Annotated in this window: 49 protein-coding genes and 2 tRNA genes (1 of these 51 running past the window's edge); 22 read left to right on the top strand and 29 right to left on the bottom strand. The window is 41.7% G+C overall.

Features of this window, described 5'->3' with window-relative positions:
- Window positions 1–114 carry the 5' end (the start) of an isoamylase early set domain-containing protein gene (locus tag PY091_RS12295; RefSeq protein WP_275649966.1) on the bottom strand. The gene continues 183 nt to the left of window position 1, outside the view, so 114 of the gene's 297 nt are visible here — the first part of the coding sequence; the start codon lies at window positions 112–114; its stop codon lies beyond the left edge, outside the window.
- A gap of 144 nt (window positions 115–258) precedes the next feature.
- Complete coding sequence (locus PY091_RS12290; RefSeq protein WP_275649965.1) at window positions 259–1350, bottom strand: aminotransferase class V-fold PLP-dependent enzyme; 1092 nt, start codon at window positions 1348–1350, stop codon at window positions 259–261.
- A gap of 54 nt (window positions 1351–1404) precedes the next feature.
- On the opposite strand from PY091_RS12290, the gene PY091_RS12285 reads away from it, so the two are divergent.
- A complete protein-coding gene (locus tag PY091_RS12285; RefSeq protein ID WP_275649964.1) occupies window positions 1405–1797 on the top strand; it encodes a 2TM domain-containing protein in 393 nt (130 codons plus the stop codon).
- Window positions 1794–2285 carry a dihydrofolate reductase gene (locus PY091_RS12280; RefSeq protein WP_275649963.1) on the top strand — a complete coding sequence of 164 codons (492 nt, stop codon included), beginning with the start codon at window positions 1794–1796 and terminating at the stop codon, window positions 2283–2285. The genes PY091_RS12285 and PY091_RS12280 overlap by 4 nt, the downstream gene beginning before the upstream one ends.
- Window positions 2286–2288: 3 nt before the next feature.
- Here PY091_RS12280 and murI read toward each other — a convergent pair whose 3' ends face one another.
- From murI to PY091_RS12240, 8 genes are all read right to left on the bottom strand, one after another.
- Window positions 2289–3068, bottom strand: coding sequence for a glutamate racemase (gene murI, locus PY091_RS12275; protein ID WP_275649962.1), 780 nt, complete (start codon window positions 3066–3068; stop codon window positions 2289–2291).
- An 86-nt stretch (window positions 3069–3154) separates the two neighbouring features.
- On the bottom strand, window positions 3155–3664 hold the full coding sequence (locus tag PY091_RS12270; RefSeq protein ID WP_275649961.1) for an OmpH/Skp family outer membrane protein: 510 nt from the start codon (window positions 3662–3664) through the stop codon (window positions 3155–3157).
- A gap of 49 nt (window positions 3665–3713) precedes the next feature.
- Window positions 3714–4535, bottom strand: a complete 822-nt coding sequence (locus PY091_RS12265) for an OmpH/Skp family outer membrane protein (protein ID WP_275649960.1) — start codon at window positions 4533–4535, stop codon at window positions 3714–3716.
- Window positions 4536–4633: 98 nt separating this feature from the next.
- On the bottom strand, window positions 4634–7297 hold the full coding sequence (gene bamA, locus PY091_RS12260; protein ID WP_275649959.1) for an outer membrane protein assembly factor BamA: 2664 nt from the start codon (window positions 7295–7297) through the stop codon (window positions 4634–4636).
- Window positions 7269–8009, bottom strand: coding sequence for an isoprenyl transferase (locus PY091_RS12255; RefSeq protein ID WP_275649958.1), 741 nt, complete (start codon window positions 8007–8009; stop codon window positions 7269–7271). The genes bamA and PY091_RS12255 overlap by 29 nt, the downstream gene beginning before the upstream one ends.
- A 1-nt stretch (window position 8010) precedes the next feature.
- Entirely contained in the window at window positions 8011–8694 is a 684-nt protein-coding gene (gene porG / locus PY091_RS12250; RefSeq protein WP_275649957.1) for a type IX secretion system protein PorG, read from the bottom strand.
- A gap of 111 nt (window positions 8695–8805) precedes the next feature.
- The gene (locus tag PY091_RS12245) at window positions 8806–9687 is read right to left on the bottom strand and encodes an NAD kinase (protein WP_275649956.1); all 882 of its coding nucleotides are present in this window, start codon (window positions 9685–9687) and stop codon (window positions 8806–8808) included.
- Window position 9688: 1 nt separating this feature from the next.
- On the bottom strand, window positions 9689–10345 hold the full coding sequence (locus tag PY091_RS12240; RefSeq protein ID WP_275649955.1) for a CBS domain-containing protein: 657 nt from the start codon (window positions 10343–10345) through the stop codon (window positions 9689–9691).
- Window positions 10346–10431: 86 nt separating this feature from the next.
- On the opposite strand from PY091_RS12240, the gene PY091_RS12235 reads away from it, so the two are divergent.
- From PY091_RS12235 to clpX, 7 genes are all read left to right on the top strand, one after another.
- Window positions 10432–11148, top strand: coding sequence for a pyridoxine 5'-phosphate synthase (locus PY091_RS12235; protein ID WP_275649954.1), 717 nt, complete (start codon window positions 10432–10434; stop codon window positions 11146–11148).
- Window positions 11148–11918 (top strand): alpha/beta fold hydrolase, encoded by a 771-nt coding sequence (locus PY091_RS12230; RefSeq protein WP_275649953.1) that lies wholly within the window; start codon window positions 11148–11150, stop codon window positions 11916–11918. The genes PY091_RS12235 and PY091_RS12230 overlap by 1 nt, the downstream gene beginning before the upstream one ends.
- 135 nt (window positions 11919–12053) lie before the next feature.
- Window positions 12054–13553: an SGNH/GDSL hydrolase family protein gene (locus PY091_RS12225; RefSeq protein WP_275649952.1), complete on the top strand. Its 1500-nt coding sequence runs from the start codon at window positions 12054–12056 to the stop codon at window positions 13551–13553.
- A gap of 77 nt (window positions 13554–13630) precedes the next feature.
- The gene (locus tag PY091_RS12220; protein ID WP_275649951.1) at window positions 13631–13975 is read left to right on the top strand and encodes a phage holin family protein; all 345 of its coding nucleotides are present in this window, start codon (window positions 13631–13633) and stop codon (window positions 13973–13975) included.
- A gap of 99 nt (window positions 13976–14074) precedes the next feature.
- Window positions 14075–15397, top strand: a complete 1323-nt coding sequence (tig, locus tag PY091_RS12215) for a trigger factor (RefSeq protein WP_275649950.1) — start codon at window positions 14075–14077, stop codon at window positions 15395–15397.
- Between the two features lie 90 nt (window positions 15398–15487).
- Window positions 15488–16168, top strand: coding sequence for an ATP-dependent Clp endopeptidase proteolytic subunit ClpP (clpP, locus tag PY091_RS12210; protein ID WP_275649949.1), 681 nt, complete (start codon window positions 15488–15490; stop codon window positions 16166–16168).
- A gap of 84 nt (window positions 16169–16252) precedes the next feature.
- Window positions 16253–17488, top strand: coding sequence for an ATP-dependent Clp protease ATP-binding subunit ClpX (gene clpX / locus PY091_RS12205; RefSeq protein ID WP_275649948.1), 1236 nt, complete (start codon window positions 16253–16255; stop codon window positions 17486–17488).
- Here clpX and PY091_RS12200 read toward each other — a convergent pair whose 3' ends face one another.
- Together PY091_RS12200 and PY091_RS12195 are read right to left on the bottom strand one after the other, a co-directional pair.
- Window positions 17489–18028, bottom strand: a complete 540-nt coding sequence (locus tag PY091_RS12200) for a hypothetical protein (RefSeq protein ID WP_275649947.1) — start codon at window positions 18026–18028, stop codon at window positions 17489–17491. It abuts the gene before it with no gap.
- A 171-nt stretch (window positions 18029–18199) separates the two neighbouring features.
- On the bottom strand, window positions 18200–19714 hold the full coding sequence (locus PY091_RS12195) for a GH3 auxin-responsive promoter family protein (protein WP_275649946.1): 1515 nt from the start codon (window positions 19712–19714) through the stop codon (window positions 18200–18202).
- 98 nt (window positions 19715–19812) lie between these two features.
- Here PY091_RS12195 and PY091_RS12190 point away from each other — a divergent pair, with 98 nt between their 5' ends.
- From PY091_RS12190 to PY091_RS12175, 4 genes are all read left to right on the top strand, one after another.
- A complete protein-coding gene (locus PY091_RS12190) occupies window positions 19813–20607 on the top strand; it encodes a DUF2797 domain-containing protein (protein ID WP_275649945.1) in 795 nt (264 codons plus the stop codon).
- 43 nt (window positions 20608–20650) lie between these two features.
- A complete protein-coding gene (locus PY091_RS12185; RefSeq protein ID WP_275649944.1) occupies window positions 20651–21931 on the top strand; it encodes an APC family permease in 1281 nt (426 codons plus the stop codon).
- 96 nt (window positions 21932–22027) lie between these two features.
- Window positions 22028–23362 (top strand): YfcC family protein, encoded by a 1335-nt coding sequence (locus PY091_RS12180; protein WP_275649943.1) that lies wholly within the window; start codon window positions 22028–22030, stop codon window positions 23360–23362.
- A gap of 80 nt (window positions 23363–23442) precedes the next feature.
- Window positions 23443–24210, top strand: a complete 768-nt coding sequence (locus PY091_RS12175; protein WP_275649942.1) for a DUF6090 family protein — start codon at window positions 23443–23445, stop codon at window positions 24208–24210.
- Window positions 24211–24241: 31 nt separating this feature from the next.
- Here the strand turns inward: PY091_RS12175 and PY091_RS12170 are convergent, their stop codons facing one another.
- The 3 genes from PY091_RS12170 to sppA are packed head-to-tail and all read right to left on the bottom strand — an operon-like array spanning window position 24242 to window position 29488.
- Window positions 24242–26944: an AsmA-like C-terminal region-containing protein gene (locus PY091_RS12170; protein WP_275649941.1), complete on the bottom strand. Its 2703-nt coding sequence runs from the start codon at window positions 26942–26944 to the stop codon at window positions 24242–24244.
- Between the two features lie 35 nt (window positions 26945–26979).
- Entirely contained in the window at window positions 26980–27687 is a 708-nt protein-coding gene (locus tag PY091_RS12165; RefSeq protein ID WP_275649940.1) for a queuosine precursor transporter, read from the bottom strand.
- A 40-nt stretch (window positions 27688–27727) separates the two neighbouring features.
- Window positions 27728–29488 (bottom strand): signal peptide peptidase SppA, encoded by a 1761-nt coding sequence (gene sppA / locus PY091_RS12160; RefSeq protein WP_275649939.1) that lies wholly within the window; start codon window positions 29486–29488, stop codon window positions 27728–27730.
- Window positions 29489–29556: 68 nt separating this feature from the next.
- Between sppA and folK the strand changes: the two genes are divergently transcribed.
- A complete protein-coding gene (gene folK, locus PY091_RS12155) occupies window positions 29557–30699 on the top strand; it encodes a 2-amino-4-hydroxy-6-hydroxymethyldihydropteridine diphosphokinase (RefSeq protein WP_275649938.1) in 1143 nt (380 codons plus the stop codon).
- Window positions 30700–30812: 113 nt separating this feature from the next.
- On the opposite strand, the gene PY091_RS12150 is transcribed toward folK, so the two are convergent.
- Window positions 30813–31352 carry an RNA methyltransferase gene (locus tag PY091_RS12150; protein ID WP_275649937.1) on the bottom strand — a complete coding sequence of 180 codons (540 nt, stop codon included), beginning with the start codon at window positions 31350–31352 and terminating at the stop codon, window positions 30813–30815.
- A gap of 147 nt (window positions 31353–31499) precedes the next feature.
- Here PY091_RS12150 and mutS point away from each other — a divergent pair, with 147 nt between their 5' ends.
- The 4 genes from mutS to PY091_RS12130 all read left to right on the top strand — a co-directional run bounded on the left by mutS (window position 31500) and on the right by PY091_RS12130 (window position 35298).
- Window positions 31500–34082 carry a DNA mismatch repair protein MutS gene (gene mutS, locus PY091_RS12145; RefSeq protein WP_275649936.1) on the top strand — a complete coding sequence of 861 codons (2583 nt, stop codon included), beginning with the start codon at window positions 31500–31502 and terminating at the stop codon, window positions 34080–34082.
- Between the two features lie 76 nt (window positions 34083–34158).
- A tRNA-Gly gene (locus PY091_RS12140) sits at window positions 34159–34231 on the top strand.
- Window positions 34232–34274: 43 nt separating this feature from the next.
- Window positions 34275–34359, top strand: a tRNA-Leu gene (locus PY091_RS12135).
- A gap of 120 nt (window positions 34360–34479) precedes the next feature.
- Window positions 34480–35298 carry an endonuclease/exonuclease/phosphatase family protein gene (locus tag PY091_RS12130; RefSeq protein ID WP_275649935.1) on the top strand — a complete coding sequence of 273 codons (819 nt, stop codon included), beginning with the start codon at window positions 34480–34482 and terminating at the stop codon, window positions 35296–35298.
- Between the two features lie 225 nt (window positions 35299–35523).
- Here PY091_RS12130 and PY091_RS12120 read toward each other — a convergent pair whose 3' ends face one another.
- The 6 genes from PY091_RS12120 to PY091_RS12095 form a co-directional block, all read right to left on the bottom strand.
- On the bottom strand, window positions 35524–36576 hold the full coding sequence (locus tag PY091_RS12120) for a type I restriction endonuclease (protein WP_275649933.1): 1053 nt from the start codon (window positions 36574–36576) through the stop codon (window positions 35524–35526).
- Window positions 36577–36731: 155 nt separating this feature from the next.
- The gene (locus PY091_RS12115) at window positions 36732–37241 is read right to left on the bottom strand and encodes a hypothetical protein (RefSeq protein ID WP_275649932.1); all 510 of its coding nucleotides are present in this window, start codon (window positions 37239–37241) and stop codon (window positions 36732–36734) included.
- A gap of 178 nt (window positions 37242–37419) precedes the next feature.
- Entirely contained in the window at window positions 37420–38085 is a 666-nt protein-coding gene (locus PY091_RS12110; RefSeq protein ID WP_275649931.1) for a DNA-binding response regulator, read from the bottom strand.
- Window positions 38086–38100: 15 nt separating this feature from the next.
- Window positions 38101–39750 carry a tetratricopeptide repeat-containing sensor histidine kinase gene (locus PY091_RS12105; protein ID WP_275649930.1) on the bottom strand — a complete coding sequence of 550 codons (1650 nt, stop codon included), beginning with the start codon at window positions 39748–39750 and terminating at the stop codon, window positions 38101–38103.
- 6 nt (window positions 39751–39756) lie between these two features.
- A complete protein-coding gene (locus PY091_RS12100) occupies window positions 39757–40044 on the bottom strand; it encodes a hypothetical protein (protein WP_275649929.1) in 288 nt (95 codons plus the stop codon).
- Between the two features lie 78 nt (window positions 40045–40122).
- Window positions 40123–40296 carry a hypothetical protein gene (locus PY091_RS12095; RefSeq protein WP_275649928.1) on the bottom strand — a complete coding sequence of 58 codons (174 nt, stop codon included), beginning with the start codon at window positions 40294–40296 and terminating at the stop codon, window positions 40123–40125.
- A gap of 367 nt (window positions 40297–40663) precedes the next feature.
- On the opposite strand from PY091_RS12095, the gene PY091_RS12090 reads away from it, so the two are divergent.
- Both PY091_RS12090 and PY091_RS12085 read left to right on the top strand, forming a co-directional pair.
- A complete protein-coding gene (locus tag PY091_RS12090; protein ID WP_275649927.1) occupies window positions 40664–41389 on the top strand; it encodes a hypothetical protein in 726 nt (241 codons plus the stop codon).
- A 123-nt stretch (window positions 41390–41512) separates the two neighbouring features.
- Window positions 41513–42415 carry a YihY/virulence factor BrkB family protein gene (locus tag PY091_RS12085; protein WP_275649926.1) on the top strand — a complete coding sequence of 301 codons (903 nt, stop codon included), beginning with the start codon at window positions 41513–41515 and terminating at the stop codon, window positions 42413–42415.
- Window positions 42416–42432: 17 nt separating this feature from the next.
- Here PY091_RS12085 and PY091_RS12080 read toward each other — a convergent pair whose 3' ends face one another.
- The 4 genes from PY091_RS12080 to PY091_RS12065 form a co-directional block, all read right to left on the bottom strand.
- Entirely contained in the window at window positions 42433–43746 is a 1314-nt protein-coding gene (locus tag PY091_RS12080; RefSeq protein ID WP_275649925.1) for a serine hydrolase domain-containing protein, read from the bottom strand.
- 61 nt (window positions 43747–43807) lie between these two features.
- Window positions 43808–44608, bottom strand: coding sequence for a helix-turn-helix domain-containing protein (locus PY091_RS18665; protein WP_275649924.1), 801 nt, complete (start codon window positions 44606–44608; stop codon window positions 43808–43810).
- A 123-nt stretch (window positions 44609–44731) separates the two neighbouring features.
- Entirely contained in the window at window positions 44732–45442 is a 711-nt protein-coding gene (locus tag PY091_RS12070) for a gluconate 2-dehydrogenase subunit 3 family protein (RefSeq protein WP_275649923.1), read from the bottom strand.
- Between the two features lie 4 nt (window positions 45443–45446).
- Window positions 45447–47171, bottom strand: coding sequence for a GMC oxidoreductase (locus tag PY091_RS12065; protein WP_275649922.1), 1725 nt, complete (start codon window positions 47169–47171; stop codon window positions 45447–45449).
- 223 nt (window positions 47172–47394) lie between these two features.
- Here PY091_RS12065 and PY091_RS12060 point away from each other — a divergent pair, with 223 nt between their 5' ends.
- Together PY091_RS12060 and PY091_RS12055 are read left to right on the top strand one after the other, a co-directional pair.
- Window positions 47395–49770 (top strand): S9 family peptidase, encoded by a 2376-nt coding sequence (locus PY091_RS12060; RefSeq protein ID WP_275649921.1) that lies wholly within the window; start codon window positions 47395–47397, stop codon window positions 49768–49770.
- A gap of 81 nt (window positions 49771–49851) precedes the next feature.
- The gene (locus tag PY091_RS12055; protein WP_275649920.1) at window positions 49852–51096 is read left to right on the top strand and encodes an NRAMP family divalent metal transporter; all 1245 of its coding nucleotides are present in this window, start codon (window positions 49852–49854) and stop codon (window positions 51094–51096) included.
- 3 nt (window positions 51097–51099) lie between these two features.
- On the opposite strand, the gene PY091_RS12050 is transcribed toward PY091_RS12055, so the two are convergent.
- The 3 genes from PY091_RS12050 to PY091_RS12040 all read right to left on the bottom strand — a co-directional run.
- The gene (locus PY091_RS12050; protein WP_275649919.1) at window positions 51100–53046 is read right to left on the bottom strand and encodes an OmpA family protein; all 1947 of its coding nucleotides are present in this window, start codon (window positions 53044–53046) and stop codon (window positions 51100–51102) included.
- 1 nt (window position 53047) lies between these two features.
- Window positions 53048–54037, bottom strand: a complete 990-nt coding sequence (locus PY091_RS12045) for a PorP/SprF family type IX secretion system membrane protein (protein WP_275649918.1) — start codon at window positions 54035–54037, stop codon at window positions 53048–53050.
- Between the two features lies 1 nt (window position 54038).
- The coding region (locus PY091_RS12040; protein ID WP_275649917.1) for a T9SS type B sorting domain-containing protein at window positions 54039–57671 on the bottom strand (3633 nt) is incomplete at its 5' end.

The raw sequence follows: 57671 nt of genomic DNA, 5'->3' as shown, positions 1-57671 counted from the left end.
GTTCCATTTATTAAAGTCCCCTACTACAGCAACTGTTTTTGCCTCATCTGCAGGTACGGTAAAAGTCACTTTGCAGACAGGCTTACTTTTTAAGTATTGTTTTTTAATTGCCATGGTACCAAAATTTTAAATTTCAGGACAAAACAATATATAAAACCATTCACTTACAACTAGTTAGAATCGATTTATCAATTTGATAAAATCTGCCTAATCAAAGGATTACTTTTATCAATTATAAACATCTTTTTTTACCAATCATTAGTTTGATGCCCAGCGCTTTAGAAGTGTTGCTATAACATCTATTTCCTCTTCGGTATTGTAAAAATGAAAACTCAAACGTATGCCTCCGCCCCTTGGTGAGGCCACTACATTTTGTTCGGTTAGCTTATTGAATAGTTTCTCGTCCCCCTTAACATTAAAGATGGTGCTGTGCTGTTTTCTTTTGGCAATAGCGGGCTGTAACAAATCGAGTTCCGAGAAGGCGGACATCGCTCGTTTTGACAGCTTTTGCAGTTGCGCCTGTACATTGTCCAGACCAATGTCGTCCAAAAAATCAACGGCAAATTCCAAGCTTCCAAAATTAAAGGAATCCAAATGGCCTGGTTCCAAAAACTTGCAAAACGTGATGCTGTTGCGTTTGGAGGCATCGTTATCAACAGAACCGTTCCCAATACCTTTAAGATCAAAATGCTCCATTGCTCCATCCTTCACCAGAAAAAAACCGTTGCCATAACCTGCCAACATCCACTTATAAGCACTTGTCCCCAAAATATCGATTCCCGAGGCCTCAAAATCAAAAGGCTCCGTACCACAATATTGGGTACCATCGGCAACAATCATAAGGTCGGGGAACTCCCTTTTCAAATCCTTCAGAAAATCAAAGTCAATACGTACCCCATCCACCCATTGCACCAAGCTCAGTGCAAGTACATCGATATCTCTCTTTTTAACTTTGGCATGGATGTGCTCTTCCATGTGCTCATCCGCATCTACATAGTCCCGTTTAAAATTTCTGGTCTCGAACGGCCAGTTGACACTAGGATAGTCCTTATTTACGAGCAATACCTTTTTATCCTTTGGCAAACCTTCCAACAATAAATTGAACCCTAGGCTAAAGTTGGGCACCAAAGCCACATTCTCCGATCTGCAATTAAAAAATTTACCAACCGTCTTTTTGATTTCGGGCATGTGGGCAAAACCCTTGTTCTTCATCTCACTTCCTCCGATCAGGTAATCGAGGTCGTGACCTTGTCGCCACTCCATTAGATCTTCGCTCAATAGCCCGGCGGAAGCCGTATTGGCGTAAATATATTGGTTAAGTACAGGGAATTTTTTTCTTAGGTTCTGCATGTCGTTCAATTTGGATACAATTCAACTATCTTTGTTGATAAAGATAGCCATTCCATGTTGTCATTTGGTAAAAAGAACAAAACTGAAATCGATTTGGAGCAGCACGAGCTTTTGGAGCATGCCCACAAGCGCATCAAACAAAAGAAAAGGCTCTTCTCACACTTTGTGATTTTTTTGATAGGCAGTATTTTTCTATTGCTTGCCAACAAGGTACTCAAATACGGTGAGACCTATGATTGGGCCATTTGGATAATTCTTTTCTGGGCCTTTTTGCTTCTTCTTCATGTGTTTAACGTATTTGTCACACATAAATTTATGGGACAAAACTGGGAACGCCAGCAACGTGAACGTTTGGTAAACCTCCAAAAAAAACGCATTGGCGATATCCAAAAGGAGATCGAGACGGATTTTCCGCTATCCAAAATCAATAAAAAAAAAGATCAATGAAGAAATTGGTCATTATAGCGGCGGCGGCCGAAAACAATGCCTTGGGAAAGGACAACGATTTGGTATGGCACCTTCCGGACGATTTTAAACGCTTCAAAAACCTAACCTCTGGGCATAAAATAATTATGGGGAGAAAGACCCTCGAGAGTTTCCCAAAACCTTTGCCCGACCGTGAACATATAGCCATTACCAGAGATGAGGACTATAGCCCGAAATTTCCTTGTACCATTGTGCATTCATTGGCGGATGCCATAGGTTTGGTGGAGGAGAACGAAACCGCCTTTATTATAGGGGGCGGTGAAATATACAAACAGTCCATGGATAGAGCCACGGACATTGAACTTACCAGGGTCCATGGAAATTTTGAGGCAGATGCCTTTTTCCCCGAGATTGATGAAGCGCAATGGGAGTTGGTAAACGAAGAATATCATCCGAAGGATGAGAAACATAAGTACGCTTTCACCTATTTATCCTATCGTAAAAAATAGGGATTAAAAATCCAGATGGGCAACTCGGGTAGCTTGAGTCCCTACCAATTCCTTTAAAACCTGTACTTCGGCATTGGTATAGAAGATATGCTTTGGCCTATTGGATTTTTCCGCCAGTAGATCATTTCGCTCCAATACCGCCTTTGTCTGTCTGGCGACAGCCTCACCGGAGTCAATGATATGAACGTGGGCTGGAAGCATTTCCCTTAGTACAGGGATCAAATAAGGGTAATGGGTACATCCCAGGACCAGACAATCTATATTCTGATCGAGCATGGGTCTTAGAAAGCCCCTCAGTAGTTCGAACATCTCGGGAGAGTTAATCCTCCCTGCTTCGATAAGTTCCACCAGGCCCTTCCCCTCCTGCTCTAGAACGGTTATGCCTTCCGCATACAATTTGGAGGTATTATGGAACAGGTTGCTGGAGAGGGTGCCCTTCGTCGCAAGGACCCCCACCTTTTTTGTTCTGGTTTGAAGGGCAGCTGGTTTTATCGCCGGTTCAATCCCTATAAAAGGAACATTATAATGGGAACGTAGATGGTCTATGGCGTTTGTAGTTGCCGTATTGCACGCCACAAGAATTATCTTGCAGCCTTGCTCGAGAAGGTATTCCGTGTTTTTTACACTTAACCCGAGGATTTCTTCTTTTGGTTTTTCGCCATAAGGGGCATTTGCACTATCGGCCAAATAGATGGTATCCTCAAAAGGAAGCATCCTGACCACTTCCTTCCAGATGGAGGTACCTCCAACACCAGAGTCAAAAATTCCTATGGGTTTTGCCATGCTTAAAAATAACCTCTTAACTTATTATTGCATAAAAAAACCGCTTTTAATTAAAAGCGGTTTCTTGAATATTGTGAAATCATGGTTTAGAAACCAAGCTCTTGCTTTACAGCTGGCAGAAGGTCCTTTCCTTTAGCTACAATCAAGCTCAATCCTGGGCTTGCATCGATTACATATTCATAACCTTCGGCTGCGGCCACCTTTTCGATTGCTGCTTTGGCTTTTTCGGAAATAGGAGCGAACAACTCCTGTTGCTTCTTCTGCATTTCTTGCATTGCTGCTTGCTCTGCTTCCTGAATGTTCTTTTCGTACCCTTGAAGCTCAACGGCTCTTTGCTCGTTTTCTTCCCTTGTTTTGGAAGTGGCTTCGTTCTGGTATTGGGTATACTTGTTCTGAAGCTCTGTCATGGAGCTTTGGATATCTGCTCTATAGGTTTCTTGCAATTTCTTCAATTCAGCTTGTGCAGCCTTCATCTCCGGCATTTCGGACAATAGTTGCTGTACATTAATGTGTGCAACCTTGCTCTGTGCATTTACAAAACCAGTAGCCGCAACAAACAATACTAGGGCTACAGCAATCCTTTTTACATTTTTCATGATTCTCAACGTTACTATTTTGACTTTAAATTTAGTGTTTCAATATACATTATCCTATTGAATCCTTTTGTTGTTCCTGCGCTTTTTTTCGCTCTTCCAATTTGGCCTTCCGCTTGGCTTCGCGCTCCTCCAATAATTTTTTTCTTCGTTCTTCGTAAGCCTTCTTGCGATCTTCTCGCTCCTTCAACTTTTCAGCCCTCCGTTCCTCTGCTGCCTTTTCTCTTTCCTCCAAGGCCTCCGCTGCTTGTTCCTGTCTTTCTTTCAAGGCCTCACTGACCTCTTCCTCCTCTTCTTTGAACTGATCCAAACGGCTCTGTTGTTCTTGTTTCTTATTGGATGCACTTACCTTTCTGGTCCGTGATATCTCCCTTAGAACCAAGTCACTGATATCGTGCCGTTTTTCGGAGTACAACATTACAACATCTGCGGATTTATCAAAAATAAAATCGTATCTTTTATTACCACCGATTTTTTGTACTTCATTGAAGACTTGATCCTGTATCGGCTGAATCAACAGTTGTTTTTGCAACACCAGATCGCCTTGAGGTCCAAAACGGTCTTGCTGATAATCCAGCATTTCCTTTTCCAACAATTGAATCTCTTCTTCACGCTCCAAAATAAGCTCATCGGTCAAAAGCACTTTTTCCGCCATCAGATCTTTTTTCATCTGATCGATGACACTTTGCTTCAGTTCGATCTCTTGTTTCCACTTCTGGGCCTTTGTGTTCAACTGGGCCGTGGCATCCCGATATTCCTCTACATTCTCCAAAATGTATTCCATATCCACATATCCTATGCGAACGCCCCGTTGTGAAAACCCATAAAGGGAAGACATCAAAACTACTAATGATAAAAGAACTTTGGTATTCATCTTTGATTCCGCATTTTACATAGAAAATATCGTGCCAAAATAACTAATTTATTTAAAATGAACTACTTACAAATTAGCCAAACACGAATTTTCATTGATTAAAACTGCTGCCCGATGATGAAGTGCGTTTGCCAGCCGCTTGGTCCGACGGATTGTGGACGGGCATCCGTATCGAAGCCATATCCAAAATCAATCCCCAAGAGTCCGAATGCCGGCATAAATATACGTAGCCCCACTCCGGCAGATCTTTTTAACTCAAACGGATTATAATCATTAAAATTGTTGAAGGCGTTACCTGCTTCTAAAAATGATAGTGCATAAATGGAAGCAGTCGGCTTTAGTGTAAGTGGATAGCGCATCTCCAAGGAGAACTTGTTGTAGATGGTTCCCCCATCCTGTTCCAACCTCCCGGTAATGGCATTGGTAATATATGGGGTCAAGGATTGATTCTCGTACCCACGCAACTGTATTACGTCCCTACCGTCCAATGTAAAGTTTCCAAGTCCGTCACCACCAACATAAAAACGCTCAAAAGGAACATCTCCTATATCATGGTTGTAGGCACCCAAGAAACCGAACTCGGCATTGGTACGCAGAACAAGCTTATCTACGATTCTCGTATACCAATCACCTTTGAACTTGATCTTGTAATATTCCAATAATTTGAACCTTTCCTCTTCCAATCTCTCGAGTTCGTCTCTCAACTGATTGAATTCCAACTGTTCTTCCGTTGACCCTGGTTCACCGATTTCAAAAAGTCTTCTGGTGGTATCGTCAACATCCTGCTTTAATTGCCCGTAGTCCTTTCCACTGAACAAAGAGTAAGGTGGGGTGAACTTTGCGGTCAGTTCGAAGTTGGAACCTGACATGGGGAAAATCCTACTAGGCCCTTGTGAGCTCCTGGAAATTCCAAAGGTATAGCTCAAAGAGTTGGAGCTTCCGTTACCAAAATTGAAGAGTCCACTGTTATAATCGTTAAAATCGTACAACTGATAGCTCAAGGAATGTGAAATGGTAAAGAAGTCATCCGGCCACTGTACCCTTTTGGCCAAACCTGCGGAAACACCGGTAATGGCGAACCCGCGGTCCCGATCCACATCGATCCTACCATTTTGGTCGTAGCCCGTGGCAAACTGTTGTGTTCTAGACAGGGACAAGTTGAATCTCACGGGTTTTTTACCTCCCAACCAAGGTTCTGAGAAATTAAGGCTATAGACCCTAAAGGTTCTACTCGCCTGCAACCTAAGGGCAAAGGTCTGCCCATCTCCCATAGGAACAGGTTTGTAGGCTTCCTTGTTGAAAATATTCTTTAAGGAGAAGTTACTGAAGGACAGTCCCAAAGTACCAATGAACCCACCACCGCCAAAACCACCTTGCAGCTCTATTTGACTGGACCCTGATTCTACAAGACTATAGTTGACATCAACGGTACCTTCGTTAGGATTTGGGTTTTGGATATCCGGCACTATTTGCTCGGCATCGAAAAATCCAAGCTGTCCCAATTCCCTGATGGTCCTTACAATGTTCTGCTTGCTATATTTTTGGCCAGGTCTAGTCCTGATCTCCCTGAAAATAACGTGGTCGTTCGTCTTTTCGTTCCCGGATACGGTCACATGGTCCAAGAAGGTCTCCTTACCTTCGATAATTCTTATCTCGAAATCAATGGTATCATTTACCGCAGATACCTCAACTGGGTTGATACTTGAGAAGAGATACCCGTTGTTTTGGTATAAATTGGTAAGGTCCGTGGCATCAGGGTCGGAATCGTCGGCAACCCTTTCCTTTAATAATACTCCATTATAGGTATCACCTTTTTTGATCCCCAAAACCAGACCCAGCTCCCTATCTGTATAGACAGAGTTTCCTACGAAGTCGATATCACCGAAGTAATATCTGTCCCCTTCTTCCACTTTTACGGTCAGCTCAATGTTCTTTTGATCCAGTTTAACGAAGGTATCGGAAAGAATCCTGGCATCCCTATAACCTCTCTCGGCATATGTATCGAGAAGGTTATCCAGATCTTCTTGGTAATCAGCCTCGATATATTTCGATTTCTTCCAAAAACGGTAGAACTTCTTCTTCTTGGTGTTTTTCAGTGATTTTCGAAGTCTTTTATTGGACAGTTTTTCATTGCCGACAAAATTGATGCTCTTTATTTTGACCTTGTCTCCCTTGTTTACGTTGATCACCATGTTCTGAACATTGTTACCTGTGGTATCGGCACTTGTAGCTATGTTCACTTTGGCATTGAGAAAGCCTTGTTTCTTGTATTTGTTCTGAAGATAATTCTTGGTATTGGCAATCAAACTCTCCGTAATCTTCTTCCCTTTTTTAAGGTCGGTATCGTCAATGATATCCTCTACTTTTCGTTTTTTGACCCCATATACTGTTACATTGTTCAATGTAGGCCTTTCTGTAATATTGAGTTCCAAGAATATTTGGTCCCCCTCAATTTTTGTGTAATACATTTCCACATTGCTGAAGAGGTCAAGGTTCCATAACTTTTTGATTACCGCACTGATTTCATCGCCTGGAACCTTAATGGGCTGCCCGACTCGCAATCCCGTATAACTCTTGACGGTTTGCTCGTTATAGCTCTGCAGCCCTGTAACGCTCAAACCTCCCAAGATATATTGCTTGCCTTCCTCAAAATCGGTCTCCTGGGCAATACCGTGGGCTGAAAATAAAAATAGTGGGATAATAAGGGTTGAAAGGATGAAATTTGTGATACCCTTAGTTAAGTTGTTCGCTCGTTTTTCCAAATCGTCGTTCTCTATTTTGGTAACTTAATATGGCCTCTACCAAATGGTTTTCTCTAAAGTCGGGCCAAAATACATCAATAAAATATAATTCGGCGTATGCAATCTGCCAAAGTAAAAAATTACTTATCCTACATTCGCCACTAGTGCGTATAAGTAGGTCTACATCAGGCAAAAAGTGCGCGTAAAGATGTGTATTTATAACTGTTTCATCAATATTTTCGGGGGAAATTATGTTATTTTTAACTTTGGTCGCTATTGCTTGGACTGCTGTTTTAATCTCTTCCCTAGAGCCATAGCTCAATGCAAGGGTAAGTGTCATTCCCGAATTGTTCTCCGTTTGGGACATTACTTCGGTCAGCTCTTTATGCACTTTTGTCGGTAAAGTATCGATCCTGCCAATGGCCCTCAACCTAATATTGTGCTTGTTCAGGGTTTTCAGCTCTCTTTTTAATGCGTTGACCAAAAGTCTCATCAAAGTATCGATTTCGGTCTTTGGACGGTTCCAATTCTCTGTGGAAAAGGCATAAAGCGTCAAAAATGGAATCTGAAGTTTAGCACAGCTCTCTACAGTTTGGTTCACGGACTCAACGCCGTTTTCATGTCCGAACATTCGGAGTTTGCCGCGCTGCTTGGCCCATCTTCCATTGCCATCCATTATTATGGCAACATGCTGCGGTAATTTTTCTTTGTCTACGTCCTCTAGTGTATACATTTTATTGAAAACAATCCTGGCAAGGTTTACGCCCAAAGGTATACGTTAAAGTAATACCTGAAAAAACGTACCAGTCGTCGCTCAATATATTCCCGAATCGGAATTGCTCAAAATTGGAACCTTGAGGGTTACTTGCGTCCAAATTGTCCGTAAAAGTATATCTGGCCCCAATTTCGGCCCCCAGGATCAAGAATTGATTTAAACGATACTTAGCCCCAACCGTCATTGGAATTGCAAAACTACCTTCTTTTTGGTTAATATCCTGCATCTGAAGGGCATCAATATAATTAAAATCGTACCTAAAGTAGGTCACACCCGTATATAAGTAGGGTGTAAAGGCAGGTCCGAGCTTATGAAGATTATATTCAACAAAGTTGATTTCCAGTCCTGCGGAGAACTCCAATATGGAATTATCCACCACATAACCTCTTTGTTGTCGGGATTGCATATGGGATTTTGTATCATCTGCGGTCACCTCTCCATATAGGACACTGGCACGCCATGCATAGCGTTTCCCCTTGTTCCATTTAAAAATACCGCCGAATGCCGGACCAGAGGGCAAAATGTAGTTTGTTCTTCCCACATCACCAATAACATTGGCACCACCAGCGAACAAACCTATTTCATAGGTCTGTGCGCTTACCTTGATCACACAGCATAAAAAAACTGCCAATACTATCCGCATACTATCCAAAAAGTTTGAAGAATTAAAAGTAAAGGAAGGTCAATAGACAAATGGTTTAAATTGTTCTCCCTTGTTAAACAGTTTTTCACGTCTTTTATTGTTCCAAAAGTGTCAATTGCGCCTATCCTCCCCCCAAAGTAACTTATTGCGTAAGGTCTTTAAGAAACTTTCTGATTTATATTCGATCATTTTTATGGTGAAATCCGCTTTTTTGATTCGGATTTCCTTTCCGTTAGAGATATCCGCAATTCTTGAATCCAGGGAGACCAAGTGGGTCTGTTCCCGACCGGACACTTTTAACCGTATCTGGGTGTTATCCGAAATTACCAGCGGACGCGCATTGAGGTTATGTGGTGCGATCGGGGTTAGTACAAGGGATTTTGCCGAAGGGGCGATTACCGGCCCTCCACAGCTCAATGAATAGCCCGTAGACCCTGTTGGGGTTGAAACAATAAGGCCATCCGACCAATATGAGGTCAAATATTCATCATCCAGCCAAGTCTCCACTGTGATCATGGAAGTTGTGTCCTTTCTGCTTACCGTTATCTCATTTAGGGCAAAGTTCAACCCATTGAATTCATCCAGTTCGGAATCCAGTTCGACCTCTACCAAAGTCCTTTCCTCGATGGTGTAGTGCCCTGCCTCAAATTCGGTGACGAGCTTGCGTACATTTTCCTTTTTAAAGGTGGACAAAAATCCCAATCGGCCCGTGTTGACCCCCACAATGGGAATTCCATAATCCCTGATATAGGTAACGGCCCTTAACATGGTACCGTCTCCGCCGAAGCTGACGAACATATCAAAAGTGGAATCAAGTCCATCATACTGGGTAAAGGTCCCCTTTACTTGCTCCTTGGTTATGGTTTCGACAAGCTTGTTGAAGTTCTCCTCCACATAAATCGAAGCATCCAACTTCTTGAGTTCGTCCAAAAGCTCCTCTACACAGAGCTGGTCCTCTTTTTGAAAGGACTGACCATATATGGCTACCTTCATACTAAACGTTAAGATATTTTTCCAAGTAGTTGGAACGTTGCTTTAAATCTTCCAAGAACTGATCGTCACTGTTGCCAAAAACAATGGTATAATTATAGCGCCTAAAGGTTTGCGCCACTTCATTCAAACTCTGTGTTCCCACCTTAAGGGTGATTTCCACTATATCGTTCTCCGATTTGGTTATAAATGCACCCAACAATCTGGCATTGTTGCCTTCCACAATCTGGGCGATTTCACTAAAGGAATAGTCCTTGATGCCTGTGGAGACCACCAATATGGCACCTGGCTCCTTAAAAAACGGGGTATCTATAAAAACATCCACAACATCTTCCAAGTCATAATAGCCAAATATCAACCGGTCCTCATCCAAGACGGGCAGTACATTGGCCTCGTTCCTCGAGAACATCTCCAATACATCCAACCAAGCTGTTTCCTTGGTCACAAAGAAATCCTCCATTTCAAACCTGAATTCATCTATTTTCTTCTCCGGTTCAAAGCAAGCCAGGTCATTTTCAGAGAGCAATCCCAAATAAGCACCGTTTTCGGTAACGCCCACATGAGAATAGGTGGTCTCCTCAAAAAACTTGATCACATCCCTCAAAGTTTCCGAAACTTCAAAAACGGGGACGGTATTGATTATTTTGTCTTGGATGTACATAACATTTCAATTAGGTGCAAAATACTAATTTAAAATGGCAAAAGGCATGCCGAATTCTTATTTTTGACAATCTAAAAATCATCTGCATGACAAAGTTAAGTGTCAATATAAATAAACTCGCAACTTTACGAAATTCAAGGGGTGGCAATGTACCCGACCTGATTTCAGCAACCAAGGACATTGAATCTTTCGGTGCCCAAGGAATCACGATCCACCCCAGACCGGACGAAAGACATATTCGCTACCAAGATGCTCGGGACCTTAAAAAAGTGGTCACCACGGAATTTAATATCGAGGGCAACCCGATTCCTAAATTCATCGATTTGGTGCTCGAGGTAGGCCCCACACAAGTTACTTTGGTGCCCGATGCAGAAGACGCCATCACTTCCAACGCTGGCTGGGACACCAAAAAGCACAAAGATTTTTTAGTCGATGTGATCAAAACTTTCAAAAACAACGGGATCCGTACTTCAATCTTCGTAGACCCTGATGTTGAGATGGTAAAGGCCGCCGCTGAAACCGGCACCGACCGTATTGAACTCTACACGGAAAGTTTTGCAGATGAATATGCCAAGGGCAATAAAGAAAGAGGCATAGCTCCGTTTGTCGAGGCAGCCAAAATGGCACACGAAGTTGGTCTTGGCTTAAATGCAGGACATGACCTTAGCCTGGACAACATCAAATTTTTCAAAGAACACATTCCACATCTTTTGGAGGTGTCCATTGGGCATGCCCTGATTTGTGAGTCCCTATACCTTGGTCTCGAAAATGTGGTAAACATGTACTTACACCGATTAAAATAATGGAGATACTACATTCTAAAATATTGGGCGAAGGACAACCTTTCATCATCCTACATGGATTTTTGGGCATGTCCGACAACTGGAAAACCCTGGGCACCCAATATTCCGAAAACGGATTTCAAGTTCATTTGCTCGATCAACGCAATCATGGAAAAAGTTTTCATTCCGAAGAGTTCAACTATGACCTATTGAGTGATGACGTCATCAATTACATGGACCACCATAATATAGGTTCTGCTTACGTGATGGGACATTCCATGGGTGGTAAAACGGCCATGCAACTGGCAACCACACATCCCAATAGGGTCAAGAAATTGATCGTGGCCGACATTGCACCGAAATACTACCCGCCGCACCACGACTTTATCTTCAATGGACTTTCACACTTGGATTTCAATCAAATTTCCGATAGAAGGGAAGCCGATGATGAACTATCCAAGCATATCAAGGATAAAGGAATTAGACAGTTTTTGCTCAAAAATCTGTATTGGGTGGAAAAAGAAAAGTTAGGGTTCCGTTTCAATTTTGATGTGTTAAAGAACAAAATGGAAGAAATTGGGGAAAACATATTCCCGAATGCCATATTCGAAGGCCCCACCCTATTTTTAAGGGGAGATCGATCCGAGTACATACAGCCCAACGATTTTCCGGAGATAAAAAGACATTTCCCCAATGCACAAATAGAAACCATTGATAGAGCGGGACATTGGCTTCATGCCGAAAACCCCAAACAGTTTTTCGATAAAAGCCATGGGTTTCTGAATTCTTAAAATTCACCCCTTTTTATTATGCATGCATAATTTTTTTACCCTTTTAATTGTCTGTATGACAAATTTGATATAGATTTGGTTAATTCTGGTTTTACCATAACTATTAACATAAACTAACTGATACATAATTTTGATATGAAAAAGTTTTATGCCCTACTCCCTTTTCTAGGCTTATTCTTGATTGCATGTGAAGATGATACCCCGATTGACACTCCAGAGCCAATACCAGTGGAATACACATCCGGTTCTGCGGATTTTACCAATTACGTGGCCGTCGGCAACTCATTGACCGCAGGTTTCTCGGACAACGCCTTGTTCATAGATGGGCAGACCAATTCCTTTCCGAACATGTTGGCATCGAACTTTTCCCTAGTGGGAGGTGGTAGTTTTGAAATCCCCTTTATGGCGGACAACTTAGGAGGAATGACCTTAGGAGGAAATCCCATTTCAGGCAACAGATTGATTTTATCCTTTTTAGGTGCAAGCCCAAGCCCAACACCAGTGACTGGACAGGGCACCACAGAGGTTTCCAATAAATTGACCGGAACATACAATAATATGGGTGTACCCGGCGCAAAAAGTTATGAGCTATTGGCTCCCGGATACGGTAGCGTAGCTGGGGTTGCCATGGGTACCGCCAACCCTTATTTCGCAAGGTTCTCTTCCTCTGAAACAGCGACCGTTATCGGTGATGCAGCTGCACAGGGGGCTACATTTTTCACATTATGGGCCGGCGCCAACGATATTTTGGTATATGCCACAGGTGGCGGTACAGGTGTAGACCAGAACGGAAACTTGGACCCAAGCACCTATTCCAGGAACGATGTAACGGACCCCAATGTATTTGCAGGGTCTTTGGATGCCATATTACAGGCCATGACGGCAAACGGAGCCGAGGGCGCCATTGCCAATCTACCCAATGTAACGGACATCCCATACTTTACTACAGTACCTCACAATCCCATCCCATTGGATGAGGCAACAGCTGCTTATTTGAACAGCGCCGAAGCATATGGAGCATACAATGCCGGCTTGGCACAGTTACAGCAAATGAGCCTTATTACCGAAGAGGAACTGGCAAAACGTACCATCACTTTTTCACCAGGCGAAGGAAATGCCGTGGTGATCATTGACGAAGACCTTACGGACTTGACAGCTTTCAATCCCGCTTTGATAAATATGAGACAAGCCACCGAAGACGACCTTATGGTACTTACCTCAAGAAGTTTTATCGGTACACTGGCAGACCCGAACAATCCCACTTCCATTAACGGGGTAGCGGTTCCTTTGGCAGATCAATGGGTGTTGACCCCGGAAGAGCAGGATATCGTTGAAACCGCACTTACATCTTACAACCAGACCATTGCAGGTTTGGCCGCAGCCTACGACCTTGCCTTTGTAGATGCCAACACATTGCTGAACGAGCTTAATACAGATGGTTTCCAGCAAGCTGACGGAAGTATTGTTGATGCCACTTTCGCCACCGGAGGAGGATTTTCATTGGATGGCGTACACCCGGCACCAAGAGGTTATGCGATTGTAGCGAATGCCTTTATTCAAGCCATAAACACCAAATACGGATCGAATTTGCCCGGTGTTAATCCTTTGGATTACACTGGTCTATATATTGACTAAACAAACATTATTTTCTTTATCTTAAAGGCACCGAAATCCGGTGCCTTTTTTTATTTATCAAAATCTATTTGAAACCTATGAAACTTATATTAAGACTACTATTAAATGCCATTGCTGTCGTAATTTTGAGTTATGTCTTGCCCGGTGTAGGCGTTTCTTCCATGTTCACTGCCATAATCGTTGCAGTTGTACTCAGCTTGCTCAACTTTTTGGTGAAACCCATATTGGTAATACTTACCCTGCCCATCACCATCCTAACATTGGGGCTTTTTTTACTGGTAATCAATGCGATAATCATTCTATTGACCGCAAATTTGATCGATGGTTTTCAGGTTGAAAGCTTTTGGTGGGCCATCATATTCAGTTTATTGCTTTCATTTTTGCAGGCAATTTTGCACTCCGTTCTAAAAGAAGATCAGTAGAATTCATATTGTTTGAAAGTCAACGGTTTAAAAACTTGGCAGCAAATCAAAAAAGAGTTACTTTTGCATCCCATTTTTAGAAAGCAAATTAGGTAGGAAATGAATATAACCAAAGAGCAGATTGACGATCTTAATGCAGTTGTAAAGGTTGCCATAAGCAAAGAAGACTATCAGGACAAAGTAGAGAAAATCCTAAAGGATTACAGAAAGCAGGCCAATATTCCTGGTTTCAGAAAAGGACAGGTTCCCATGGGACTTATCAAAAAGCAGTATGGCAAGGCTGTTTTGGTGGATGAAGTGAACAAATTGCTTCAGGACAATCTGAACAAATACCTTACAGAAGAAAAGTTGGATGTTTTGGGAAATCCACTTCCCAAACAGCAAGATAATTTTGACTGGGACAAGGACAATCTAGATTTCGAATTTGAATTGGGATTGGCGCCAAGTTTCGATGTAAACTTGAAGACCAAAAAAGCGGTTACCCAATACAAAATCGTGGCCGATAAAAAGATGATCGACGAACAAGTGGAACGTATCCAAAAACAATACGGAAAACTTATCTCCAAATCAGAAGTGGGCAAAAAAGACGAAGTAACCGGATTCTTTGCCAATGAAGATGAGGAAATCGACCACAAGACCACAATTGAGATGGACAAGATCAAAAGCAAAAAAGCTATTGATGCCCTTGTCGGTAAAAAAGTTGGGGAATCGGTTACCCTGTCCACAAAAGGACTTTTCAAAGAAGATTATCTGCTATCTAGCGCATTGGGCATCGCCCGTGACAAGGCTGACGACCTAAAGATCGATGTAACCTTCACCATAGAAGAAATCAACGAAAGAGAGCCGGCCGCACTGGACCAAGAACTTTTCGACAAGTTGTTCGGCGAAGGAAAAGTAACTTCCGAAAAAGAATTGAAGGACAAGATCAAAGAGGATTCCGAAAAACAGTTCGAGCAACAATCGGATCAAAAATTGTTGAACGATATCACGGAAAAACTGATTGACGAGACCAAATTTGAACTACCATCCGAATTTTTGAAAAAATGGATCCAAATCAGTGGTGAAAATCCATTGACCGAAGATGAAGCTAAGGAAGAGTTCGAGAAATCTGAAAAAGGACTGCGTTATCAATTGATCGAAGGAAAAATCATCCAAGAAAATGAACTTCAGGTCCAGTTTGACGAATTGAAGGAATTTGCCAAAGGATTCATCAAATCTCAGATGGCACAGTATGGCCATATGGACCCAAAAGAGGAAGAATTGGAAAGCGTTGCCGCTAGGGTAATGAGCAACCAGGACGAAGTGAAAAGATTGTCCGAGCAATTGATGAGCCAAAAACTTTTGGACCTATATAAAGAAAAGGCCAATCTTAAGGTCAAGGAAGTATCTTACGACGACTTCATCAAGGAAGCGTACAGCTAAGGCTTCGCTAAAAGAAAATTAAGTATCTTTACGGTGCCGGAAAGCTAATTTTTCGGCACCTTTTTTTTAAGATAAATCGAGTCAGATCCTATGGATTACGGAAAAGAATTTAAAAAATACGCTACCCAGCACCACGGTATCAACAGCATGTACTATGACAAGCTCATGAGTACCATGTACCCAATGAACATGACCCCGAACATCATCGAGGAAAGACAGCTTAATGCAGTCGCCATGGATGTTTTCTCCAGATTGATGATGGACAGGATAATTTTTATGGGAACAGGTATCAACGACCAGGTAGCAAACATAATACAGGCTCAGCTACTTTTCTTGGAGAGTGCAGATGCATCGAAAGACATTCAGATCTACATCAATTCCCCGGGAGGAAGTGTTTACGCCGGATTGGGGATTTATGATACCATGCAGTTCATTAAGCCCGACGTTGCCACCATATGTACAGGTATAGCCGCCTCCATGGCTGCCGTATTGCTCTGCGCCGGTGAAAAAGGCAAGAGAAGTGGGCTTCCCCACTCAAGGGTCATGATCCACCAGCCGCTTTCTGGGGCACAAGGTCAGGCCAGTGATATAGAGATTGCGGCCCAAGAGGTACTCAAAATCAAAGATGAGCTTTATGAGATCATTTCCAAGCACTCAGGACAGACTTTTGACAAGGTCTATGAGGACAGTGATCGTGATTTCTGGATGAAAGCCCCGGAGGCCAAAGCCTATGGAATGATCGATGAAATATTGGAAAGAGATAAATCCTAACACCAGCAACTTATTTAAAAACAATCACTTAACACAGAACAAATCTATTATTTTTGCGTTATTGTTGATTGAAGATTAAAAAATATGGCAAAAGAAAACTTGGAATGTTCTTTTTGTGGAAGAAAAAAGCCCGAGACCAATTTATTGATCGCCGGCCTTGATGCGCATATCTGCGATAGATGCATAGAACAGGCCCATAGCATTGTAGCCGAAGAGTCCAAACAATCCAAAAATCAAGACCTATCCTCCGAACTGGTATTGAAAAAGCCAATGGAAATCCATGATTTCTTGGACACCTTTGTGATTGGACAGGAAAGAACCAAAAAAGTAATGTCAGTTGCGGTATACAATCACTATAAAAGATTGTTACAGCCCAAGGGCAAGGATGAGGATATAGAAATCCAGAAAAGTAACATTGTCATGGTCGGTCAAACCGGTACGGGAAAAACCCTTATCGCGAAGACCATCGCCAAAATGCTCAATGTACCTTTGGCCATTGTGGATGCAACCGTACTTACGGAAGCCGGTTATGTAGGTGAGGATGTTGAGAGTATATTGACCCGCTTACTGCAAGCGGCCGACTATAATTTGGAAAAAGCGGAGCGAGGTATCGTATTTATTGATGAAATAGATAAAATTGCCCGTAAAAGTGACAACCCATCCATCACCCGGGATGTTTCCGGTGAAGGGGTACAACAAGGCTTATTGAAACTTTTGGAAGGAACCACGGTAAATGTGCCGCCCAAAGGTGGCCGTAAACACCCCGATCAAAAATTCATCGAAGTCAACACTGAAAATATATTGTTTGTGGCCGGAGGTGCATTTGATGGTATCGAGCGTATCATCACCAAGCGATTGAACATGCAGGCCGTAGGTTATAGCGCCTCCAAAGCGGAGGAAAACCTGGACCAAGAAAATATCCTTCAGTATATCATACCGAAAGATCTAAAGGAATTCGGACTTATCCCGGAGATTATAGGAAGGCTTCCCGTGCTGACCCATATGAACCCTTTGGATGCCAAAACATTGAGGGCCATTTTAACAGAACCCAAAAATGCGATCATCAAACAGTACGAAAAACTGTTTGCCATGGATGACATCAAGTTTACCATTACAGATCAGGCATTGGATTATATCGTGGAGAAAGCTGTGGAATATAAATTGGGTGCAAGAGGGCTACGTTCTTTGTGCGAAGCGGTATTTACCGATGCAATGTTCACACTGCCCAGTAGCGATGAAACGGAATTCAAGGTAACCAAAAGTTACGCTGAGAAAAAACTCTCTTACGAAACCGTAAAAAAATTAAAAGCAGTCTCTTAGTCAGACTGCTTTTTTTGTTACTTTTTCCAGTAGTTCCAAACTAATATCGGAGATTATTTTTTCATCGGAATATAAGCTATGACCAAAATTAGGGACTATCCTAAGCTTGGCTCCTACACTTTTAGCCCAACCTAGACCTGGTTTTAATTTATCACACTCTCCATAGATCAAATCTACATCCGCGGATAATAACTGATCTTCGTTTTCAATTCCCAACGCGGAAATAGCCGTGACCGATTTGGCAGGCAACCCCTTTAATACAGCTTTATAAGTAACCGCTGCCCCCGTTCCAAAAGCCAAAAAATGGGCTGGTTCTGATTCTTTTCTAATAAGATTGGAAACGGCCCTTTCCACACCGCCTTCGTTAAAAGCCTTATCAATGTTCTCTTCGGAAAATATAGAAACATCAACATTTCCAAGTTGTTGGCAATCGTGGAAAACAATATCATAATACTGTTGGAGATAGCCGAAGTACGATGCTATCCAAAGTCCTTTTTTGGCTCCCCACTTATCTGATATAACTACAAGTTTTTCTGCCATGATGTAATGGTTTTGTGTTTTGTAAAAGATTTGATTGGGGGAATTTCATCAAATAACGCAGCAAATCCTCTTTTATTTGTTCAAAAGAAAAGTTTCTACGATGAATGGCGTGAATTTACGAAAACGTTTTCGTAAATGTCGGACAAGTAACAAATTTATGGGTTATAAAGCCTATTCCTCATTCATGCCAAGGAGTTCCTCCAAACAATCCCGCTGGTTAGAGAGCCTTGGAATCTTGTGCTGTCCTCCCAATTTGTTTTTGGACTTCAACCAATGGTGGAACAAATTTTTTCGCGCCACATGGACCTTGGGCATCTTTAATGTAATATTATTGTAACGCTTGGCCTCGTAGTCAGAATTCAAGGCCTTTAGCGAATTGTCCAACATTTCCGTAAAATAAGCGATGTCCTCAGGTGGCTTTCGAAACTCGATGATCCATTCATGCGCCCCTTTCTCTTTTCCCGTCATAAAAACCGGGGCTGCAGTGTAATCCATAATCTCTGCCCCTGTTTTTTGACACACTTGTTTTAAGGCCTCTTCCGCATTTTCTATAATGAGTTCCTCTCCAAAAACATTGATATGGTGTTTGGTACGACCCGTTATTTTTATTCGATAAGGATTTTTGGAAGTGAATCGGATGGTATCCCCAATTTTATATCGCCACAGCCCCGCATTAGTGGTAATGACCATGGCATAGTTGACACCTAATTGAACATCCCAAAGTGGTATTGCCCGCTCCCCTTCCCCATGGGCATCCATTGGAATGAATTCGTAGAATATACCATAATCCAACATCAACAACAGTTCATCCGAATTATTTTGGTCCTGGATCCCAAAGAAACCCTCGGATGCGTTATAGGTTTCATAGTAGTTGAACTTCTTACGCGGCAACAGTTTTTTATACTGGTTTTTATAAGGTGTAAAACTTACGCCCCCGTGAAAATACACCTCGAGATTTTCCCATATTTCGAAAAGATGGTTTTTTCCCGTCTTTTCCAACACTTGATTGAGCAATACCAACATCCATGAAGGGACACCGGCCAAACTCGTTACGTTCTCGCGGATACTCTCTTCTATAATAGCCTCCAGTTTAGATTCCCATTCGGTCATCAATGACACCTTGTTGCTAGGTGTACTGCTATATTCGGCCCATAGGGGCATATTATCTATCAAGATAGCGGAGAGGTCGCCAAAAAAGGTTCCATTGTCCTCATACAGTTCCTTGCTGCCACCGAGCCTTAAACTCTTTCCTGTAAACAATTGGGAGTTTTCATTGTTGTTAAGGTAGAGGCACAATAAATCCTTGCTGGATTTGTAATGGCAATCCTCCAAAGCCTCGTTACTTACGGGTATAAACTTGCTTTTTGCATTTGTGGTGCCACTGCTCTTGGCGAACCATTTTATGGATGTGGGCCAAAACAGGTTCTGTTCCCCCCTGCGGGTACGCTCGATCATGGGTGCCACATCTTCATAGGTCACTATAGGGACCCTGTTCCTGAATTCATCATATTTGGGAAGGTCTTGGAACCCATATTGCTTTCCGATCATCGTATCCTTGGAAAAATCCAACAACTGTCGCAATACCTCGTCCTGAACATCCAAAGGATACTTTAAAAAAAGCTCTATTTGGTGGTAGCGCTTTCTCAATAACCAAGAAGCAATGGAGTTGAATAAAGGTATTGGCATTTTAGGTATATTTAACCAAGGAAAATTAGATTGGCGTAACTGCTAAAATAGCTTTTCTGACATACATTTTCAAATAAGACAAACACATTCATATCAATATGCTTTACGAAGGAGTCCTTAAAAAGATGCAGACTGAAATGGGAGATCCCATTCAATATTTTTTGGTTTTTGAAAACGATTTTATCAACATGAACCAAGGTCTGAACAAGGAACTCGAGATTGAGTTTATAAAGTTTCAATGTTTGAATTGCGGGGAGGACAAACCTATTTACAGACAAGGATTTTGCAGGTCCTGCTTTTTTGAAACCCCACTGGCAGGCGAGTGGATCATGAAACCCGAACTCAGTACTGCCCATTTGGACAAAGAGGACCGTGACCTGGAGTTTGAGAAAAAGATGCAGCTCCAACCCCACATCGTATACCTGGCAAATTCCAGCAATATAAAAGTTGGGGTGACCAGAAAATCCCAAGTACCAACGCGGTGGATAGATCAAGGCGCCCACGAGGCCATAGAAATAGTTGAAGCACCCAACCGGTACTTGGCGGGCATCACCGAAGTTGCCCTTAAAGAACATGTAAGTGACAAGACCAGTTGGCAAAAAATGCTCAAGAACAATCTCGAAGATGTTGACCTTGTGGAATGGCGCAATAAATTAAAAAGTAGTATTCCCGATGAGGCAAAGGAATATTTTTTGGAAGATCGGGAAGAGACCCAATTAAAGTTTCCTGTATTGCAATACCCGGAGAAGGTAAAAAGTCTGAACTTGGACAAAACCCCAACCTATAAAGGAGTGCTTAAGGGCATAAAAGGTCAATATTTAATATTTGAGGACAACACGGTTTTCAATGTAAGGAGCAGTGAAGGGTATTATGTTGGGATAAATATTGGCTGACCTGAACACTAGTTCTAATAATTCAACTCAACTAAAAACATCCATGAGCAAAAAAATCAAACTTGCCGAAGCTATTTCCATTGGAATAGGCGGAATGGTAGGCGGAGGGATTTTTGCTGTTCTAGGTTTGGCCGTAACCCTATCAAAAGGAGGAACACCCTTAGCCTTTCTTTTTGCGGGAATATTGGCCCTGATAACATCTTACAGTTATATAAAGCTTTCAAAAAAGTACCCGGACAGGGGCGGAACCGTAAAATTTATCAATCAAGGGTTCGGCAAAAATATATTTAGCGGGGGCATCAACAATCTGCTGTGGGTGAGTTATATAATAATGCTTTCCTTATATGCTTCCGCATTTGGCTCTTATGCCCCAAACCTTCTTTCTTTAACGGGAGGCGAAATGGATTTTCATATTTATGCCAGCGCCATTATCATATTGGCTTCCATTATCAATTATTACAGCATTAAGGTGGTAGGGATGATAGAATCCTATGCCGTGGTCATAAAACTTGTAATTCTAATAGCATTTATCGGGATTGGTCTATATGGCTTGATAGGTAACCCGAACCTGGAACAGTTATCCCCAGAAAACTGGGAAGCTCCTTTACAACTTTTAACAGGCGGCATGGTCATTTTTGTCGCTTATGAAGGTTTCGAGTTGATTGCCAACTCAGCTCCAGATATCGAAAATCCTGAAAAGAATATTCCCAGAGCCTATTATATTTCCATCATTTTTGTGGTCTTTTTGTACATCATCATAGCAGTGGTCACTGTGGGGTCACTTCCATTTGACACCATTAAAACTGCGGAAGATTATGTTTTAGCGGAGGCTGCCAAACCCATGTTGGGCCAAACGGGATTCACCATAATTACCATTGCAGCTTTGATTTCAACCTTTTCTGCCATCAATGCATCTCTATATGGAGGAAGTAGGGTAAGTTATGAAATTGCCGAGGAAGATGAACTGCCCCATCAGCTCACCTATCAACTTTGGAATCAGCCCATTGGCTTACTTATCACTGCAATTTTAACTTTGACCTTGACCAATACGCTGCAACTGGAAAGTATTTCAACTGCTGGAAGCGTAGGTTTCTTGCTCATTTTTGCCATGGTGAACTATGTTGGTATTCGGTTATCAAAAGAAATCGAAAACATTAGGGCAATTCCCATAATCGGGTTTATCTTATGCATTATTGCTACCACTGTTTTACTACAGCAGCAATTTTCAGCTAACAGAATGGGTGTTATTGTTGCCATTTCTATCATCGGCAGCTGTTTCTTAATTGAGTACATCTACAAATGGATAGAAAGGAGCAAAAAGTAATTGCATCCTTTTTTTATATCCAAAATCAACAAAAAAAGCTTATTTTCAGGAGGTTATACATTCACCATCACCACCGACTTCTGAAACCAACCTTAAATGAAAAAATTTCCCAATGCCTTTGTCATACTCATTTCTGTCATAATCTTTGCTTGGATATTTACGTACATAATACCACAAGGGAGCTATCAAAGAATACTGGATGAGGTCACTGGAACAACAAAAGTGCTCAACAACTCTTACCAATCGGTAGATTCGGAACATTTATCCTTCATGGATTTAATCCTCTCCATTCCAAGAGGTATTATTAGAAGGGCGGATGCCATAGTTCTCATCTTATTGATCGGAGGTTGCTTCTACGTTATAGAAAAAACAGGAGCGCTTAACCAAGGATTGGTGAAATTGGTCAGAATACTGGAGGGAAAAGAGACTTTAGCCTTGGTTTTGGTCTCCACCCTATATGCTGCTGCAGGTGTTACTATCGGCATGCAGGAAGAAGTAATCGCCATGATTCCCATATTACTCTTGTTCGGAAAAAGTTTGGGCTTCAATACGCTCACCGTGATACTAATGAGCTACGGATCCACCGTAATTGGCAGTTCTTTTAGTCCGTCCAACCCATTTGCTGTACTGATTGCACAAAAAGAAGCTGGACTCCCCTTACTTTCTGGCAGCGAACTTAGGTTAATGGTCTTGGCAATTGTTCTTGTTGTTTGGACCATTTATCTTGTTCGATATGCACACAGAAACAGAATTGAAAAGGTACAGATGCCTTCGGCACATGAATCAATGACCGCAAGAAGTAAAATCATCTTAATACTGCTCGGTGCAACCTTCTGTGTTGTTATTTATGGTCTTTTGTTTTTGAACTGGGATTTCAACGAAATGTCTGCCTCATTTTTTGCCTTAGGTATAGCTGCCGGACTCATTGGCAGGCTGGGCATCAATGGTACTGGAGAATCTTATATAGAAGGTTTTAAGGAAATGATGTTTGCCTCCATAATTTTGGGACTTGCGAATAGTATATCCTTAATTTTGAAAGAGGGTATGGTAATGGATTCCATTGTCAATGGCCTTTTTGGACCTTTGCAGTACCTTCCCCCATCAATATCTGCGATAAGTATGATGGTGGCCCATACGTTTTTGCATTTTCCAGTGCCCAGTTATTCCGGGCAAGCTGTATTGACGATGCCCATCTTGGTTCCTCTTTCCGATTTAATTGGTATATCCAGACAAACCTGTGTCCTGGCATATCAATATGGAGCTGTTATGGGCGATATGATTGTACCGACCAATGGAGCTCTTATGGCTGTTCTCGCACTTTGTAACATTCCCTACAATAAATGGTTAAGGTTTGCCATTAAACCTACCTTGATCATTTTACTGGTGGCCGCCATTGCATTGGTTATAGCTGTATCCATTGGATACCGATAATTTTTTTATTTGACAGGATGATAACCTAAAAATAATTAGATTCGTTTTGTGGAACTATCTGAAAACGCCAACAGAAGTATATGCTAAAGCTATTTCGAAAAGTAAGAAAGCAATTGATTGCCGAAAAAAAAGTCAGCAACTACCTGTTGTACGCCCTTGGAGAAATCATTTTGGTGGTCGTGGGCATCTTGATCGCTCTGGCCATTGACAACGCGAACGAAATCAACATTAAAAAACATAAGGAGCAGATATACCTTAAAGGACTAAAAGAAGAATTCGAGACGAGCAAGACAAAGTTGGAACAACTTATCGCTTTCAACAAACAAAGCTATGAGGATTCAAAAAAAATTATAGCCTTTATGGTAGACCCGGACAAGAACCCTTCGGAACAGGAACTATCCAATCTATTGTATAATGCCTTTGCTTTCGATATTTCCTTCAATCCCAATAATTCCCTTTTGGAAGAAATGATCAATTCCGGTAGCCTAAAGGACATTTCCAATCCCCGATTACGAATTTTGTTGACCAACTGGATTTCCAATATGGACGACATCTCCAAACAGGAGACCATGTTGGACAATGAAAGGCAGCAGACCATAGATATGTTCCGAGGGGAAGAGAACAGTATAAAGACCATTTATGACCTGACAGGCGTTTCCGGTGAACTGGGAATACCTTTAAACAGTGAAAAGACCAGCAATATCAAACTTTTGGAATCAAAGGAATTTGAGAACAATATGCTCATGTTCATTTTGACCAGCATCAAGACCGAAACGGTACACTACGATCCCTTGATGCAAAGCCTTGATGAGATCATTATGGTAATCGATAAGGAAATCAAGGAATAAAAAAGGGGCGAAATAAATCGCCCCTTTTTTATTAGTTCACACTATCTTTTTTCTTTTTCTTGAGCAGTCCGCCCAAAATGGATTTGGCCGCGTCCTTAACGCCATCCTCCGTTTTGGTCTTGGCGGAATCTGTTGCCGTACTATCTTTTTTACCTCCCAATATATTGCCAATGGCATCCTTGACCCCAGTGGATTTAGTGGCCGTGGTATCTGATTCATCCTTTTTGAAAGCATCGGACAAAAGGTCCTTCACCTTATCCTTTCCTTGGTTCACCAGCTTTTGTTTTTGCATTTCCACCAACTTGGAAGTCAAGGTCTTTACACTCGAGGTCAGATCCGTGCTTACCGATGGATCGGTAAAACTACCACCGATGTTTGCCGTAACGGGGACAGTCACCTCCCCTACACTGTTGTCGTTCAATTGAGCGATCAGTTGGGTTACTTCGGCACCCAGATATTTAGCGGGCACATCCAATGTAGCACTATATTGCATTTGCCTATCAAAGGTATGGCTACCATTGACATTGATATTGATATCCTTGTATTTCAAGGTAAACGGTTTCACTTTGACCGTACCGTTATCAAAAGTCAAAGCTGTTTTAAGGCCATTCAGATTGATTTCTTTGGTATTCAAAAAATTCAGTTTGCTATCCAATGCAGACACCAAGGGGGCCTTTTGTGTATCTACCGTTGGGGATAAAAGTTCTGCCAACAAATTTCCGGAAACAGTGGCCAAGTTAGGTGTAAAATCATCCTTTAGGTTTCCAGCTATTTTTATATCCGAATTCAATTTCCCGTTCAAGGCAGTTGCCAACGGTGTCAATACTTTAAATAGCTCCAAACCGGCAAAAGACTCCCCAATGTTAAAATTGGTCATCCCAAGGTCCATATCAAATGTGGAAGCCTCTTTTTTTGTTGATACCGAACCTGATACCCCTAAAGTACCCCCAAACAAATCAGAGGTCAGGTTTTTCACCGTGGCCGTTTCATCTTTGATGACCAGTGTCCCCTTTACGTTTTTTAAGTTAAGGTTGTCATAGACAACGGTATTGGCCGAGGCTTCGATGGTACAATCCAAGAAGGACGGTATCCTGATACGCTCTTCACTCGTTGATGCATCTTCTCCTTCAACAGGTTCCGATTCGGTTTCTGAAGCCTCATCTTCCATCATAAAATCGTTCAGGGCAAATTGATTGGAACTCAAGGTAAAGTTCCCCTCTATGTTCTCATCATTGAACATAAAGCCCAATAAATTGGTCAAGGTACCTTTCGCTGCAAAATCCGTATTTCCGGTTTTACCGTTGAACGAATCCAATGTTACCGTGTTCGGGTTAAAGGACACCGCTGCATTGTTAATCGCCACAGGGTTTTTAAGCTCTTCGGAGGCGTACTCAAAACCGGATAGGGAGGCCTTTCCCGTTGTTTTGGTGTTCTGATATTGTTTCCTCTCCAAAGAGGCCATATCAAATGCGGTTGTAATGTCGGCGTTCAATATTCCTTTGAGGTCAAAATCTTCCGGAACAGGATAGGCCTGCGAAATATTGGCCAAGTTGATCCTACCATCCATATGGGCATTTACCTTGGTATTACCCATAAGTTCACGGATCTTGGCATTCAGGTTGAATTGATCCTGATCGATCAAAAAGGACAATCTATTGATGTTCACATAGGTATCCTCGGTAATTCCTGTTTCGTTATTGATCTCGGTATCTATAAATACATTGCGCACCGATTTGGGCAAATCCGGGTATTTAAAGGAGGCGTTTTCCGAATTAATGGCGATTTTGAAGGCAGGGATATGATCATCATCCACCACCCCTTTAAACTCCCCGTTCACCTCAAAATTACCCGTGGTTTCAACATTTTCTATATTGGCGGCATAGGCTTCGGGAATCACTGCCAAAAAGTTTTTAAAGTCGGATGATGGTGTTTTAAATGATATATCGACCTCCTGATTTTCCTCGTTCACTTTAACGAAGCCATCGAACACCAAAGGTAATTGGTTGACAAGCGCCTTGTTTTCCAAGAAAGAGTATTTGCTCTGGTTTAAATCGATACCGATCAAAGCATCTAGATTGATCTTGTTCTTGTTCAAATATTGTGTACTGTCCATTTCAAAGGACACCAAGGCATCAGTAAGGGTCTTTAGTTCAGATTTCTCCAAAGAAAGATCTCCTGTACCAGAGTGGTTCATCTCAGTGATATCCAATCGCATTCCACTGCCCAAATCCTCGTAGATGACCTCTGAATTGGTAATGGCATACGAATCCATGTTCAAGGTAAAATTACCGCTGGCTTCGTCGGCTGTTGAAGTAGTGGATTCCTCTGATTCCTTTGCTATATCGTAATTGGCATTTCCTTCCGCATCTGCCTTTATGTGTAATTTTGCACCATCGATATTCAAGGTCTTGATTACAATAGGTTCATCTGCAGATTTAAACAGTTCTTTAATGGACATGGACAATTCTATCTGTGAGGAAGCAAAGAGCGTGTCCCCCTCGAATGGCGCTTTGTTCACCAAGGAAAGTTCGGATAGCCCAACATTGGCATATGGAAAACTTTTGAGAAGACTAAGATCTGCATCCTCAAAATCCAATGTGGCATTGATACTATTGTTCACTTTGGTCTTGATTATCTCTTCAATCTTACCTTGTAGGAACAAGGGCACCAAAATGATAATTGCAAGTAGGATAAGTAGGGTTATTCCGGTAATTTTCAGGAATTTTTTTTTCATATTTGGGTGTTTTACAACAAATTAAAGGAGAAGCATCAATCCAACGAAATTTCCTCTCCTATTTTTAAGTTAAATCTTCTACGCATCAGATATACGAAAAAATAGAGCAATGGGGTGTCCAATACGGCGATCATAATCTTAAAAATCACTCCGCTGATCAATAGTCCGTAGAACTTATCCCAAGGAAGTACTCCAAAAATACAGAGGAGCCCGACAACTGTAAAAGTGTCTATAAATTGGGAGGAAAATGTAGAGAAGTTATTCCTAAGCCAAAGCATTCTTCCTTTTGTAACACGTTTCCAAAAGTGGTAAATGGTGATATCGATATATTGGGCTCCCAAGTACGCGAGCATTGAGGCCAGTACGCCGAGGGGGGACAACCCAAAAACCGTGGTAAATGTGCCATCGTCTACAGGTGAAGAAGGAATGGCATTGGAATAATTGGCGATCAAAATGATGCCCATCGAAAAAAAGGAGGCAAATATTCCTGCCGTAACCACTTGGTTGGCCTTTTTCTGCCCATAGATTTCCGATACCAAATCCGTGATCAAAAAAGTAATGGGATAGGGCAATATACCAACCGAAAGCTCAAAAAGTGGTGCCCCGAAAACGGTGACATCCCCAAACGGACTCCAAGAAAAAAACTTTTGAAATATAAGGTTGGACACTACCAAGGAGGTGATGAACAATGCCCCGAGATACAGATATATGGAAAATGCTAACTTCTTGTCCTTTTGCGTCATATAATTTGTAGGCTAGTTGAATGAGCCCTTTGTGATAGGTCTATTTGATGTTCAAGCTAAAAGGCATTTTGGCCTGTATACCTTCTTGTTTGGTGAACTGTTTAAATTCCTTCAATATTTCGTAGGTCTCGGAGCCGATTTCCTCTTGAATAATGGACTCTCCTATCTTGGATTTTACCGACCCAAAATCTTCCATGAAACGTTCAAAGTCGGATTTATATTTTGGGTATTTACGAACACCATAATCCTCTGTCCCTGCCATTTCGGCGGCTGCAGCTATGGCGTCCTCCAAATTGCCAAGTTCATCCACCAAACCAAGTGCCTGAGCGTCCACGCCGCTCCACACCCTTCCTTGGGCCACCTCGTTTACTTGTTCCACAGTCATATTTCTACCTTGCGAAACACGCTCCAAAAACGTCTGATAGGTTTGTTCTATGCTCTCTTGCATTACATTTCGGAAAGTATCGGTCATCGGCTCAAAGAACGAATAGTCCACGGAATTTTTATTGGTCCCCACCTGTTCAGCATTTACACCGATATTCTCCGCAAGTTGATGCACATTGGGAATGGTACCGAAAACGCCAATGGAACCTGTAATGGTTGTGGGTTCCGCAAAAATCTTATCGCCGCCCACGCCAATATAATATCCGCCCGATGCAGCGACATTTCCAAAGGAAACCACCAATGGTTTTTCCTTTTTCGCCAATTGCATCTCGCGCCAAATAATATCGGAAACCAGAGCACTGCCACCAGGTGAATCTACACGAAGTACAATAGCCTTGACACTTTCATTGTCCACAGCTTTGTGAAGGGCATCCACAATAAGGCCTTGGCCAATATAATCCTTGCCCCCTTCTCCTCCGAGAATTTCTCCTTGGGCATAGATCACCGCTATTTTATCGGACCCCGATCTGATTTTCCTTTTGTTGGCATTTTGTACGTAATCCGTAAGCCCTATATATTCCAATTCGTCATCTGGGGCAATACCCACCTTTTCTTTGAGCAGACCCTCATATTGGTCATAATACAGCGTACCATCCAAAAGACCTGAAGCTACCGCATATTCTGGTGTTCTACCTCCTAGGGTGTCGGCTATAATGTTCAAATTCTGGATGGTAATATTTCTGGATTCGGAAATATCGTCCAGGATAACGCCCCAAACAGAGGTTATGAGCTCCTTGATCTGGGTACGGTTCTCCTCGCTCATGGTATCTGACAGAAATGGCTCCACCGCACTCTTGTATTTGCCATGGCGGATCACTTCCATTTGTATTCCCGACTTTTCCTGAAGATCCTTATAAAAAAGCACCTCAGTGGCGAGTCCCTTAAAATCGACCACACCTACGGGATTTAAGTATATCTCATCCGCTGCGCTGGCCAAATAATAATCCCGCTGCGCAAAAACATCCGCATGGGCCAATACAAACTTGCCGCTGGACTTAAAATCGATCAGGGCCTTTCTGATTTCACGGGTTTGCGACACTCCGGCTTGCAAAAAACCAGTGGTCAAGCTGATTCCTTCAATATCATTATCTGTTTTGGCCACCTTTATGGCGTGCAGTATCTCATCCAAACCGAGTTCTTCCGTCCACAATGACGCAAAAGGGTCCGTCTCATCCTTTCCAGTATAATCCCGGATAGGACCCACAAAACTAATTTCGAGCACCGAATTCCTTTTCACAACAACACCATCCTCTGCACTTCCCACCAGGATCATAAAGATGAAGAACATTCCAACAATAATCATAAATGCCATCAAGCTCCCCAAAATTGAGGCAAGTAGGTTTCTTAAAAACTTCATTCAATAAAATTTAATACACTTCAAATATAACCATTGTAGTATTGTTTTGTTACTTTGTTTCTTCGATTATGGTTACAAAACAAAAGGCATATCTTTCTTTGGGCAGCAATTTGGGAAATCGTCTTGCGAACCTTCAAAAGGCTGTATTTAGAATTCAACAAAAAGCGGGCAAGGTCTTGGATATTTCATCCGTGTACGAGAACCCTGCAATAGGGTTCGAGGGCGATGATTTCTATAATATTGTATTATCGGTACTTACACCGCTTGGACCTAAGGATTTACTGGAAACCCTGCTGCAGATCGAGCAGGATTTTGGTAGGATGCGTTCCGTTTCCGGTTATAGTTCAAGAACTCTAGATATCGATATTATCTATTACGGGTCAGAGGCCATCAACAATGATCAATTGGTGATTCCCCATCCACAAATGCAGCACCGTAATTTTGTTCTAAAGCCCCTTAGCGATATTGCCCCGCAATTCTACCATCCATTGTTATCCAAGGATACTCGCAATCTGTTACAGGAATGCAAGGATAAGAGCCAACTCACCAAAACAAAGCACAAACTGTTCAAGGATAGGTCGGGACTGTTCTCTCAGCTGCAACTGATTGCCATTGAAGGAAACATTGGGGCAGGAAAAACAACCTTGTCCAAAATGATTTCCAACGACTTTAATGCAAAACTGGTTCTGGAGCGCTTTGCGGACAACCCTTTTCTCCCCAAGTTCTATCAAGACCAGGCTCGTTATGCATTTCCGTTGGAAATGTCTTTTTTGGCAGATAGGTACCAGCAGTTTATGGACGATACATCACAGTTCGACCTGTTCAAAAATTTTATGGTGAGCGACTACGATATTTTCAAATCGCTGATTTTTGCAAAGGTTACCCTGCAAAAGGATGAATACAATCTGTACCGAAAGGTCTTTAATTTTATGTACAGGGAGGTACGAAAACCCCAGATTTACCTATATCTATATCAAAATACCGAACGGTTATTGGCCAATATAAAAAAAAGAGGCAGGGACTACGAGCAGAACATAGACCCCATATACCTGGAAAATATCAATCGTGGATATTTGGATTTTATCAAGAGTACACCAAGTCAGAACAGCATAATCTTGGATATGGGCGAGCTCGATTTCGTTAACAATCCAGAGGATTACGAATTCATTTTAGAAAAGCTGGAGGACAATATACTTTTGTCAAACATTTAAGAGAATTTTTAGAAAATGTTTGGATATAACGAATGGTTTTATTTTATTAGCAGCCTCAATTCGAGAAACTAACTAACTCAGACTTATATATGGCCCTGTTTTTCAGGGCCTTTTTATTTTTGGGCATTTAGCTTGGACCATACATCCCAAACCACCACCCCGGCACTTACAGAAATATTCAACGAATGTTTTGTTCCAAACTGAGGAATCTCCAAAACTGTTTCACAAGCGTTGACCACTTCCTGGGAAACACCTTTTACCTCATTGCCAAAAATCAGGGCAACGGTTTCTTGGGCATCAACTTGAAAATCGTTTAAAAGTACGGAGTGTTCCGCCTGCTCGACCGAAACCGTTCTTACACCTTCCTTTTTCAACTCCTCCACAAGCTCCAATGTATCTTTTCTGTATTCCCAATCCACGCTTTCGGTAGCTCCCAAAGCCGTTTTACGGATATCTTTGTGAGGTGGGGTCGCGGTAATACCGCAGAGGAAAATTTTCTGGACCAAAAAAGCGTCTGCCGTTCGAAAAACGGAGCCAATATTGTTGAGGCTTCGAACATTGTCCAAAATTATGATAATGGGAGCTTTCTTGGCTTCCTTAAATTCGGCTACATCCAATCGCTCCAGCTCGCTATTATCAAGTTTACGACTCATTTTTTAAACATTGAGGTGAAAATATCAACAAAAATTTTTGATGGTCGATGAAAACAATATATTCGTTTTCATCCCAATTTTGGGCAAAAGTAACAGAATTAAATCGCTTTGGCAGCCAAGAAAACGAATAAGAAGGTAACCCCGTTAATGCAACAGTACAATGCCATTAAGGTGAAACACCCTGATGCCCTGTTGTTGTTCCGGGTAGGGGATTTTTACGAGACCTTTGGGGAAGATGCGGTAAAGGCCGCCAAGATATTGGGCATCATTCTGACCCATAGGAACAATGGTGGGGACAAGACGGAACTTGCCGGATTTCCACATCATTCCCTGAATACCTACTTACCTAAATTGGTGAAAGCGGGGCAACGTGTGGCCATATGCGACCAGTTGGAAGACCCCAAACAAACCAAGAGCATTGTAAAACGTGGTGTTACGGAACTGGTGACTCCAGGGGTCGCCCTGAACGATGACATCCTGACGGCCAAAAGCAACAACTTTTTATGCGCTGTACATTTTGGACGCCATAAATTGGGAGTCTCTTTCCTGGATATTTCCACCGGGGAATATTTAACCTCTGAAGGGTCGGTGGAACAAGTGGACAAGCTGCTACAGAATTTTTCACCCAATGAAGTATTGGTATCCAAAAGCCACAGGAAGGATTTTGTGGAATGTTTTGGCAAACAGTTCCATAGTTTCTTTTTGGAAGATTGGATTTTTCAAGAAGATTATGCCAAAGAGAGTTTGAACAATCATTTTGGGACAGCAACGCTTAAGGGTTTTGGCATTGATCATCTCAATCATGGGATCATAGCATCGGGAGCGGTACTGCATTATCTTTCGGAAACCCAGCACAGTCGACTGCAGCACATCAATAAGATACAACGAATTGCAGAAGAGGAATATGTTTGGATGGACCGTTTTACCATCAGGAATCTGGAGCTCTACCATTCAACGCACCAAAATGCAGTGACCTTGTTGGATATTATAGATAAGACCATTTCCCCAATGGGAGGTCGACTTCTAAAAAGATGGTTGGCACTACCGCTGAAAAATGTGGAAAAAATCCATCAAAGGCATCAGGTCGTATCCTATTTTAAAGAGGAAGAGGAACAACTGAACAAGATTCAGGGAAACATCGGCCGAATGGGCGACCTTGAGCGACTTATCTCCAAACTGGCCACAGGTAAAATCAATCCAAAGGAAGTGGTCCAACTCAAAAATTCGCTTGAAGCTGTTGCGCCCATCAAACAATTGGCCCAAAATAGCACCAACGACTCGCTGCAGCACATAGGAGAGCGACTGAACGATTGTGATGCACTCCGTTCCAAAATAAAGGAAGTACTCAACGAGGAGGCACCGGTGAACATTGCCAAGGGCAATACCATTGCTCAGGGTTACTCCGAAGAGCTGGACGAATTGCGAGGACTTGCTTTTTCCAGTAAGGATTATTTGGACAAAATGTTGGAGCGAGAAACCAAGGAAACGGGAATTACCTCTTTGAAAATCGCATCAAACAACGTATTCGGCTACTACATTGAGGTCAGGAACACACACAAGGACAAGGTTCCGGAAACTTGGATTCGCAAACAGACCTTGGTCAATGCGGAGCGATACATTACGGAGGAACTTAAGGAATACGAATCCAAAATATTGGGAGCCGAAGAACGGATTTACCAATTGGAGCAACAACTTTTTGAGCAGTTACTAGTGTGGATGCAGGAATACATTGCACCGGTTCAATTGAACGCTCATCTGATCGCCCAACTGGATTGCCTCTGTGGCTTTGCGCAACTGGCAAAGGAGAACAACTATATTGAACCAGTTGTGAACGATTCTACCGAAATCGATATTAAGGAAGGTAGGCACCCCGTTATCGAAAAGCAGTTGCCCATCGGTGATGCATATGTAACAAATGATGTGCTCCTAAACCGAGAAGAGCAACAGATCATTATGATTACTGGACCCAATATGAGCGGTAAGTCGGCACTGTTACGACAAACGGCACTCATTGTCCTATTGGCTCAAATGGGGAGTTTTGTACCCGCCAAAGAGGCCCATTTGGGCGTCGTGGACAAAATATTTACCCGAGTCGGTGCAAGTGATAATATTTCAATGGGGGAATCCACGTTTATGGTGGAAATGAACGAAACCGCCTCCATTTTGAACAATCTCTCCGAGCGCAGTTTAGTCCTACTTGACGAAATTGGTCGAGGAACAAGCACCTATGATGGCATTTCGATTGCCTGGGCGATTTCTGAATACTTACATGAACACCCTGCCAAGGCAAAAACATTGTTCGCCACCCACTACCACGAACTCAATGATATGACCAATACCTTTACCAGAATAAAGAACTACAATGTCTCCGTAAAGGAATTGGAAGACAATGTTCTGTTCCTTAGAAAACTGGTACCAGGTGGAAGCGAACACAGCTTTGGTATACACGTGGCAAAAATGGCCGGGATGCCTCAACAAGTAATCCAAAAAGCGAACAAAATCCTTAAAAAACTCGAAAAATCGCATTCCAGTGAAGAGGTAAGTGACAAATTACAGGCTTCCCAAAACGAAATGCAGTTGAGCTTTTTTAATTTGGACGATCCATTATTGGAAGAAATCAAGGAAGAAATTTTACACTTGGACATTGATACTCTGACACCTGTGGAGGCTTTAATGAAATTAAACGAGATCAAGCGCCTGTTAGGAAAAAAGAAAAAAGCTTCTTCCTAAAAAAATTCTTTTATTTTAATAGAAATATTATAAATTTGCATCCGCGCTTGTGAAAGGTGCAAGAGTTCTTTAAAATGCGAAAATAGCTCAGTTGGTAGAGCATCACCTTGCCAAGGTGGAGGTCGCGGGTTCGAATCCCGTTTTTCGCTCAAAGAAAACGCTGCTTGCAGCGTTTTTTTGTTTCAAGTCTAGGCTCGAGTGGTGGAATTGGTAGACACGCCGGACTTAAAATCCTGTGGGCATTTTGCCCGTGCGGGTTCAAGTCCCGCCTCGAGTACAAAAACCCTTGTCAATCTATTGATTTTCAAGGGTTTTTGATTTTTACACAATATACTTATTACAGAATCCCGTAAGTTACAAGCTCCTTATTCCTTATTTTTCAGTACAAATTCAACCCATGCTGAAAAAATCTATCCTCGTAGTACTGCTACTGATTTACCATTGTTTTGTCTTTTCCCAACAAGATGAAATTTCCTTAATATCATGGAACATCAAAGACTTTGGAAAAACCAAAAACACGGAAGAACTTAACGAAATAGCTGAAATTGTAAGAGACGCGGATATTCTAGCCATTCAAGAAGTGGTGGCTGGTTTTGGAGGTGCTCAAGCGGTGGCGAGACTAACGGAAATACTAAATAGAAAAGGTGCTAAATGGGACTATGTGATCAGTAATCCCACTGATAGTCCAAAATATGTAACCGAGCGTTATGCCATTGTTTGGAAGACAAGACACATAAAAATTAAGAACCGGGGCAGATTAATTATTGAGTTGGATTCCATTATTGACAGAGAACCCATGCTTTTGGACTTTTATACAAAAGGAAAAAAGTTTACTGTAATTAACTTCCATTCAAGGCCCTACAATAAAGATCCTGAAAGTGAAATTATGGCGTTATCCAAATTTGCAATTGACTCATCGGGTTTCTTTCCTCTAATAATTGCAGGTGATTTTAATGTAAATGAAGAAATGCCTGTTTTCAATACCCTTAAAACATCCGGATTCCAAGCGGCCATTTCAAACCAAAAGACCACACTAAAGTGGGAATGTGATGGTACCGAATACCTCAATTATCCCATTGATAATATTTTTTATTCAAAGGGTGTTTTAAAAGTAAAAGGAGGAGTAGTTGATTTTGTGCGATTTTGCGAAAACCTGCAAAAGGCCAGCAAATTATCAGACCATTTACCGGTGTTTTTAAATTTTAGATTGGATTAAAGCTAGGTTTAATCCTCCCAACCGCATAATGTTCGTCCCAAATCTTTTGCCTCAACTAATGTAACCTCATAAATTTTGGTCGAACAGTTGGACAAACCCCGGCAACGCTTATTATAATGATACCTTTTACTACTCTTTCCCTTGCAGATGTATACTTTGGTCTCAAAAATTGTGACAGTGGTAAAACTCGTAAGCGTAATAAAAAGTATGGAAGCAAAAAGGATTTTACTCTTCCTCATAATAGTCCACTGTCTGAAGTAACTCCTTTTCAAATTGATAGATATCATCTACAGTTTCAATAAAGTGCCTAGTCTCCTTTTTCATCTCATCAAAAACCCCTAAATATTTGTTGCCTCCATTAAGATGAAGTCTACAAAGTGGTTTCCTATTGTTATCGTCCAATAGGATACCAAAATAGGACTGTGTATCTCGGTGAACAATACGGTCAATGGCTAACTTTCTTCTAAGAATGGCCACGATAATTCTAAACCCTTCCAATTCCTCTTCTGTAGTGTTTACTTTGCTCGCTTTTTCCGGCTCCTTATCTTCCTCCAATTGTTTCTCCGCCTCTTTGTGAAGTGCGGAATTCAATCGGTTGTTTACCTTCTCACTAATGGTTTGGGAAAAGGCCTTGCTTACCAAATCGGTGAATTCCCCCATTACCTTTTCAGTAAGCCGGCCAGAATAAACTTTTCCTGCAAAAAGCCTTACAAAATCATATGAAGGCTCTTCCAATTCTATTGAGATCATCTTCTTAATTTCCTTAGTATATTTTAAGGAAGATGCGTTGTCCACAATCTCATCAATATCAAAATTTGATTTATGGAACTTTGTAATCTCATTAATAGTACTTTCTTTTAATTGCGTGATATCAAACTCCAAAAATGGTTTTTCATCCATTTTATTGGTCGCTTCCAAGTCCGTATAAAATTGATATTCTATACCATTGGTCAATAATGCAAATCGAGTTTTTGTGGTATGAAAATATCGAAATAATTGGGAGTTGTGAGCAACTAGTTTTTCTTTCCAATTTTTACACTCTATAATAATAATCGGTTCCCCATTTTGAAAAATAGCATAATCCACCTTCTCTCCTTTTTTAAGGCCCAAATCCGCAGTGAACTCAGGTACGACCTCGGTTGGATTGAAAGTATCATAACCCAATAAATTAATGAACGGAAGAACAAATGCATGTTTCGTGGACTCTTCCGTATCAATTTGTTCTTTAAGCTTGACTACTTTCTCGGCCAAGGCTTTCAGTTGGTTTTGAAGTTCCATTTTTCTTGAGGTTAAACTTTTTCAAACCTAAAACCAATAAAAGCCATTCCCTTACAGAATTCTGTAAGAGCCTGGCTTTTTACCAAAAAAAATTGAGAAATGAATAAAATAATCCGTTATCTCTATGGTGAATAGTACATGATTAGTGTTTAAAGCTATTCACTTACTTGTTCTAAATGGCTTTTCCATTCTGTGGGTATCTCATTCAAATCATAGACCTGTAGTCCATCGTTTTGATTACTCGCAGTGGCTTGCACCAAGGTTTCATTTAAAAATTCAGTGTCCAATTTATACATTGCCCCTGTTGCAGGGTCAATTATCAACATACCTATAAGTCCTCCCAAGAGCAAATTCCCAAAATACCAACCGTCCATTTTAAATTCCACTGGAACCGTTTTGGTATCGTAACCGGTTTTGGAAAAAGTCACCTGATATCTTGCCTTTCCAAAAAATCCACTGCCTGCCCTTAATTTTAATGTTGCTGGAGTTTGTCCTGAAAATATTTCAATTCCTTTTTTATCCTTGATTACAATTTTTGCTTCACTTGGGGCACTATTAATTGAAATAGGATAGCTAGACTTGCTTACTATGGACGCACAACTGGAAAAAAGAATTGTGGTTGCCATAAGAATGGCCGATAATTTAAAGGTTGATTTTTTAATCATTTGAATGGTTTGAATAGTTTGTGTTGTCCTAATTTTATGGCACTTAGGTTTAGCCTCGTTTTTAGTTATGGTCGAACTCCATATGATTTAATTTTCTTTGCTCCCAAACATACTTGTAACTAAAAACAATCCCTTACAGAAATCCGTATGGAAATGTAGTTTGGTATGATTCCGAGGTTTAAATTTTATCCTCTCGAATCAATTTAGCAATCAAATGATTGGTATTCTTAGCTCCAAATTCATCAAACAATTTACTGACCCTTTTATCTATGGTACTCTCACTGTTTGGGCTAATATTATCCTTTTTCAATCGTTCCGATATCTCCTTTTTTGTGAGCCCATCTGCCAACGATTGTAGGATCATCAGATCAAACTCTTCCAACTCAAATACGTTGTTACTTACATTTAAGTCGATTTCTGGAGAAACAAAGGTTCGGTTATGGTAAACTTCCTGTACCGCCTTTACGAGTTCCATTAAGCCATTTCGGCCTTTGCATACATAGGCATTTATCCCTTCTTCCTTAAAAAGTGCGTTAATTTTAGAAGGATTGTCTTCCATTGAATTTATGATCACCTTCAAATTTGGCTGAATTCCGCGGGCAGCTTGGATCAGTTCCAGTCCCGAGGTGTATTTACGCTCCACATGATCTTCTTTAAAAAAGAGGTCGGTAATCAACAGGTCAAAAGGTTCGCCTTGGGTCAACGCAAATTTTACACGGTTATAGGCTTTATCGCAATACAATTCCTCTTGTATTGCAGTGATATATAATTTATCCCTAAGTGTATCTGCGATTCCTTGATTGGTATCTTGAAAATCCTCTGCTATCAGTACTTTTTTGAACATACTAACTGAATGTTTTTAAACTGGTACAATCATGTTGGCATTGAATCCAGCTCCTTTGTCCGAATCAAAAGTAATGCTTCCGCCTATGGCCTGAATACGCTTTTCCGTATTCCGAAGCCCATTTTTGGAATTTAGCTCCCGTTTCGATGCCCCCACGCCATTGTCCGAGTAATTTACCAAAAGGGTATTTCCTGATACTTTAAACCCTATGGTTGTCAAGGTCGCATTGCTGTGCTTGCCCATATTGATCATAAGTTCCTGTAGGATTTTATATATTACCATTTTGGATAGCGGTTGGATGCTGTCCCAATCCATATCCTTGGCTCCCGTAATGATCAAATTGGTCTGTGAAGGAGTTCTGAAACGTAACATCTCCGACAATTCCTCTTTAAAATTGGGACCTGTATTCACTTCATTGACTTCTCTGGAAAAACTACGGCTCTGATTATATAGCCCATCCAATCGGTCCAAAATCTTTGATTTATCGGCGTCCCCTTGCAGCATCAGCATGGTTTGGTTCAACCCGGCACCAAAATCATCATGAAGCCTGCGTGACATATCCGCTTCGGTCTCCAAGGTGGCCACTAATTTTGCGGTTTTGGTCTCTTCTTTTAAACGTTTTGTTCGCTGTCCAAAATAATAGATGGCAAAGCTCAGACCCAACAACAATGTGATGGACCCCAGATAAGACATTATTTTCCGGCTACGTTCCCTGGTCGCAAGCAATGTCTGTTCCGCCTTTTCCTTTTCCAATCTTAATATGGATTCTTGCTTTTGTTTATCGTCATATTTATACTTTGCAAATTGGGTTTTCACCATTAATTCTTCCTTCTCAAGGCTATCCTTTAAAATTATATAGCGATTCCGAACCCCAATATTATGGGGTTGCAGTTGCATTATAAACATTAGCGCATCGGTTTCGGCGCGAGGCATTCTTATTTTCCGAGCAATATTGATCACCGTATCAAAATAGGCCATTGCCGCATCGGGATTTCTCTTCATATTCGATTCTCCCAAGTGCGTATAGCTCGAGATCTGCCCTCTTCTATCGTTTTTCTGGCTCCTGATTGTTAATGCCTTTATTAAAGCCTCTGTTTCATCTCTACCATCCAAAAGCCATTTGGCATAGGAAAGATTATCCAAAACTCGGGCATATTGAGTCGTGGTTCGATTTAAAGAAGGGTCATCAATAATATCCTTTAAAATATCAACCGCCTTTTGGTACTTTCCATAATCAATATAAGTTACCGCTAGATTGTTCTTAAATTGTAGTACATCCTGTGCTGAATCCGTTAAGTCCAAGGCCTTTTGAAAATAGGCCAGAGCGTCTTCGAAATTGAGAAGTTTTCTGTGGTTGGTGGCCAAGAGATTATAACATTGGACCATTTCTTTCCTATGTTCGTCCCCATTCAAATACGTTATGGCCTCGGTAACCGTTTCTTTGCTTCCAAAAAAATCATTCTGATCCTTTTGAACAATCGCCATGCTCAATAAAATTTTTCCGACCCACAAACTATCATTCAACGCAGCAAAATAGTTTTTCGAATTCTTATAATTGTTAAAAGCGCTATCGGGCAAGTTAGAATAATGATCATAAAAATATCCCATAAAGTAGTGCTGTCTTGCCAACATGGAGACATTATTGGTCAGCATGGCCTGTTCCACTACATTTTAATTGTAATCTACCAAACTATCGTACTCGCCCAAAGACAGGCTCAACAACTCTTTTTGATACAATATATTAAGATAAAGACTATCGGTTTTACGTTTTTTGGCAAAGTAAATAGATTTGTTGGCGGCTTGTTTTTTGTCCGTTAATGACAGATTTGTATTCAGTGATTGTGTATAGTAATATAAAGCACTGTCCTTGATTTTAGCTGTACCCGTCACGGAATTTCCATCTGAATGTCCACATGAACTGAACAGAACAATCGCGAGTAAAAGGAATAGGTTCTTCAAAATCTTCAAGGTTGTTTTTAAAAAAAGAGCCGTGCCTAAAATTAGGCACGGCTCAAATTAGTAAAATTATTCCTACTTCTATTCCCCAGGTGGTGGTGGCGGAGGTGGTGGAGTTGGCGGTGGATTTTCATCATCCCCCTCGGTTGCCACTGTATTGTACAATGTCTCGGTATCGGCTACATTTTCTTTGGTACAAGAAAACAAGAACATATTAAAAACTACGGCCATTATGGCCCAATGAATTTTCTTCATTTTTAAGGTTCATTAAGGTTAAACAAAGAGGTGGCCGTCCGGGATACCCGGATTTATTTCGGCCTTGCGGCCACCTGTGAGTTTTGGAGTACTCCTTTGCTTTTTTTTGGAAAGTGGAAACTGTAAGCGGCGGTATCGGCTACTTTCCGGTGAGCCAAATACTGACCGCTTTACAGAATCCCATAAAAATGAATCCTCTAGAAAAGCTATGTTAGCAAAGCACAGCTGAATTCATTTCTGCGACAAAGTAAATTGGAGGAATGATTTTGATTGCAGACAAAGGCCGGACTTGTTGTAGACACTTTTTAGACACCAGTAAACACAACCGCTCAGAGCCGTTAAGCTTCCATATTTGCTGAATGAAAATTTGTACATTAATACAATGGATGATAAAAGGATAGAGGAAATCGTTCTAAAAGTTTTTGAGAAAGCTAAAGGGGAACATGCATCCCATTCTAGGTTTGCCTTATCCAAACATATAAGTCTGTTCAGCAACTTAAGTTCTAAAACATTGGAACGCGCTTACGACAAATACATCAACAAACAGAATGAAACAGGCCAACTGCAAGCCGAAAGTGTCGACCTTTTATGTCAATATTTAGGATTTAAGAACTATGCGGATTATGTAAAAAACAACCATGAAGAATTACCCACAAAGAAAAACATCAAATACCTGAGCTTAGGCGTCATTGGAATATTGTTGATGGTTTTAATCGTAAAGCTTTGGCCCAAAAAAGTAGATAAGAATACAGCGCAAGATGAGTCTTGCATGACATGGGCAGATTCCATCTATGTTTTAATATCCTGCGAGGTGGGTCCACGGTCAAAATTTGGCACAAAAGTGGAACCCATTGATCCCTTTAAATTGAAAAATTTTAAAAAGATTAAGGTAAACATGGCAACCCGCTTTTTTACGGAGGATGGCAATCCCATGATCTGGTACTATAAGAACAAGGACAAAGAAATTGAATACTTTACTTCTCCCGGTCTTCATCCTATTACGGAGGAGACTTTACGAAAAATCACACCATATATTATAGAGACCTACGTGCCATTGCATTCAAATAATCCAGATTCCTTTTTAAATGAATAATGAACACTGAAACCTCTAATTATTCATTACCGTCAACAATTAATTTTATTCCAACAATAACCTGCTTAAAGAAATCTTATGTTCCCGTCATAAAATCACTTTTAAACCTATCAAGTGCTTTTTTTGAAAAAGGAACATATGTACGAAGATCATTTTAGAATTAAGGATTTTCCTTATCTGATACTGGATACCTTCAAAGCATGGAACCAAGTAAGGCCTTGGAGATTAAGTGCTGTTGTAGCCTATTATGCAGTCCTGTCCTTGCCTGCATTATTAATAATCATTATTAATGTGATAGGATCCATTTGGGGTACGGAAATTGTGCAAGGCCAACTGACCAATGAATTTTCTTCTGCCTTGGGACCCAATGCCGCTCGTACAATTGAGGAAATAATCCAGGATACCCAAAACAAGGACAAAAATTTAATTTCTACCATCATTGGAATAGCCACGCTACTTTTTGGTGCTACTGGTGTTTTTTACCAATTAAAAATTTCCTTGAACGAAATTTGGCGTATAAAAGGCTTTCAAGATTTTAGTTTTTTGAAACTGATTACCGAAAGGGCAAAAAGTCTGGCCTTTATTTTGGTCATAGGTTTTTTACTGCTCATAAGTTTTATAATTACAGCAGTAATAGCAGCATTGAATGATTACCTTAAAAGCCTCTTCACAGAAATTGCCATTTACTTGGCCTATGGAATAGATGTTGTCTCCTCCATTGGTATAATTACCATATTGTTTGCGCTTATGTTCAAATTTCTGCCAGATGCCAAAATTAAATGGAGAGCCGTATGGTTTGGAGCTTTCTTGACCGCCGTATTGTTTGTAATCGGTAAATTTTTACTGGGCCTCTATTTTGGAGAGGCCAATCCAGGTTCTACCTATGGAGCTGCCGGAACCATTGTTTTGGTCTTATTATGGGTATCCTATTCTTGTTTGATTTTGTTTTTTGGAGCCCAGTTTACTTATATCTATGCCAAGAAATATAACATCCTTTTTGTTCCCTACTATGAATTAAAAAATTGATGTCCCAAAAAATAGCATCACTTCAATTTTCCTTCCACAACAATCCCTTTCCACCCCATTAATGCATCATAGGTTCCATCTTCATTTTCGACAAACTCAAATGATTCGGCCTCTTTCGGATTTTCAAAAAACACGGTTGGTGATTCCGCATTTAGCGATGCTATTTTTTCTCCCTCTTGAAAAACTACAAGTTGGTTGTTTTCCATCCTTATCTCCAACACCAGACCATCAAAATCCGCAAAGGTATAAAAGCCTTCATAACGTTGAAGCGTTTCTGCATCAACAACTATAGCCTTTCTGTTGATTTCCTTTGGAAAGCTTACCGGCTCTGATTTTAAAATGGCCGCCATATCATCGATTGTTTTAAAAAATGGCATTTCGTCATAGTTGGCCAACAAAACAAAATCAAATCCATGAACAAGATCGCTGTACACCTGTGCACGTATCCCTACCGACCCTCCATCTTTGGCTATAACTCCATTTTTGTTCTGTAAATCCTCGGCATAAGGGTTTTGCTTCACAGCATCCAAGAATTTTTTCAAATCAGCTGCTGTCGAAAAAAGGCGGGCCGTCCTAAACTCATCCTTTCTGATATTTTCTACCCTTGTGACCAAACTATCCTTCAAAACATGGTTTTGCGCCAACGCTATTTTTCGGTCTTCTTTTACAAAAAAATGTGCGCCACTGGAGTTCATACCCAATGGAATAAAAATTTCGTCCATGACACATTGGGAAAATGGCTTTTCGTAAATATTGGAAATGATATAATAAAGTATCTCGTAACCAATATTGGAATACTGTAAATCGGACCCTGGCTCGAACAGAAATGTCTGATTGCTCGCCAATCTCACTATTTCTTCCGGATCAAGGTCATATTCCTGCCCCTCATAGCCAATCAACTCCCTTGGCAACCCAGAGCTATGTTCCAATAACATTTGTATTGTAATTTCTTCCCCTTTTGGAAAACCATCCAGAAACATGTCCAAAGTTTGCTGGGTGGAAAGCCTTTCCTGACTTTCCAATTTTGCTACCAAATAATAGGTCATTAATTTGGAAACCGAATGGATATCGAACTGGGTATCGGTGGTAACGTAAGTCGAATTATCTTGATCATGGTTCAAATTATAGGCCCTATTCAGTAATAAAGTATCATTTTGAAAAGCCATGACCACACCATTGAAATGGTTTAACTCGGTCAATTTCAAAAAATAGGTATCCAACGAATCTCTTACCGCAGCCATTTTTTGGGATAACTTTACCTCATGACCCGAGTTCTCTTCACCGCAACCAACAATTAATAAAAAACCTATTAAAATCAAAAAATATCTCATGCCTCTAATTTTGTGCAAAGAAGGTAAGATCTGGAACAATAAAATTGTAAAAATGGAAACCTCAACGGTGACGTATCATAAATTGGGGGAGGTTTTTAAAAAACTCCAACGGTCGAACACCGCAAACTTTTTTAAAATCGTTGATAAAATGGGCTTGATCAAAGTATCCGTAGGCATGGCTAAGCTCCGTAAGCGTAATTTCTGGATTATTGGATTTATACTTTACCAAGTCCAGAATCCGTACCGTAACAATGAACTTTTTTAAGCTGTACATCACTTCTTTTTTGAATACTTTGCCCAAATACTGTCTTGATTTCTTAAAGTGTCCACTTACTTCGTTCACGCTGATTTTTCCTTGCGTTTTATGAATGTACTGGCAGATTTCACGCACCATGTTCATGGAAGGCGACAATTCCATAAGCCTGTTCTCCATAAATTCTTCCGCTAAAGAAAAACGAGTGGACATTCCATCAACATCAAATATATTTTGATGCAACAAAAGGAGTTCCGAATCGGTTTCTTCCATGGGAACCACACCTGACTTGCGCAGTGAGGAAAAAAAATGCGCATTCACCCATGGCTGTAGCTTTATGGTAAAAAATGTGAGCGATCCCTTGGCCTCGATCCTGTAAGGCGGGGTCACATCATGAACCGTGAACACCTTGCTTTCTATAGGTACTTCCCGCTGATCCGTTCCATAATAAAATAAGCCCGAAGCTTCCTTAAAAAAGACAAGGTCATAACAGCAATCATCGATGACAGGAATTTGCCCTGTACCCTTTTCACCCTCAATATGGATATAATAACACTCCTTGAACAAACTGTTCAAGGGTTCCACAGGAATATGTGTTTGAACTTCCACATAACAAATGTATCATTTCCTGCACTGAAATTGACCAGTTACATTTCTTTGCCTATCACAATTAACCTCATAAAAAAGGCCCGTACTTTTGGTATGGGCCTTCTTTTATGTGTACTATTTTGTCTAGGTGAGTAGATTTCCATCCTCGTCCCACTCGGCTATAACACCACGTTTGCTCTGGTCCACACATTTGGCCAGCCACTCCTCATCATAGGAAACCCCGTGCTGCTCCAATACATCCTCGGGGACACCATCCCACACGTTGGGCATATTCCCCTTGTAACCGATTTCTTCTATTCCAATTTTACTGGTGTAAAAGCCGGTCATGGTCAAGTTTCTCACTGTGGAGAAAAAATTCACCTCAAAAGGTCTCTCGTTACCGGGTATTTCCGGATCGTAAAAAGCTATTTCATCTAAAATGGCTTTTTGTTGCTCTTGGGTGGCACCTTTGAATTCTACCCCGTTCTCGGTGTTACATTTGTGGTCCAACCACATCAAACCACCTCGGATATCGGGCTGAAGGGTCTCTTGATCCTTGCACATAAACTCTATAAAACCTACCACATCGGCATCGGAAGCTCCTTTAAACTCATCGGAGGGAGGCAAAATCAAATCACAAAGTATGGTAAGGGTTTCTAACTCGTGCGGATTTAAAAACTGCTCATCTTGCAGCTCGTTGATCAGTTCCGTTTCCAAAGGAACCCGTCCCGGATAAGTGATTTTAGGTGCTTCTACAAGCACGGCACCTTCCGTGGAGGGCTTGCACCCATGTATGGCCAGTCCGCCAGCTACGGAACCAAGTACAATCGATTTTAAGCTCTTTCTTCTGTCCATTTCCTTAAATGTTTTGTTGTTTCAATTGCTCCACAATATATTCCGAGGCCCTCATTGAGAGTGCCAATATGGTCCAGGTACAGTTCTTGTCGGCTTGGGACACAAATGGTCCGGCATCAACAATAAACACGTTGTCCACATCGTGCAACTGTTGGTATTTGTTGGTTACCGAAGTACGGGGGTCATCCCCCATTCTCGTGGTACCCACTTCATGGATGATATTTCCCGGATTGTGCAATCCGTAATTGGTATCCTTGTCCGGCTTTTTGCCCAAAGGCTCTCCGCCCATATTGATCAAGATTTCCTCAAAGGTATCCTGCATGTGCTTCGCTTGATTAATCTCGAACTGGCTCCATTTATAATGGAAACGCAGTACCGGAATACCGAACTCGTCCACAGTTGTCGGGTCAATCTCGCAATAGTTCTCTTTTCGGGCAATGGATTCACCGCGCCCGGCCATTCCTACCACGGCCCCATAGTATTTCTTGGCATCACTTCTAAGTACATCGCCATAACCACCAACCTTGGTCCCAAAGAACTTGTTGAACTCATTGGCATTGAAACCAAATCCGTAGCTCGGCATTCCCATTCCTCCCCATACTTCGATATGGTAACCCCGTGGAAAATCCAACTTGGAATTGTCGCCCCACCAAGGAGAATAAACGTGCATGCCCCCTACTCCATCTTCATTGTAGGACACCTTACGGTTCATTAAGTCAGGGATAAATGCAGCACGATCAGCCCCTGTGGAATCATGCAAATATTTACCCACAACATCACTGCTATTGCCCAATCCGTTAGGGTGTTGCTTGCTCTTGGAATTCAAAAGGATACGAGCTGAACTACAAGCCGATGCTCCCAGAACAACAACTTTACCTTTTAGTTTGTACTCTTTTCTATCTTCTTTGTTAATGTAAGACACACCTGTGGCACGGCCCTCATCGTCCGTGGTCACCTCACGAACCATACAGTTTACATACAGGTCGATTTGACCTCCGTTTTTCTGCGCCGGAAAGATCAAACAGGTCCCTGCCGAAAAATCAGCATATACCTGACAGGCACGGTTACATTGACCACAATAAAAACATACCCCGCGTTCATTGTTGATCTTCTTCGTAAGCATGGACATTCTGGATGGGTATACCGGAATATTGCTTTTCCTAGCTCCCTTGATATAAAAAAGCTCGTGCAACCTAGGTTTTGGGGGCGGTAAAAAGAAACCATCCGGATCATTGGGCAGCCCTTCATTGGTTCCAAATACTCCGATCATCTTGTCCACCTTATCGTAATAAGGTTTTATATCATCATAACTGATCGGCCAGTTGTCACCATGGCCGTCAACGTCTTTATGTTTAAAATCCTTTGGTCCAAATCTAAGGGAAATCCTTCCCCAGTGGTTCGTTCTTCCTCCAAGCATTCTGGAACGGAACCACTCGAATTTGGTTCCATCCTTTTGTGTGTAGGGTTCTCCCTCAATGTCCCAGCCACCATAAGCGGCATCGAAATCACCGAAAGGACGAAAGCGCGTGCTCTTCCCTCTTCGAGGGCTTTCATAGGGCCATTTCAACTGGGTCTGGTGTTCGGGCATTGCTGGATCAAAGAAAGGTCCGGCCTCTACAACGGCAACCTTAAGGCCCGCCTCTGAGAGTACCTTGGCCGACATACCTCCTCCGGCTCCAGATCCTACGATGATCGCATCGTAGTTTGTGCCGTTCTCAATTATTTGCATTGATTTGTGTTTGGTTTAGTTATAATTCTCTTTATACCAATTCCTTACCTTACTAATTTTAAGGCAACTTTTGGTTTTATGTACTTCTAGTTCGTTTTAAAGATACTTTTTCTGATCAAAAATTGGGCGACTTTATTAAATTTTCATTTTGATGGATTGCCCAGCAAACTCATCAAAATAACCGATATTTGGAGGACAAACCATCTTAAACCTTTCTGCTATCATGCAAAGATTTTTTACGCTTACCTTAATTCTCCTGCTTACTTTCAATTTACTTCAAGCACAAAAGGGAAATATATCCTCCCTTAAGATCAAAGATATTATGCAAGGGGATAATTTTGTGGGCAACAGACCGTCCAATGCCTATTGGTCCACTAATAACGAGACGCTGTATTTTGATTGGAATCCAAATAATGCCATGAGCGACTCTTTGTACGCCTATTCCATAGAAAGTAAAGATCTTACCAAGATTGATTTTCTAAACGCCAATTCGTTGCCATCGTCCCGGATTACCTACAATCCTTCGAAAAATCAAGCGACGTACTCTAAAAACGGGGATATTTTCTTGTTGAATATAGATAGCTATCAACCTAAGACCATAACAAAAACCCAAGAAAGGGAAAGCAATCCACATTTCACCGATTCAGGTAAAAGCGTAGCTTTTGTTAAGGGTGGTGAATTGTACACATGGTACATAGGTTCCGGTGTTTTGGAGCAAAAAACCAATTTTGTCAAGTCCAAGAAAGGGGAACCAAAACGTGATTCCAAAGACGAATGGCTGTACCAAGACCAACTGGAAATTTTTGATGTATTGCAGGAGCGAAAGGAAAAAAAGGATGCTGGCGAAAAAATCAGCGAACAACTACAAAAGCTTCAACCTTTGGAAATTGAGACCAAAGGAAAACCAGTTATCAATCTGCAGATAGATCCATCGGGCAATTACATTACCTATGTTTTAATGGACCGTCCCAATTCAAAAGGGACCATTGTTCCACACTTTGTCACAGAATCAGGATATACGGAAGACCAGAACACTCGTTCAAAGGTTGGGGATGAGCCCACACAGTATGAAATGTTCGTGTATGATATTAAAAACAGAAAAAATTACCCTGTGGTATTGGACAATCTGGAGGGATTGGATTACGTACCGGAATATACCAAGGACTATCCGGATAAGCCGTATGAGAACAAGGACCGTATCGGATTTGTCAACGGACCCACTTGGAATTCCGATGGCAGCAAGGCAATTTTGGATATTCAGGCCAATGATTACAAAGACCGCTGGATTGTTTTACTGGACCCGTCAACGGGAAAAGTGGAGCAACTGGACCGCCAGCATGATGAAGCTTGGATCGCTGGACCCGGAATTGGACGATGGGGCGGCGGATCATTGGGATGGATGCCCAATGGCAAAAGCATTTGGTTTATGTCCGAAAAGACCGGGTACTCGCACATATATACCTTGAACCTGAACACTAAAAAGTCCAAAGCTCTTACTTCCGGAGATTTTGAGATTTATGATGCTTCCCTTTCACAAGATAAGAGTCGTTGGTATTTTACTTCCAACAAGACACATCCCGGTGACCGACAATTTTATTCCATGCCCGTTAACGGAGGAAAATGGAACCAACTGACCCAAATGGTGGGAAGAAATGATGTGGTACTTTCTCCCGATGAGAAAAAAATGGCAATTCTGTACTCCTATTCCAATCGACCTACGGAGCTCTTTATCCAAGATAATCCCCTTGAAACAAAAGGCACATCCACAGCAGAAAAAATAACCGATTCCAACACTGAAAAATTTGAAGCATATGATTGGAAAGATCCTCAAATAATCACTTTTGATGCCTCCGATGGCGCCGAAGTCTATGCCAGGCTTTACGAACCCGAAAACAATGTAAAGAACAATGCAGCGGTGATTTTTGTGCACGGTGCCGGCTATTTACAAAACGCCCATAAATGGTGGAGCTCCTATTTTAGGGAATATATGTTCCATAACCTTTTGGTAGATAACGGCTATACGGTCCTTGATATTGATTATAGGGGAAGTGCCGGTTATGGAAGGGATTGGCGTACTGGAATTTACAGGCACATGGGAGGAAAAGATTTATCGGACCAAGTGGACGGAGCCAAAATGCTGGTGGAAAAATATGGGATCGATACAGATAAAGTTGGCATCTACGGAGGGTCTTACGGAGGCTTTATCACCTTAATGGGCATGTTCAACGCCCCAGAAACTTTTAGTGCCGGTGGCGCCATACGCTCTGTGGGTGACTGGGCCGCTTACAACCATGGATATACGGCCAGAATTTTAAATACTCCTGCAACGGATAGTTTGGCCTACAAACGAAGCTCGCCCATATACTTTGCCGATGGATTAAAAGGCGACCTTTTGATTTTGCACGGTATGGTGGACGACAACGTACACTTTCAGGATATGGTAAGGTTATCCCAACGTTTGATAGAACTCGGTAAGGAAAATTGGGAAATGGCGGTCTACCCGGTGGAGCGACATGGCTTTGTGGAGCCGAGCAGTTGGACCGATGAGTACACCCGTATCTACAAGCTGTTCCAAAAATCGCTGTTAGGAAAAGAGTAAGCTTGATAAGTTATGAGGTGGTGATGAGAATTTTAAACAAAAAAACATATCTTCCTGCCTGAAAATTAACAAACAAGCTTGATGAAGGCACTGTTGAAAGCGCTCGGCCCTGGACTACTGTTTGCCAGTATGGCCATTGGCACCTCACATTTGGTACTATCCACAAAAGCAGGTGCCCAATATGGTTGGGTAATGGTGATTCCCATAATATTGGCGAATTTATTGAAGTATCCTTTTTTTGAATTTGGTATCAGGTATACCACGGTAACAGAAAAAAGCTTGATAGAGGGTTACAACAATTTGGGTAAATCCTATCTATGGATTTATGCCTTTGTCACACTGATCTCCACCTTTACAATCTTGGCCGCTTTATATGTGGTTACCGCCGGTCTGTTTATGAACTTGTTCAATGTGACCACGATTGGTGCAGGGGCCATTTCTTTTGGTCTTTTTGTTTTTATCAGCCTACTATTGATCGTTGGGAAATATCAGTTCTTGGAACGATCGCTCAAAGCGGTTATCACCATTCTTTTTATTGCCCTTTTAATCACTACGGTTATGGTTTTGCAAAAGGGACCGGTTCCCAATAGCGAAAATTACCAAAGACCAGAAATCTTCAATGAGGCCGGAATATTGTTTTTGATAGGGCTTGTGGGCTGGATGCCCACAGCAGTGGAAGCATCCGGATGGGTCAGTCTATGGGGCATGGAAAACCTGAAGACCATGAAAAACAAACCCTCTTTAAAGCTTGCCCTGCAAGAATTCAACGTTGGCTATATTTTAACCGCAGTTTTGGCCCTGTTCTTTATGGTGATCGGTTGGATGACCCTATACGGAACCGGAACGGAACTTAGCGGAAATTCCGTGGTATTTGCCGACCAATTGGTCAACCTGTTCACTACCCATATTGGAAGCTGGGCCTATTTTTTTATAGCTGTTGCAGCCTTTGCCACAATGTTCAGCACCTGTATGACGGCACATGATGCCATTTCAAGGGTAAGTTTGGATGTTCTTCAAAAGCTGTACCCTAAAAAGAGCATTTTCGATCATAAACATGCCTTCGCCCTTATGGTTATTGCCATGGCATGGATTAATTGGATAGTGATTAGCCTATTCAGTGCGAACATGGGAAATTTAGTGGCATTGGCCACCTTCGTCTCCTTTGTTTTTGCCCCACTATTGGGATGGATGAACCTAAAAACGGTAACAGGAAAGGATGTTCCCAAAGAACATAGGCCCAAAATAGGATTGAGGGCACTTACATATAGCGGGATGGTGTTCCTATCCCTTTTTGCGCTTTACTATTGCTGGATGCTCTTGATGTAATTCTTAATCAAAAAGGACATTGTCGTTGAGTACCACGATCAAAGATCGCTGGTTCTGTTTGTGCAGTGCTTCCAGACAGAAGACGCCGTTGGTACAGTTGTTCAAGATCTTGTCCTCACCATAACCGATGGAATACAGAATACTTGTTGCTGGCACTCCATTATCCACCATATACCTCTTTATGGCATCGGAACGCCCTTGGGTCAATCTAAAATTGGTACTGCTTCCCCCACGACTGTCCGTATAGGTTTCAATTCGAAGTTGAGCTTCGGGAAAGGCTTTCATAAATTCAACGGCCTTATCCAATTCACTCTTGATCTTCGGAGTCAACTCGGTAGAGCTTGTATCAAAATAGAAATCATCCATTTTAACCACCTTTTGCCCTTCTCGTTCCTCCACAAGATCATCGTAAAAGGAAATTCCAATTTCAAAGGAATCATTTTGCAGTGACTGCAATTGTTCTTCGTTAAACTGTTCAATGTATCGTGAAAACCTTTCTTTTTTGGCCTCGACCACCACTTCCGATTCATAAGGGACCTCTAACCTATATTCCCCATTTTCATCAGAGATCGTTTCCGCCAATTTTACACCGTCCATATTCCAAATACTCACCACTGCGTTTGGTACGATTGTGGACGTATTATGGGAATTGACCACCTGTCCTTTTAAGGTAAGGGTTTTTAAACCTGGCTTTTCATCAACCTTGAACCCATAAATATCATCTTTTCCCTTTCCTCCTGGTCGGTTGGATGCAAAATAACCCAACAACCCTTCTCCTTCGTTCCTAATAATAAGACCAAAATCATCAAATTCGGTATTGATCTGGTCTCCTAAATTGATCGGAATACCAAAATCCTCTCCTTCAATATTTGATTTGTAGATATCCATTCCCCCAAGACCATAGAAAACATCGGAGGCGAAATAGAAACTGTTTTCAAAAATATAAGGTGCTATCTCGTTTCCTGAAGAATTGATCCTAGGACCCAAGTTTATGGGAGCGGACATCACTTGTCCATTATTGGTGTACACAAAATAGATATCCGTACCGCCATATCCGTCCTCAAAATCCGCTGAAAAATAGAGCTTGCCACTGGCGTCATCATAAAATGGATAATAGAAAGAAGTACTCAGATCTTTTAGCAACAATTGGTATGAACCTCCAATGGACTGTTTTGCAATGGACAAAGCATTTTTACCATTGGAATCAAAAGAAAGTTCCCCGTTCTGAGTATTGGACAGCACATAAAACACGCTGTTCAGTGCCGACGAATAGGAAGGCGTGGCCTTGTGGTAATCACTTTTGGCAAGGGCATCAAAAACATGCAAGGACATTACTTGTCCAGATGGTTGTATCTCCGATTCGTAAATATTGAAATACCCTTCATTTCCGGGTTCATATCGTATTTTTTTATTCACTTGTCGACCCGTGGAAAACAATAGTTTGTTGTTGTAAAAAGTCGGGGCAAAATCGGTTTGTGGGCTATTGGCCTCCAAATTAAAGATTTCATAGGTCAACTGATTCCCCTTATTGCCTTCTTGCAACAATTGATTGTTGAACTCCATATTCTCGGTGAGTTCCTTAGGAAAGACTGATGAAACACTGGTTAAATAACCTGCTTTGCCCTCTGTATTTGCTGTTTTGGACAAGCTTTGCAACATTTTGTTATAATGATGGCTATCCATCAAGGTATCCTGATCGTAAATTTCCATGTAGGCATTCGAGGCCTTTTCAAAATTATTGGTCTCAAAATAGGCATCCGCAAGGTTCAGGAACTGCTGTTTGGTCAAGGTTCCTTCCGAAAGCTGTTTTTCATAAGCACCCACCGCCTTTTGGTACTCATATTGAAAAAAGAAGACATCCCCGGCCGATTGCTTTTTTTGCGCGAAACAGATAACCGTGCCCACAAGGAACGCCCATAATGTTAATTGTATTTTTTTTGCCTTGATCATGTTAGAAAAATCTTGGGGAATCTATCTGCTTTCCTTTGTTCTTTGACTTCTTGTCCTTTGATTTGTTGTTGCCGGAACCAAAACCGCCCCGTCCTATATAAAACTTTAAAATAGCCTCGTGTGACCCTCCGCTGTATTCGCCCAGTCCATTGGTATTGTAATCATAGGAATACCCAATAAACATAGCATTGGAAATCTGAAATCCGGCCAATCCGCTTACGGCATTATCAAATCGGTAAGAAGCTCCAATGGTCAATGCATCGATAAACTGGAAGTTCGCCGATAAGTTTACCGTAACTGGAGAACCTTGGAGATAATTCACCAAAAACGCAGGTTTAAACTTGGTTCTGTCGCTCAGCTGAAACACATAACCACCAATAACATTGAGCTGCATATAATCTTCCACAATGGTGGCCACTTCATCATTATAGAGTTCATCTGTCAGGAAATTGGGAACGGAAGCACCCAAGTACCAATCTTCTTCGTGGTACATAAACAGTCCTGCTCCGACAGTTGGGTAAAAACTACTGTAAGTATCCCCAAGAATAACATTATCGGAAGGATCAAAGAATGTTCCTTCAGAATAATCCACATTTAGTGATGACCCTCCAGCATTCAATCCGAACGACAGTTTTGTGTCGTCGGACAACTGAATTTCATATGAATAGGACACATCAAAATAGGTTTGCGTAGAAGGCCCGAGCACATCGTTAACAATATTTACTCCCAGCCCCATTTTCTCATTATTGAAAGGAATATTGGCTCCTCCCCGAATGGTTGTTGGCGCCCCGGGAATATCTACCCACTGTGCGCGGTACAGACCTATGATCTCGGGGGTTTCCACCGTACCTACATAGGCAGGGTTAAAGCTCCCGATGTTGTACATGTACTGGGTGTACTGAGGTTCCTTCTGTGCCTGGACAAAGCCAAGGGCCATTAGAAACACTAGCAATACAATTCTATATTTTGGCAAAGCTCTTTTATCTGGCATTTTAGTTATCCCTTACAATTTGAATCCATCCTTTTACCACATCTGTTCCATCTCCATTAAGGTCTAGGATATAAAAATATGTTCCTTTGGGCAACTGCCCGTTCTTTCCTGTTCCGTCCCAAGAACTATCGTAACCGTTCATTTGGAAGACGCTATTTCCGTAGCGATCGAATACTTCGAATGTATTATTTGCATACAATCCTTCTGGGTCAATAAATTGCAAAGTATCATTGACACCATCCCCATTTGGAGAGAATATATTACAAATGGTTCCTGGATCGACACACTGACTTAAGTTAACAATGACTTGAGCAGTATCAGAGTTATTATCCGTAATACCATCATTAGGAAAAGAACTCAACAAACTTGCTGTATTTTCCAATGTTCCTGATTCAGTTACTACAACTGTAATCTCTAGTGTGACTATTTCTTCTGGAGATAACTCATCTATAACCCATTCTCCCGTAACATCATCATAAACTCCTTTTGAGGGAGTACTTGATTGAAATTCAAAACCACTACTCAAAACATCGCTTATAACAATATCCAAAACCCTATCCATTGTGTTATTTTCTACCGTAATGGTGAAGGTAACCTCGGTATTAATAAGGACTTCGTCCTTATCAACTTCTTTTGCGATTATCAAATCAATATCCATCGGGTTACAATCGGGTGTCAGGAACGGGTCACAAGCATCCAATGGGTCGGTTGCATTTTCGGGAACAGCTTCCGTACTTGGGTCATCTTCCACCAACACTTCCTCTCCATCCGTTAGGCCGTCCCCATCCGTATCTGGATCGTTCGGGTCGGTTCCCAAAGTAGCTTCTTCACCATCTGTAAGCCCATCTCCATCGGTGTCCACAATACAGTCGCTCACCGTTATAGTCACTTGTACGGTAGTTGGGCTACAAGGTGCTTGAGCCGTGGTTGCATACTCGAACACATATTCACCTGCTGGTAATCCAGCAAAATCCACAACATTTTCAGCTCCAATAACCAAGGTTCCATTCGATGGGTCGGTTATTACGCTCCAAGTTCCAGCATCGGCTCCTGTTAGCCTGGTATCCAAATCTATGGTGTTTGGACCTCCATTCCCAGCCACATTACAAGCAACTGTGTTGCTTGGTGTACCTGCATTTGGAGTATCGTTGATCGTAGCGACCACTTCTACTCTTTCGGTTTCACAACCGTTGGCCGAAGCCGTCACATAAAACGAAGTAGTCTCTGTCAATGTATTGGTGACAAAACTTGCACTGGTTGCTACAATACTGCCACCTGTTGGGGCATCGTACCACCTGTACGTTATCGCACTTTCATCGGCGACACTTGCCGATGCGGTCAATGTTAGAATACTTGGTCCACAACTTACGGCTCCAGCTGTATCATCTATAGTTGGGGTAAAGTTACGCACCAGGGTTATGGGCAAAATTGGACTTGCACATTCGTTATCATCATCGTAATAAAAACCATAATAGGTTCCTGGCTCTACCACTTGACCTCCATTTAAATGAGCACCGGTTACACTCGGATCATTACTGGTACTCCAAGTGAGTTCTGTTCCGGCAGGTGCCGTGCCAGTTACATAACTATTCAAATCGGTATCCACCACATCGCAAAACTCGATTGTGGTATTGCTTCCATTAAATTGAGGTGCTGTATTTCCAGCATCACAAGGTCCTGAACAATCGTTAACGGTAACCGTTACATCCACACTTTGGTTGGCACAAGTTCCCGTAGCACCAGTTGTAGTATAGGTAAATATGTAATCTCCTTGTGGCTGACCATCAAAATCTACAATATTGCTGGCATTGATAGTAATGGATGCTCCTACTGGAGCTGTGGTCAACTCCCAGGTACCCAGGTCCGCACCTGAAAGACTATCGTCCAGGTCCACCAAGGTATCTCCATTGCCCGAATCGCTGCACGTACCCAAATTGGAAGCAATTCCAGTAGTGGGTGTAAAACTTTGTGTCAAGGTAACTGGTGTTGCATTGCTGAAACAGTCGTTCAAAACATCGTAAAAGAATCCGTAATATGTTCCGGGCGCATTCACAACGCTACTAGTCAAATAGGCTGATGTGACCGAAATATCTGCATTTGTGCTCCATCTTAGCTCTGAACCTACGGGTGCCGTATTGGAAATGTACAAATCCAGTTCCTGATCAAAATCATCACAAAATGCTGTAAATACAGAACCATCAAGAGCTGGTGCTGTGGTACCGGCATAACATGTTTCCTTGGTAGCCGTATCCGTTGCTGGTGCCCCATTACCATTCACGTTAGACAAAACAACCGAAAGTGTTACTGTTCCGTTACCCAATCCACTCAAATCGATTCCTGTAATCTGTTGCGTTGGTGTTAAAATGTTTCCTGTACCTATTACATTAGTACCTCCTCCTGTACTGCTTATCGTATATTCATATGATGCATCTACTTCTGCATCCTGAAAAGTAAAACTAACCGTATTCTCGTTAGTTTGATTAATCGGATTTTGGTCAAAGCTCACTGAATAACCTGAGGGCAGTGTAGTTAATTTCAATGCAGTATCAGTTGTCACAGGACCTTCTGTTCCCAAAATATTACTTACTGTAACTGACAGTGTAACAATACCATCTGGCAAGCTACTTAAATTGATATTATTAACTGTTCTATTTGAAGAAACAACCAGACCTCCTCCGGTTACCGAAGCCACATTGCCATCCCCATCACTGGTAAATGTGTAATCAAAAGAAGTTAAGAATGTAGGTGCTCCGGAAAAAGAAAAACTGACATTATCTTCATTTGCCGAGTTGATAGGATCATTATTGATAGTTACTGTGTAACCAGAGGGCTGAACATCATCCTCACTAAGAAGATTAATGGTAGCTGTCGATGGACTTCCTATAGAGTAACCGGCTCCTGAATCTAGAGTAACCTCCACTGTTTCCGTTAGTTCAGTTAGATTATCATCAATTGGTTGTACAACAATGGTTGCACTGGTTTGCCCATTGGGTATGGAAATTGTACCAGAAAGTTGAACATAATCCACATCCGGGGTGGCTGCTGTTTCTTCTTCCCCAACACTATAATTAATTAATATATCACTACCAGTATTATTGACACCATTTATCACTACAGTAAAGGTACCCGAAGTTTCTCCAACTTCATTCGCTGTGTCATCTGATGCAGTAATAGTAACAATTGGAGTGTCATCGTTCTGGATCGTGCCCACTCCAGTGTCATCCGTGATAGTCGCGTTCACCGGGTTGCTGATAACCACATTGAAGTCCTCGTCCAGTTCAACCGACGTGTCCCCGTTGACGGTGACCGTGACAGTCGTGCTGGGAGTGCCAGAGGTGATCGTACCGCTGCCGCCCGTTATGGCAACGTAGTCGCCATCCGCAGTGGTCGCGGTGCCGTCAGAGGTGTTCACATCAAAATCTATGTCCGCGGCGGCATTTCCGCCACCGTCAACGCTTACCGTAAATATGAAGTCCGTAGTGCCGCCATCGCCCTCCGAAAGGGTCACATCGCCGATGCTGATCGCATCCAGGGCAACGTCGTCGTTGGTGATCGTGCCCACTCCAGTGTCGTCCGTGATAGTCGCGTTCACCGGGTTGCTGATAACCACATTGAAGTCCTCGTCCAGTTCAAC

It is taken from the genome of Flagellimonas okinawensis (genome assembly GCF_029194005.1).
GTDB lineage: Bacteria > Bacteroidota > Bacteroidia > Flavobacteriales > Flavobacteriaceae > Flagellimonas > Flagellimonas okinawensis.
Note: the sequence above shows the minus strand (reverse complement) of the source record. Positions and strands in the feature narration are given on the sequence as shown.

What these genes read in the sequence shown, in the direction of transcription:
- PY091_RS12290 (WP_275649965.1), bottom strand. Translation starts at nt 1,350, where the DNA reads ATGCAGAACCTAAGAAAAAAATTCCCTGTACTTAACCAATATATTTAC.
- PY091_RS12285 (WP_275649964.1), top strand. Translation starts at nt 1,405, where the DNA reads ATGTTGTCATTTGGTAAAAAGAACAAAACTGAAATCGATTTGGAGCAG.
- PY091_RS12280 (WP_275649963.1), top strand. Translation starts at nt 1,794, where the DNA reads ATGAAGAAATTGGTCATTATAGCGGCGGCGGCCGAAAACAATGCCTTG.
- murI (WP_275649962.1), bottom strand. Translation starts at nt 3,068, where the DNA reads ATGGCAAAACCCATAGGAATTTTTGACTCTGGTGTTGGAGGTACCTCC.
- PY091_RS12270 (WP_275649961.1), bottom strand. Translation starts at nt 3,664, where the DNA reads ATGAAAAATGTAAAAAGGATTGCTGTAGCCCTAGTATTGTTTGTTGCG.
- PY091_RS12265 (WP_275649960.1), bottom strand. Translation starts at nt 4,535, where the DNA reads ATGAATACCAAAGTTCTTTTATCATTAGTAGTTTTGATGTCTTCCCTT.
- PY091_RS12255 (WP_275649958.1), bottom strand. Translation starts at nt 8,009, where the DNA reads ATGTATACACTAGAGGACGTAGACAAAGAAAAATTACCGCAGCATGTT.
- porG (WP_275649957.1), bottom strand. Translation starts at nt 8,694, where the DNA reads ATGCGGATAGTATTGGCAGTTTTTTTATGCTGTGTGATCAAGGTAAGC.
- PY091_RS12245 (WP_275649956.1), bottom strand. Translation starts at nt 9,687, where the DNA reads ATGAAGGTAGCCATATATGGTCAGTCCTTTCAAAAAGAGGACCAGCTC.
- PY091_RS12240 (WP_275649955.1), bottom strand. Translation starts at nt 10,345, where the DNA reads ATGTACATCCAAGACAAAATAATCAATACCGTCCCCGTTTTTGAAGTT.
- PY091_RS12235 (WP_275649954.1), top strand. Translation starts at nt 10,432, where the DNA reads ATGACAAAGTTAAGTGTCAATATAAATAAACTCGCAACTTTACGAAAT.
- PY091_RS12230 (WP_275649953.1), top strand. Translation starts at nt 11,148, where the DNA reads ATGGAGATACTACATTCTAAAATATTGGGCGAAGGACAACCTTTCATC.
- PY091_RS12225 (WP_275649952.1), top strand. Translation starts at nt 12,054, where the DNA reads ATGAAAAAGTTTTATGCCCTACTCCCTTTTCTAGGCTTATTCTTGATT.
- PY091_RS12220 (WP_275649951.1), top strand. Translation starts at nt 13,631, where the DNA reads ATGAAACTTATATTAAGACTACTATTAAATGCCATTGCTGTCGTAATT.
- tig (WP_275649950.1), top strand. Translation starts at nt 14,075, where the DNA reads ATGAATATAACCAAAGAGCAGATTGACGATCTTAATGCAGTTGTAAAG.
- clpP (WP_275649949.1), top strand. Translation starts at nt 15,488, where the DNA reads ATGGATTACGGAAAAGAATTTAAAAAATACGCTACCCAGCACCACGGT.
- clpX (WP_275649948.1), top strand. Translation starts at nt 16,253, where the DNA reads ATGGCAAAAGAAAACTTGGAATGTTCTTTTTGTGGAAGAAAAAAGCCC.
- PY091_RS12200 (WP_275649947.1), bottom strand. Translation starts at nt 18,028, where the DNA reads ATGGCAGAAAAACTTGTAGTTATATCAGATAAGTGGGGAGCCAAAAAA.
- PY091_RS12195 (WP_275649946.1), bottom strand. Translation starts at nt 19,714, where the DNA reads ATGCCAATACCTTTATTCAACTCCATTGCTTCTTGGTTATTGAGAAAG.
- PY091_RS12190 (WP_275649945.1), top strand. Translation starts at nt 19,813, where the DNA reads ATGCTTTACGAAGGAGTCCTTAAAAAGATGCAGACTGAAATGGGAGAT.
- PY091_RS12185 (WP_275649944.1), top strand. Translation starts at nt 20,651, where the DNA reads ATGAGCAAAAAAATCAAACTTGCCGAAGCTATTTCCATTGGAATAGGC.
- PY091_RS12180 (WP_275649943.1), top strand. Translation starts at nt 22,028, where the DNA reads ATGAAAAAATTTCCCAATGCCTTTGTCATACTCATTTCTGTCATAATC.
- PY091_RS12175 (WP_275649942.1), top strand. Translation starts at nt 23,443, where the DNA reads ATGCTAAAGCTATTTCGAAAAGTAAGAAAGCAATTGATTGCCGAAAAA.
- PY091_RS12170 (WP_275649941.1), bottom strand. Translation starts at nt 26,944, where the DNA reads ATGAAAAAAAAATTCCTGAAAATTACCGGAATAACCCTACTTATCCTA.
- PY091_RS12165 (WP_275649940.1), bottom strand. Translation starts at nt 27,687, where the DNA reads ATGACGCAAAAGGACAAGAAGTTAGCATTTTCCATATATCTGTATCTC.
- sppA (WP_275649939.1), bottom strand. Translation starts at nt 29,488, where the DNA reads ATGAAGTTTTTAAGAAACCTACTTGCCTCAATTTTGGGGAGCTTGATG.
- folK (WP_275649938.1), top strand. Translation starts at nt 29,557, where the DNA reads ATGGTTACAAAACAAAAGGCATATCTTTCTTTGGGCAGCAATTTGGGA.
- PY091_RS12150 (WP_275649937.1), bottom strand. Translation starts at nt 31,352, where the DNA reads ATGAGTCGTAAACTTGATAATAGCGAGCTGGAGCGATTGGATGTAGCC.
- mutS (WP_275649936.1), top strand. Translation starts at nt 31,500, where the DNA reads ATGCAACAGTACAATGCCATTAAGGTGAAACACCCTGATGCCCTGTTG.
- PY091_RS12130 (WP_275649935.1), top strand. Translation starts at nt 34,480, where the DNA reads ATGCTGAAAAAATCTATCCTCGTAGTACTGCTACTGATTTACCATTGT.
- PY091_RS12120 (WP_275649933.1), bottom strand. Translation starts at nt 36,576, where the DNA reads ATGGAACTTCAAAACCAACTGAAAGCCTTGGCCGAGAAAGTAGTCAAG.
- PY091_RS12115 (WP_275649932.1), bottom strand. Translation starts at nt 37,241, where the DNA reads ATGATTAAAAAATCAACCTTTAAATTATCGGCCATTCTTATGGCAACC.
- PY091_RS12110 (WP_275649931.1), bottom strand. Translation starts at nt 38,085, where the DNA reads ATGTTCAAAAAAGTACTGATAGCAGAGGATTTTCAAGATACCAATCAA.
- PY091_RS12095 (WP_275649928.1), bottom strand. Translation starts at nt 40,296, where the DNA reads ATGAAGAAAATTCATTGGGCCATAATGGCCGTAGTTTTTAATATGTTC.
- PY091_RS12080 (WP_275649925.1), bottom strand. Translation starts at nt 43,746, where the DNA reads ATGAGATATTTTTTGATTTTAATAGGTTTTTTATTAATTGTTGGTTGC.
- PY091_RS12070 (WP_275649923.1), bottom strand. Translation starts at nt 45,442, where the DNA reads ATGGACAGAAGAAAGAGCTTAAAATCGATTGTACTTGGTTCCGTAGCT.
- PY091_RS12065 (WP_275649922.1), bottom strand. Translation starts at nt 47,171, where the DNA reads ATGCAAATAATTGAGAACGGCACAAACTACGATGCGATCATCGTAGGA.
- PY091_RS12060 (WP_275649921.1), top strand. Translation starts at nt 47,395, where the DNA reads ATGCAAAGATTTTTTACGCTTACCTTAATTCTCCTGCTTACTTTCAAT.
- PY091_RS12055 (WP_275649920.1), top strand. Translation starts at nt 49,852, where the DNA reads ATGAAGGCACTGTTGAAAGCGCTCGGCCCTGGACTACTGTTTGCCAGT.
- PY091_RS12050 (WP_275649919.1), bottom strand. Translation starts at nt 53,046, where the DNA reads ATGATCAAGGCAAAAAAAATACAATTAACATTATGGGCGTTCCTTGTG.
- PY091_RS12045 (WP_275649918.1), bottom strand. Translation starts at nt 54,037, where the DNA reads ATGCCAGATAAAAGAGCTTTGCCAAAATATAGAATTGTATTGCTAGTG.